At 43.9% G+C, this 57671-nt stretch carries 50 protein-coding genes and 3 pseudogenes (1 of these 53 only partly in view); 21 read left to right on the top strand and 32 right to left on the bottom strand.

What is annotated here, in order from left to right; all coding sequences use genetic code 11:
* From MKX59_RS08250 to MKX59_RS08230, 5 genes are all read left to right on the top strand, one after another.
* Window positions 1-113, top strand: partial view of a hypothetical protein gene (locus tag MKX59_RS08250; RefSeq protein ID WP_103744725.1) — the 3' end only. Its footprint begins 352 nt before the window's first position; 113 of the gene's 465 nt are visible here — the last part of the coding sequence; its start codon lies beyond the left edge, outside the window; its stop codon occupies window positions 111-113.
* Window positions 114-386: 273 nt separating this feature from the next.
* Window positions 387-608 (top strand): EndoU domain-containing protein, encoded by a 222-nt coding sequence (locus tag MKX59_RS08245; RefSeq protein ID WP_219818462.1) that lies wholly within the window; start codon window positions 387-389, stop codon window positions 606-608.
* Window positions 609-746: 138 nt separating this feature from the next.
* Window positions 747-1172, top strand: coding sequence for a hypothetical protein (locus tag MKX59_RS08240; RefSeq protein ID WP_340858129.1), 426 nt, complete (start codon window positions 747-749; stop codon window positions 1170-1172).
* A gap of 1532 nt (window positions 1173-2704) precedes the next feature.
* Window positions 2705-3037: an Imm8 family immunity protein gene (locus tag MKX59_RS08235; protein ID WP_103744727.1), complete on the top strand. Its 333-nt coding sequence runs from the start codon at window positions 2705-2707 to the stop codon at window positions 3035-3037.
* 259 nt (window positions 3038-3296) lie between these two features.
* Window positions 3297-3656 carry a putative zinc-binding protein gene (locus tag MKX59_RS08230; RefSeq protein WP_053325909.1) on the top strand — a complete coding sequence of 120 codons (360 nt, stop codon included), beginning with the start codon at window positions 3297-3299 and terminating at the stop codon, window positions 3654-3656.
* Between the two features lie 319 nt (window positions 3657-3975).
* On the opposite strand, the gene MKX59_RS08225 is transcribed toward MKX59_RS08230, so the two are convergent.
* Window positions 3976-4131, bottom strand: coding sequence for a restriction endonuclease (locus MKX59_RS08225; protein ID WP_264454811.1), 156 nt, complete (start codon window positions 4129-4131; stop codon window positions 3976-3978).
* Window positions 4132-4275: 144 nt separating this feature from the next.
* Between MKX59_RS08225 and MKX59_RS08220 the strand changes: the two genes are divergently transcribed.
* Window positions 4276-5703, top strand: a complete 1428-nt coding sequence (locus tag MKX59_RS08220; RefSeq protein ID WP_340858125.1) for a pyridoxal phosphate-dependent decarboxylase family protein — start codon at window positions 4276-4278, stop codon at window positions 5701-5703.
* A 384-nt stretch (window positions 5704-6087) separates the two neighbouring features.
* On the opposite strand, the gene MKX59_RS08215 is transcribed toward MKX59_RS08220, so the two are convergent.
* From MKX59_RS08215 to MKX59_RS08190, 6 genes are all read right to left on the bottom strand, one after another.
* Window positions 6088-6894: a M23 family metallopeptidase gene (locus MKX59_RS08215; RefSeq protein ID WP_264454695.1), complete on the bottom strand. Its 807-nt coding sequence runs from the start codon at window positions 6892-6894 to the stop codon at window positions 6088-6090.
* Between the two features lie 126 nt (window positions 6895-7020).
* Window positions 7021-8145, bottom strand: a complete 1125-nt coding sequence (locus tag MKX59_RS08210; protein WP_028542220.1) for a serine hydrolase — start codon at window positions 8143-8145, stop codon at window positions 7021-7023.
* Between the two features lie 257 nt (window positions 8146-8402).
* Complete coding sequence (locus MKX59_RS08205; protein WP_256703626.1) at window positions 8403-9194, bottom strand: HTTM domain-containing protein; 792 nt, start codon at window positions 9192-9194, stop codon at window positions 8403-8405.
* Between the two features lie 417 nt (window positions 9195-9611).
* On the bottom strand, window positions 9612-10136 hold the full coding sequence (locus tag MKX59_RS08200) for a VOC family protein (protein WP_076264770.1): 525 nt from the start codon (window positions 10134-10136) through the stop codon (window positions 9612-9614).
* A 51-nt stretch (window positions 10137-10187) separates the two neighbouring features.
* A complete protein-coding gene (locus tag MKX59_RS08195; protein ID WP_076264771.1) occupies window positions 10188-10814 on the bottom strand; it encodes a type 1 glutamine amidotransferase family protein in 627 nt (208 codons plus the stop codon).
* Window positions 10815-10923: 109 nt separating this feature from the next.
* A complete protein-coding gene (locus tag MKX59_RS08190; RefSeq protein WP_076264772.1) occupies window positions 10924-11886 on the bottom strand; it encodes a helix-turn-helix transcriptional regulator in 963 nt (320 codons plus the stop codon).
* A 279-nt stretch (window positions 11887-12165) separates the two neighbouring features.
* Between MKX59_RS08190 and MKX59_RS08185 the strand changes: the two genes are divergently transcribed.
* The 8 genes from MKX59_RS08185 to MKX59_RS08150 all read left to right on the top strand — a co-directional run bounded on the left by MKX59_RS08185 (window position 12166) and on the right by MKX59_RS08150 (window position 20763).
* Window positions 12166-13668 carry a hypothetical protein gene (locus tag MKX59_RS08185; protein WP_076264773.1) on the top strand — a complete coding sequence of 501 codons (1503 nt, stop codon included), beginning with the start codon at window positions 12166-12168 and terminating at the stop codon, window positions 13666-13668.
* A 20-nt stretch (window positions 13669-13688) separates the two neighbouring features.
* Window positions 13689-14792, top strand: coding sequence for a pentapeptide repeat-containing protein (locus MKX59_RS08180; RefSeq protein WP_340858116.1), 1104 nt, complete (start codon window positions 13689-13691; stop codon window positions 14790-14792).
* Between the two features lie 12 nt (window positions 14793-14804).
* On the top strand, window positions 14805-15317 hold the full coding sequence (locus MKX59_RS08175) for an imm11 family protein (protein WP_076264775.1): 513 nt from the start codon (window positions 14805-14807) through the stop codon (window positions 15315-15317).
* Between the two features lie 12 nt (window positions 15318-15329).
* Complete coding sequence (locus MKX59_RS08170) at window positions 15330-15959, top strand: hypothetical protein (protein WP_068942092.1); 630 nt, start codon at window positions 15330-15332, stop codon at window positions 15957-15959.
* Window positions 15960-15990: 31 nt separating this feature from the next.
* The gene (locus MKX59_RS08165; RefSeq protein ID WP_023989777.1) at window positions 15991-16446 is read left to right on the top strand and encodes a DUF4280 domain-containing protein; all 456 of its coding nucleotides are present in this window, start codon (window positions 15991-15993) and stop codon (window positions 16444-16446) included.
* A 24-nt stretch (window positions 16447-16470) separates the two neighbouring features.
* Window positions 16471-19428 (top strand): contractile injection system protein, VgrG/Pvc8 family, encoded by a 2958-nt coding sequence (locus MKX59_RS08160; protein WP_256703627.1) that lies wholly within the window; start codon window positions 16471-16473, stop codon window positions 19426-19428.
* 17 nt (window positions 19429-19445) lie between these two features.
* Window positions 19446-20270, top strand: coding sequence for a hypothetical protein (locus MKX59_RS08155; RefSeq protein ID WP_076264776.1), 825 nt, complete (start codon window positions 19446-19448; stop codon window positions 20268-20270).
* 340 nt (window positions 20271-20610) lie between these two features.
* Window positions 20611-20763, top strand: a complete 153-nt coding sequence (locus MKX59_RS08150; protein WP_340858110.1) for a hypothetical protein — start codon at window positions 20611-20613, stop codon at window positions 20761-20763.
* A 107-nt stretch (window positions 20764-20870) separates the two neighbouring features.
* On the opposite strand, the gene MKX59_RS08145 is transcribed toward MKX59_RS08150, so the two are convergent.
* From MKX59_RS08145 to MKX59_RS08100, 10 genes are all read right to left on the bottom strand, one after another.
* Complete coding sequence (locus MKX59_RS08145; RefSeq protein ID WP_023989780.1) at window positions 20871-21752, bottom strand: carbohydrate ABC transporter permease; 882 nt, start codon at window positions 21750-21752, stop codon at window positions 20871-20873.
* A 55-nt stretch (window positions 21753-21807) separates the two neighbouring features.
* Window positions 21808-22689 carry a carbohydrate ABC transporter permease gene (locus tag MKX59_RS08140; protein ID WP_076264777.1) on the bottom strand — a complete coding sequence of 294 codons (882 nt, stop codon included), beginning with the start codon at window positions 22687-22689 and terminating at the stop codon, window positions 21808-21810.
* A 26-nt stretch (window positions 22690-22715) separates the two neighbouring features.
* On the bottom strand, window positions 22716-24059 hold the full coding sequence (locus MKX59_RS08135; protein WP_076264778.1) for an extracellular solute-binding protein: 1344 nt from the start codon (window positions 24057-24059) through the stop codon (window positions 22716-22718).
* 136 nt (window positions 24060-24195) lie between these two features.
* Window positions 24196-24996: a response regulator gene (locus MKX59_RS08130; RefSeq protein WP_076264779.1), complete on the bottom strand. Its 801-nt coding sequence runs from the start codon at window positions 24994-24996 to the stop codon at window positions 24196-24198.
* 2 nt (window positions 24997-24998) lie between these two features.
* Window positions 24999-26765, bottom strand: a complete 1767-nt coding sequence (locus MKX59_RS08125) for a cache domain-containing sensor histidine kinase (protein WP_340858102.1) — start codon at window positions 26763-26765, stop codon at window positions 24999-25001.
* A 276-nt stretch (window positions 26766-27041) separates the two neighbouring features.
* The gene (locus MKX59_RS08120) at window positions 27042-28034 is read right to left on the bottom strand and encodes a Gfo/Idh/MocA family protein (protein WP_076264781.1); all 993 of its coding nucleotides are present in this window, start codon (window positions 28032-28034) and stop codon (window positions 27042-27044) included.
* A 213-nt stretch (window positions 28035-28247) separates the two neighbouring features.
* The gene (locus tag MKX59_RS08115) at window positions 28248-28691 is read right to left on the bottom strand and encodes a HEAT repeat domain-containing protein (protein ID WP_013311410.1); all 444 of its coding nucleotides are present in this window, start codon (window positions 28689-28691) and stop codon (window positions 28248-28250) included.
* 224 nt (window positions 28692-28915) lie between these two features.
* Complete coding sequence (locus tag MKX59_RS08110; RefSeq protein WP_023989787.1) at window positions 28916-29257, bottom strand: cupin domain-containing protein; 342 nt, start codon at window positions 29255-29257, stop codon at window positions 28916-28918.
* 75 nt (window positions 29258-29332) lie between these two features.
* Window positions 29333-30577: a PTS ascorbate transporter subunit IIC gene (locus MKX59_RS08105; protein ID WP_226887745.1), complete on the bottom strand. Its 1245-nt coding sequence runs from the start codon at window positions 30575-30577 to the stop codon at window positions 29333-29335.
* Window positions 30578-30903: 326 nt separating this feature from the next.
* Window positions 30904-31926 carry a substrate-binding domain-containing protein gene (locus MKX59_RS08100; protein ID WP_076157537.1) on the bottom strand — a complete coding sequence of 341 codons (1023 nt, stop codon included), beginning with the start codon at window positions 31924-31926 and terminating at the stop codon, window positions 30904-30906.
* Window positions 31927-32265: 339 nt separating this feature from the next.
* Between MKX59_RS08100 and MKX59_RS08095 the strand changes: the two genes are divergently transcribed.
* Window positions 32266-33459, top strand: coding sequence for a glycoside hydrolase family 5 protein (locus MKX59_RS08095; RefSeq protein WP_028542203.1), 1194 nt, complete (start codon window positions 32266-32268; stop codon window positions 33457-33459).
* Between the two features lie 281 nt (window positions 33460-33740).
* Complete coding sequence (locus MKX59_RS08090; RefSeq protein WP_061828748.1) at window positions 33741-34070, top strand: hypothetical protein; 330 nt, start codon at window positions 33741-33743, stop codon at window positions 34068-34070.
* Window positions 34071-34219: 149 nt separating this feature from the next.
* Here the strand turns inward: MKX59_RS08090 and MKX59_RS08085 are convergent, their stop codons facing one another.
* Together MKX59_RS08085 and MKX59_RS08080 are read right to left on the bottom strand one after the other, a co-directional pair.
* Window positions 34220-34801 carry an NAD(P)H-dependent oxidoreductase gene (locus MKX59_RS08085; protein ID WP_025723258.1) on the bottom strand — a complete coding sequence of 194 codons (582 nt, stop codon included), beginning with the start codon at window positions 34799-34801 and terminating at the stop codon, window positions 34220-34222.
* 74 nt (window positions 34802-34875) lie between these two features.
* Entirely contained in the window at window positions 34876-35460 is a 585-nt protein-coding gene (locus MKX59_RS08080; RefSeq protein ID WP_023989793.1) for a TetR/AcrR family transcriptional regulator, read from the bottom strand.
* Window positions 35461-35736: 276 nt separating this feature from the next.
* Here MKX59_RS08080 and MKX59_RS08075 point away from each other — a divergent pair.
* Window positions 35737-35814: pseudogene (locus MKX59_RS08075) on the top strand (transposase); the annotation flags it as partial.
* Window positions 35815-35897: 83 nt separating this feature from the next.
* Here the strand turns inward: MKX59_RS08075 and MKX59_RS08070 are convergent.
* Window positions 35898-36521: a DUF4183 domain-containing protein gene (locus tag MKX59_RS08070; RefSeq protein WP_023989795.1), complete on the bottom strand. Its 624-nt coding sequence runs from the start codon at window positions 36519-36521 to the stop codon at window positions 35898-35900.
* 454 nt (window positions 36522-36975) lie between these two features.
* On the opposite strand from MKX59_RS08070, the gene MKX59_RS08065 reads away from it, so the two are divergent.
* Window positions 36976-37389, top strand: coding sequence for a DUF4183 domain-containing protein (locus MKX59_RS08065; RefSeq protein ID WP_023989796.1), 414 nt, complete (start codon window positions 36976-36978; stop codon window positions 37387-37389).
* Window positions 37390-37540: 151 nt separating this feature from the next.
* Here the strand turns inward: MKX59_RS08065 and MKX59_RS08060 are convergent, their stop codons facing one another.
* A complete protein-coding gene (locus tag MKX59_RS08060) occupies window positions 37541-38278 on the bottom strand; it encodes a cyclase family protein (protein WP_023989797.1) in 738 nt (245 codons plus the stop codon).
* Window positions 38279-38393: 115 nt separating this feature from the next.
* On the opposite strand from MKX59_RS08060, the gene MKX59_RS08055 reads away from it, so the two are divergent.
* Window positions 38394-38633, top strand: coding sequence for a hypothetical protein (locus MKX59_RS08055; protein ID WP_142657860.1), 240 nt, complete (start codon window positions 38394-38396; stop codon window positions 38631-38633).
* A 200-nt stretch (window positions 38634-38833) separates the two neighbouring features.
* On the opposite strand, the gene MKX59_RS08050 is transcribed toward MKX59_RS08055, so the two are convergent.
* The 6 genes and pseudogenes from MKX59_RS08050 to MKX59_RS08025 form a co-directional block, all read right to left on the bottom strand.
* Window positions 38834-39934, bottom strand: coding sequence for a GerAB/ArcD/ProY family transporter (locus MKX59_RS08050; protein ID WP_028542198.1), 1101 nt, complete (start codon window positions 39932-39934; stop codon window positions 38834-38836).
* Window positions 39935-39962: 28 nt separating this feature from the next.
* Entirely contained in the window at window positions 39963-40205 is a 243-nt protein-coding gene (locus MKX59_RS08045) for a hypothetical protein (RefSeq protein ID WP_023989800.1), read from the bottom strand.
* A gap of 14 nt (window positions 40206-40219) precedes the next feature.
* Window positions 40220-41377 (bottom strand): Ger(x)C family spore germination protein, encoded by a 1158-nt coding sequence (locus tag MKX59_RS08040; RefSeq protein ID WP_023989801.1) that lies wholly within the window; start codon window positions 41375-41377, stop codon window positions 40220-40222.
* The gene (locus MKX59_RS08035) at window positions 41374-42852 is read right to left on the bottom strand and encodes a spore germination protein (RefSeq protein WP_028542197.1); all 1479 of its coding nucleotides are present in this window, start codon (window positions 42850-42852) and stop codon (window positions 41374-41376) included. The genes MKX59_RS08040 and MKX59_RS08035 overlap by 4 nt, the downstream gene beginning before the upstream one ends.
* Window positions 42853-42958: 106 nt before the next feature.
* A pseudogene (locus MKX59_RS08030) lies at window positions 42959-43088 on the bottom strand (Cof-type HAD-IIB family hydrolase); the annotation flags it as partial.
* Window positions 43089-43729: 641 nt separating this feature from the next.
* Window positions 43730-44049, bottom strand: a pseudogene (locus tag MKX59_RS08025) (HAD-IA family hydrolase); the annotation flags it as partial.
* Between the two features lie 350 nt (window positions 44050-44399).
* Here MKX59_RS08025 and MKX59_RS08020 point away from each other — a divergent pair.
* Window positions 44400-45683 carry a pectate lyase family protein gene (locus tag MKX59_RS08020; RefSeq protein ID WP_076264784.1) on the top strand — a complete coding sequence of 428 codons (1284 nt, stop codon included), beginning with the start codon at window positions 44400-44402 and terminating at the stop codon, window positions 45681-45683.
* Between the two features lie 147 nt (window positions 45684-45830).
* On the opposite strand, the gene MKX59_RS08015 is transcribed toward MKX59_RS08020, so the two are convergent.
* From MKX59_RS08015 to MKX59_RS07995, 5 genes are all read right to left on the bottom strand, one after another.
* The gene (locus MKX59_RS08015; protein WP_076264785.1) at window positions 45831-46898 is read right to left on the bottom strand and encodes an ABC transporter ATP-binding protein; all 1068 of its coding nucleotides are present in this window, start codon (window positions 46896-46898) and stop codon (window positions 45831-45833) included.
* A gap of 214 nt (window positions 46899-47112) precedes the next feature.
* A complete protein-coding gene (locus tag MKX59_RS08010; RefSeq protein ID WP_076264786.1) occupies window positions 47113-48492 on the bottom strand; it encodes a HAMP domain-containing sensor histidine kinase in 1380 nt (459 codons plus the stop codon).
* A gap of 2 nt (window positions 48493-48494) precedes the next feature.
* Window positions 48495-49205 (bottom strand): response regulator transcription factor, encoded by a 711-nt coding sequence (locus tag MKX59_RS08005; protein WP_023989808.1) that lies wholly within the window; start codon window positions 49203-49205, stop codon window positions 48495-48497.
* Between the two features lie 168 nt (window positions 49206-49373).
* Window positions 49374-49880 (bottom strand): hypothetical protein, encoded by a 507-nt coding sequence (locus tag MKX59_RS08000; RefSeq protein ID WP_076264787.1) that lies wholly within the window; start codon window positions 49878-49880, stop codon window positions 49374-49376.
* A gap of 157 nt (window positions 49881-50037) precedes the next feature.
* Entirely contained in the window at window positions 50038-56268 is a 6231-nt protein-coding gene (locus MKX59_RS07995; RefSeq protein WP_340858080.1) for a WIAG-tail domain, read from the bottom strand.
* Between the two features lie 189 nt (window positions 56269-56457).
* Here MKX59_RS07995 and fabV point away from each other — a divergent pair, with 189 nt between their 5' ends.
* Window positions 56458-57645 carry an enoyl-ACP reductase FabV gene (gene fabV / locus MKX59_RS07990; RefSeq protein ID WP_028542496.1) on the top strand — a complete coding sequence of 396 codons (1188 nt, stop codon included), beginning with the start codon at window positions 56458-56460 and terminating at the stop codon, window positions 57643-57645.
* Window positions 57646-57671: the final 26 nt, after the last annotated feature.

Here is a 57671-nt window from a genome sequence, read left to right as displayed (position 1 = left end):
CTTATAAATATAAAAGCGAGAGGGGGAGGATTCCTCGAGAGGAGGCAGAAATGGTTATGAATTGGATTGAACAAAAAATGATAGAAGTTAAGAGTATAGAAAATAACGAATAAACATAACAAACACTGAGAAGCTTATTCCTATAAGAGTCATAATGAGGAATAAGTTTTTCAATATGTATACAGGTATATCAACAGTCTTTATAATATTGAAACATTACATAAATTTTGATTTGGGTAACGTAGACGGATACTGACTAAGATCGTTTTCTCCTTAGGGGACGGGCAAAGCTAGTGAATCTTACTTATCACCAGAGATGGAGCAAAAAATATTAGGGGGAGAGAGAATACCAGGTAAAAATGGAATTAGAGGGGCATTCGCCTAATGTGGTAAATGATGAAAATTCTAATTATGCAGTAGAAGTTCTCAGGGAAAATCCAGATAGATCTAAATTTGTTCAATTTTATCATCAGTTTCCAGATGGAACTCTCGCAAAGCTTAAAAAAAGCACAGTATTTCCTGATTCATGGAGTGATGAGAAAATTATAGGCTCTATAAAAAAATTAGCGATACGCCAGCAGTTGGAAGTCGTACTTCAGATGGGGTAACTACAACTTTGCATAGCGGTACTGTAGATGGTGTTGAAATAGATGTTATTAAAGAAGGCAAAAACATTACTGCTGGATATCCAGTGGGAGGTAAACCAACGCCAGGATTTGAACCAATAAATTAGTGGAGGAAAATTTATGAAATATGAGGGATTTGACAAATTAATAACTGAAATGTCTGGAGAGAATGCTTCAGATGATTATTGGTATGATGTTGGAGTAAATGATGCGATGACCTTGATGGAAAAATTTTCTGAAACAGATTGGGAATTGCTTAAAAAAAATATAATGGAAAAGTCGTTAGAGTGGCAAAAAAGGGTAGTATATTGCTTTGAAGAAGAAAATGATGCAAGAGAAATTAATATAATATTATCACTTATCGAAACAACAGACAAAGAACTATTTGAAATGTGTATTGATTCTTTAAGATTTTTAATTAATGATAATAATAAAGATTGTATAATAAATAACCATGAACTTATGGAGAAATTGAGAAAAATGGAATTAATTTATAATATGTCAGGTAGAATATGTAGGGAGTTTCTTAATAAATTACAACTATGAATTAGTACACACTAATCATCAGGTTAAAACTGCAGATGATTTTTCAATGGAATGGTTTGAACAAATTCAAGCAGAAAAAAGTTTTTAGAGTAAATTCGAATACTTACCAACAAACTAAACACTAACTGATTCAAGCACTCGATAAACTTACAAAAGCTCATTCCAACTTTTTTTATTAGTAGGGATGAGCTTTTATTCCACACAAAACAGTAACTTGCCATCCCTCCCCATCAGAGTTTACATACAGAGACTCAAACGACTAAGGGAGGGAAATTCACTATGAAGGGCGTTTATTTATCAATAATAATCTAGATGAATATCAAACCAGGTATATCACTAAAGAAAATCCAAAGCTACAGAATTATCCTTATTTAGAAGAAGTTTTTTAAAGGTAGCGGATATAAAAGGTAATTCGTATACTTTTTATATAATATAACATCGCAATGGGAATCAGCTGCCCGTGTTGTGAATTCTGTTTTATCCGCCGCTATTTGCTAACAATATAAACTACAAGGGACGGCTGTTAAAAAGCCCCCCATTGCCAAGTAAGTCATCTATTCATCCAAAAGCAGACTAGACTTAACCCATGTAATACCCGTATTAAGATGTTGTCATTCTGTTTGTATGCACAACATTGCTTGAGTTTTGTATCCTAAATAACGTGTTTCCATTACGTCGAACGGACGAATATGTGAAACTTATATCAGAAGGTGCGACTAACGTTCATGAAGCGGCAAGATGTCTAGGTGCATTTACCGCCTCCGGCAGATATTCTTACAATTGGCCAATAAATTAAATAATGAATTTGCCGTTGAAATACTAGTTTCAATGGGACGTTCTAATTGGGGAGAAATCCCTCATTACCTAGAAACATTTGCCCAAGAGGTTCAAAAAGCACAAAGGATAAGATATCGTTCAGGAATAATTGCATTGTTCATCCTCTGTGTTCAGACGCTCATGTCAGTTCGTTTTCTTTTGGATATCCATTTACTGAAGCAGCTGTGAATGATTGGGCGTGGGTAACTCCAAAAAATACAGAAAATATAGTACAAAAGAAAATAGTAACCTCAAAAGAAGCTGACGTATTGGTGAAACTAGGGAGCTTATTACGATGTAATGAGGACTTGAATTCAAACGAAATTGCAAAGCTCTACACCGATTTTTTTGAAGATAAGAACCCATTTGATGTTATTTACACTTTACTAAAATAAAAAACATAACGCCAAAGAAGTCGCTGCGAGAGTTGCTGCGTTTTGTATCGGGCTTAGTTTTCTGTAGGGAAATAGAAAAAATATCCTCGCTTCAATTGATTGGATCATCTTAAACTGATAAGTTCATGTCCTATAACTATGCAAGAAATCGTAGAACCCGCCCCTATCTTTCCCCTAAAACAATGACTTGAGATCCCTCACCATCTGAAGGCGTTTGACTTGCAAAAGAAAATGCTCGAAGAATACAGCGCTGGAAAAGCATGGGCAACAAAGCAGATAAGAAACATTCATATTGATATTCTAGAATAGGAGAATAATCAAATGCTTACAATAAAGGCTTTAACAAAGGTGTACGAGGATTGGGGTGAAGATATAGACGACTTCTATATTACTTATAATGTAGATATCGGACCCGTTGAAATAAATGGAGCATCAGACATGTTTTCATTTGAACTAGTAAGTCCTAAAAGGTTAGATAGGATGACAGATCAAGGTGATATTATTATCGGGCATGGTCATTTTATAGCAAAGAACTTTAATGAAAATATACTTGAAGCCACATTAAATCGTATCATTAATAAGTGCGCAGATAATGATATGAATAAGGCATACAAAAACCTATCTGCATATTTCCATTGGGAGATGGATGAATAATTAACAATATCCCTGGAAATCAGATTTATATTTAGATAAAGCTAATTCTCTATTAGAAAAATTAAGTTAAAAAGAGGGATCTGGCTGATTTATACACACACAGTTAGCCCTATAATAGATTTTACAAAATGTTGTCGTGATCGTGATCACGGTTTAGACTGTAAATTTAAGTTAAAATACAAACAATTTTAAATTTATTTCAGCTGAAACCAAAGATACTGTGATCGATCACAAAGAAAAAACAAGGAAGTGTACAAAGATGAAAAGAACTGATTTACCTCTTGTCTATTCTTGTTCTGGATGTTCCTCCGCAGCACAAACCGCTAACATGATCGCTATACAAATGGATCGAGAAAAAGTCGCTGAAATGTCCTGCATAGCTGGTGTTGGTGGTGATGTCAAACCCCTTGTCAGAACAGCAAAATCGGGACGTGACATCATTGCAATTGACGGCTGTCCCTTGTCCTGTTGCAAGAGTTGCTTAGCAAGGCATGATGTTCAACCCAAACACCATTTCCTGCTGTCTGACTTTGACGTACCCAAGATAATAGGAGAAGATCCTAACCCCGATCATTATAGGAATGCTTACACACAAATCTTAGAACAAATTGGACAATAATTCTTAGTCAAAATTAAGGTGTGTATCGAAAGATGGCTCACCCATTTTTTTATTCCTTTGAGGTGTTGGTACAATATACAGTAAAAGTATAGTTGGCTCTTATTAACAATATAAGTAAATTAGTTTTTACTGGTGGCTCCTATCGCATCTTTAAGGGCCACCAGTATTTTTTTACTCCCAGTTTAATCCAGAGTCATTTTTTAAATTTTTAAGTAGCTCATGCAACATCTGGCAAAGCGTTTTTCGAACACTTTTCTTACAAGTACTAAACATTTATTCTCTTTTTTTAATTATTTTCAGATAACTAAGGTTCCCCCTCCTATATTACAAGCTCCCCCGCTCCTTGCTGCCTTGTAAAATTACTCGTCGTTACCATCCAAGCAACACAGCAACTATGTACCTGCTTACCAGCCTTGAGTTGGAGTACTATATCATTCTCAACATCACGTTTCCAGCATTTGCACTGAACGGCGATTTTATAGCTCTCTTTGCCTTTGAGAATTACTTTGCGTAATAGCGAAGAGCCTAAAAATAAACGTAATGATGAAATCAGTGAATATCACAATATGACAACAGATGTTATATTATACTTGATTGAAGTTAAGCAAAGGAGATGCTTATGATGAATCAAGAACCAAATCAGCAATTAGGTGAGATTATTGAACAGTTCATACATTCATATATTGCAGAAAATAACAATATTCGATCCCGAAAAGTAATCAACACTGCAGATGAGGATACAATAGCTCATTTAAGGGAAATTGGTTTTCCGAAAAAAGGAAGACCGATACAAGAGGTCGTCGATGAAATGAGGAAAAACGTCTATCCTCACCAAACCTTCATGCAACACCCTCGCTTTTTCGCATTGGTTCCTGGTCCAATGTCTCTTTACTCGTGGTTAGGAGATATCATGACCAGCGCTTATAATACCCATGCCGGAAGCTGGATGCTGAGTTCGAGCGCAAGCCTTTTAGAGGGGGAAGTGATCCGGTGGATGTGTGACCAAGCTGGATATCCCAATACTGCTGGAGGCTTATTTCTGTCGGGCGGATCGCTGTCGAATTTGACCGCTTTAGCGGCTGCACGCAATGCAAGGTTATCCGAGCAGGAATATGCCATTGGAACTGCTTATGTTTCAGATCAAACTCATTCATCGGTCGCCAAAGGGTTACGCATCCTCGGATTCCGTGGTGATCAAATCAGAAAGATTCCAAGTGATAAAAATTTTCGTATGGATGTTTCAGCCTTAGAAAAAAAAGTAATGGATGATCAGGCGGCTGGCATGAAGCCTTTTGCGATCATTGCCACGGCAGGCACAACCAATACGGGAAGCATTGACCCGTTGAACGAAATTGCTGACCTATGTGAAAAACATAACATTTGGTTACACGTGGATGGAGCTTACGGTGCATCGATTTTGGCTTCTTCGAAATATAAGCCCCTTTTGAGCGGGATATCGCGTTCAGATAGCATCACCTGGGATGCACATAAATGGTTAATGCAGACATACTCCTGTAGCGTAGTTTTAGCCAAAGAAAATCAACAGCTTAGAAACTGCTTCAGCACACATCCAGAATATTTGAAAGATGCCGAGACTAATGAAGAATATATTAATTATTGGGATCTGGGCCCTGAATTAACGCGGCCTGCTCGAAGTTTGAAACTATGGGTGACACTACAGGCTTTAGGAACTAATGCTGTCGGTGAAGCCATAGAGCATGGAGTTCAACTCGCAGAATGGGCTGACGATGAAATCAAAAAACATAATCATTGGGAAATTGTATCCCCCGCACAGTTAGCGATTGTTAATTTTCGATATGCGCCAACTGGATTATCTGAGCAAGAATTAGATTCACTCAATAAAAGGATCTCCCAAGAAATGATGACAAACGGATACGCCTCTGTGCTTACGACACAACTTAATGGAAAAACTGTTCTCCGAATCTGTGCAATTCACCCAGACACTACGGAACATGAGATAAGGAATACAATTCAGCTTTTATCGAATATAGCACGCTCATTGAATGAGACAAAAGCCTTTTTGTGATGAAAAATTGTGAAATGAAATGCTACACTTTCTGTAAATGAATAAAAATGCTCAACATCACACAAATAAAAGGGGCTCGCGGCCCCTCTTTACCGTTTCTCCCTACCTCTTCCAAATTAATGTCCTTGTTCAGTAAAAATGAACAGCACTCAATCCTAAAACGTTTTTTTGGAATGCAGGAACATATTCAAATTCCCCTCTATCCCTCGTACATCAATGCTTCTTATCTCGATATATTACTACCACGCACTCTACATGTATCGAGACGATGGTAAGGATATACCTCTCGCTTAAGTTGAAAATACTTGCTTTGAAGAACAATACACCATACTAAAAATCTGGTAAACAAATTCTCAAACCGACTTTCTAGGTAGGTATACATTTTTAACGAAAAATAAGTGTTTGATTAAATAGCAAATCATTTCTCTTTAAGTAATTACCATTAAAAGTAATAGGAACCGAGGTTCCATTGAAGTAATCTCTCTTATTGTCATGTTTTATAGCATGAACATGAAGATGCGGCTCACTACTGTAACCTGAGTTCCCTACTTTCGCAATTTCCTGTCCAACCTTGACAAAATCATTTTTCTTGACTAATAGACTATTTTTCTTCAAGTGTAACAACAGAATATTATATCCTTGGTGTTTGATGATAATCATATTTGTAGTACTACGGCCCAGGGAGTTTGGGACATTATCTTCTACTCCATCCACAACTTCGATAATTCTACCCTCAACCGGACTATATACTGAATCATTATAAATGGGATAGGATTTTAAAGATTCAGGATTATCAAATATCCCTTTTCTTGAACCTAACGGGGTGAGCTTAGTTATATCCACCGCATATTTCAGAGTACGATGCGAAAAGTGATAGTTCATAGATGAACTCATTCCACCATTCACTACCTCGTAAGCCCCTCCTTTCAAAGGGAACGCTAAATCGACTGCATCTTCGTGTTTAGGAGTGGATGTAATGTATGAAATACTAAATAAAATACATATAAAAACTTGATATATTGCTAATAAACCATAAAGAGAAAGGAATATTCGTGTTTTTCTATTTAAGCCATTAAATTTAAAAGAGCGTAAAGTAACCATTTGACGGAATAAGGAACATCCAAACAATACGATGCAAACCGGTCGTAAATAATAGCTAATTTCTGTCCAATCATTTATGAATAAAATCATGAACGTATATGCACTTGTAAACAAAATGTGTATATACCACGAAATACGATTTTTAAATGGAAAGTAAACCATGATCCAGTAAAGTATAAGCGGAATCAGCAGCATTTTTACAAAATAAAAAAACATTCAATTTCTTCCCTTGTCATATGATAATTTGCTTCTTACCTCTTCTTGAAATGCAGTATCCGTTAATAATTTGTAAAAAAACAAATCCAGCTTCTGCTTGAGCCAAATATGATCCACCCCAGAATCATCTTGAATAAACATGGCTAGTTGAATGTCATTTCCTTCCCGATCCGTACAATATAAAGCCTCTGTTAGAACAGAAATGGTAGATCCACCTTTGTTTCCAAACTCTATTAACTTGGAGTTATCCACTTGTCGCTGAATTAGCATCTTTAGATATGGATTTATAGTAGAAGGAACCAACTCCCCCTTGTGTATAAGCTTCATGAGGTAAGCATACTCTTTAGTCGTTGAACGAGGAAGCTTGCGCGATTCCAGCACTTGAAGCTTTCGTACATAATTCTGCCTGGTGTTCCATTTCTGAATACATTCTATCCCCTGATCACGATTTAAAATCTGATGAATTTCAATAGATTTTTTCATATATTCCTCGTAACTCATCTCACTTATCTTTTGTATCGACTCTTTAAAACCTATGTTTTCGGTCTCTTGGATATAAGGAGACATGAATCCCGCAGATGAAAAAGGAAAGATTTTATCATGGGAAGAAAGTGAGAGCTTCATAATATTCTCATTTATCTTATCCAAACCCATTTTCGCCATCAGAAATTCTGTATTTGCATTGGAACTATATGCTAACATGCCGTGAGTAATATCCAATAACGTAATTTTCCCTTGAACCTCTTTATGGTTTGCGCGAATGGATTTGATCCAGTTATGATGAGCGTTACCATCGGAACCAGGGATATAAAATTTATTTAATTCCTCTAAAGGAACAAGTTCCTGCTCGTCTAATATTTTCGCTGCAACTTGGCGAGCAAATTCGATAGCAATGATCACTTTGGCCGTGCTGGCAAGCGGCATTTTAACTTCTGAGTTATAGCTGATTTTCTCCATACCATTTTTGATCATAAACAAAGATGCTTTACTCGGATTTTCCTTCAAAAAACTTAGAACATCCATTTCTGTTTTCTTATTATTTTGGCGCTTCGCAATGAACAAAAACAGGATACATATGAACACAAATATTAAAATTATAGCTACTAACGATAAAATTATTTTCATACTTTGCTCCTTAATGGACACGCTTAGGCTGAAGTTCACATAAGTCGTCACAGTTCCCCACGGGAATCACTTTTCTTTTAGAAGCTATATAATCATACAAATAACCACCTATAACCATTTTTTTGAAAATAATTATAAAGAGAACCGCCCACCAAAGATACGGTATTCTTGTACAAATTTGTGCAATAGAGTCAATTCCACGTTGTATTTTACTAGAATCATTCATTGAGAAACTATGCATTCGCCTTTCTAATTCATTAACAAACAGGACACCAACCATCATAGAAAACCAGAATTTGTTTGTGTTGAAAACTTACATATCCTAATTTTCTTGTTTTTCTTCGAATTGTAATTGATATTTTCCGGAAGCTGATCTTTATAAAATGGTATAACTTTTTATATTCTCGATCCGTAAACAGCAATAATTCCATTACAATCATAATTAGTGAAAACGTCAGTAAGCCCATGCCTATACCGATTCCTGCATGAAACAATATCATAGCAATAACTACAAACGGTTTAAGGCTTTTATTAATTACAGCAAAAGGAAAAGCTATTTTAACAATTATAGATAAATAAGTGAATAAAATGGTGAGTCCAACATAATGGTTAACCATATAATCCAAAATAGGTCTGCTAAACTCTCTCACCTGAGAGATATAATAAAGTGCCGTTCCGTTTTGCCACATTTCTCCCATAAGCTGATACATTCCTGAGAAGAAATAAACAATACACAGTTGTATAATACAAAAAAGTACTGCAAAATTGTGAATTATTAGGGATAACTTATAAATCAAAGACTGCTTCGAGCCTTTTCCATGTAAGCTATTCAATTTAGAATCAAAAGAGAAATATGCAGTATTATTGGCGAATAGGAGAAAAAACATATTTACTATCAGTAAATTGTCTCCTCCGTCACTTATATGAAAAGAACGAACATACAAGGTCAGAATTGAAAAAAGGCGGCCTTTGTATCCAATTAAATAAAAAATAGTAACCACAATTCCCAAATGATAGATAAAGTCAAAAAATAAAGCTGATGAATTCAAATTATAATGTATCCTGCCAAATTGGCTAGATGGTTTCAAGAAGAATTACGCCAGCGATTTTGTAAACAACATGATTTAAACATAGCAGAATGTCTACAAGCTCCATCAAACTCTATGCCTTAAATATTTCATGTCTACATTTTTCAATTGATTAAAAACAAAAACCCGCTCAATGAGCGGGTTTTAGTATAGAGGCGGGGGGAGTCGAACCCCTATTTCAAACTTTTTCAGCTATGCATTAATTGTTATTATTATTGCTCTTCAAGCCTTATGTACCAGACTTGAAGGGCCTCTCTCCATTTATCAACTAGACCCTCATTGAAGGCAAAATACCAATGCTCCCTATATTCAATCTTTCCTTAACATCATTTTAGCAGATTGTCACTTTAATACATTTTACCAAAAAAGTAATTGCATTTATTCTCCACTAAAGCTTTTAGCCCATTCAGCAACCCTACGACTACTTTCTTCTTCTGACAAATCCTCGATTCTGGTCATAATAGACCATCTTACTCCGCAAGGATCCAATATACTTCCGAATCGATCACCTGAAACAAAGTTTGCAATCGGTTCCCTTACTTTTGCTCCTCTTGCTACCGCATTTTCAATGACCTGATCAGCATTCATGACGTAAATTCCGAAAGAATAACACGCATTCTCTTCATCTGGCGGCAAGACCAATTGATATGCCGGATTCGCTGCTCCCAGCTGCAAAAAACCATTTCCAAAATCTAATTCCGCATGAACAATTATTTTATTGCCATTCTCATCAGGATATTCAGTAATATCCTTAACCCTTGCATTGAAAACCGTTGTATAGAACTCTATTGCTTCCGAAGGATTCTTCACGGTAATAAAAGGGGTAATAGATGTAAAGCCGTTGGGCATCCCCTTCTTTGTATATTTACCTGACACTCCCATATATTCTCTGCTTTCAGTCATTTTGACTCCTCCTTTAAATAATCGTAATAGTTCAATTTTATGCTTATACCTTCATTGGATTGAATTCATCAACTCATAGAAATATTTGGATTCACGTGTTTTGTTAAGACTATACCAGGCTTCTAATGTTTTAGAAGAAAACACACCCAGAGCTTTTAAAACGTGTACGGAAAATTCCAACGGAGCTGTTCCAGATGCAGTGATTAGTTTTCCATCCGTTACAGCAGACTCCATTTTATAATACTTTTCGCCCGTGTAGGTGGGACAGATCATTTTGAGGTATTCCAAATCATTGCTTGTATGCCAACGTGAATTCAACAATCCTGCTTGGGCAAGTCCCATAGTAGCACCACAAATCGCAGCAACCCATATCCCTTCCTCTAAGCACCTCTCAGCGATTTTTAAAATCGGTTGATGAATGGTTTCTGTCCATGTATTTCCACCGGGTAAAATCAATGTATCTGTGCTTTCAATGCTGCACTCATCCAGTTTGATGTCGGGCAGGATTTTTAATCCGCCCATTGTAGTTACAGGAGTCTTTTCAATTCCCACGGTAACTATTTTTAATGGGGCCACCCCCTTTTTATAATATCTCCCCGAGTTCAGTTCGGCAGTTAAATAACCTATCTCCCAGTCTGCCATAGTGTCAAACACATAAAGATATACCGTATTATTCATTTGCAAGTTCTCCTTATTTTATAATTTATCGAGTGTTACCAGCCCTCGGTAATCCATGATTATCCTCATTATAAAAAAGCTTCACTGACATCTACTGTCAGTGAAGCTTTTAACGTTGATAATATTCCATTAACTCCGACGCAACAGCAACAAGTTTTTCCTTCAAACTCTGTGGTTCGATGACTTGAATGGATTTCCCGTAGGGTAGGAGTAAATAAGGGACATATGTATGAAGTGATTTTTTCTCAAGCAAAAAGATGGCATGATTAGAGGTCCTCTCTTTCAGATGATGCCCCAAAAACCAATGCAGACATAAGTCATCCAATGCCTCTGTCCTGCCTTCGATAGTTAAAGAAATTAAACTGTGCTTGCCCACTAAATCAGGTAATAGATTTTGCATAAAAAATTCACGGGCTGAAAAAGCTTCAGAACGCTTAAATATGATTGGAGTACGCTTGATTTGTAGAATTCGATCTGCCCGAAAGCAACGGATCTCATTTCTTAGGTGACAAAATGCAACAGTATACCATTTATTGTTCCAGTAGACCATTCCATAGGGGTCTATCACCCTATTCTTGGGTTGTTCTTCATGGCTTGTGCGATAATCCATTTCTACAGAGAATTGGTTGGCTACAGCCTGCTCTAATTCCGCCAATACCGGCTGAAGAGAAGGGTCTCCCATGCGATTAATCACTTCAAATCCGGCTAAATGACGGCTAAGTATACTTTCCTGCTCTTGATTCGAATACATTTTCAATTTTGATGTCGCTTTGTCTAATGCCTCACTCAAAGGGTATCCAGCCTCTTTTGCAAAAACAGCAGCATGAAGGAGTGCCTTTTTCTCCTCCATATCAAATAGTAAAGGTGCTCTAATAAAATTATTCAGCAGGCTATACCCGCCATTATGACCCGCGTCAGATATTATAGGCACTCCACTGGCACTTAGTGCATCAATATAACGATAAACTGTCCTTATATTTATTTCTAACTTTTCGGATATTTGTTTTGCAGTCATTTTTACGCCCGAATTCAGCATCCATAGAATGGCCAGCATATTATCGTTTTTTGGCATAACCTGAACCCTCATCTCTCATTAGAACTCAATCTTTTATAAATATCTCTTTGTACTCTTCTTACCACCTATTATATGCTTTTCTCTGCTCAAAACTCCCCTCCCATATCTCCTACTTCCAATAATACACATAGTAAATACCACATCGAATGGGTCATTCTGTAAACTAAATCTCTCTTTTAACCGATAAATACATATGCTGGATTTATCATTAACAACATATCTAGCTGGGAATCTCATAATAACATTTACCAATCCCAACTATAGAAGGAGTCAACTATGGAAAATACCGTGACGTACGGTCATATCGAAATCATGCCTTATGAATTCGTACGCCTCCATGAACTTAAAATCTTAAAAACAATCAATGACCATGCCCGAATGATCTTTACAGGCATCATCTCGGAGAAAAAACGCGAGCTGTATGTGCGTGCTTCGGATGAAGAAACCCAGGTCAAAGCCTTTGTTACAGACAAAAACGGTAATCGGCAGCCCCTTTTTCGAGGCATTGCCTTGGATGTGGAGGAAAAAGTTGTTCACGGGGTCCATTACCTGACTGTCGAAGCTATATCTCATACCTACGAGTTAGATATTAAGCGCCATCAACGCTCTTTCCAGAACCCTAAGCTCACCTATACGGGTCTGATCGAAAGTATTGTATCGGACTATTCTAAAGCCGAAGCGATGGATGTTGTGTCCCAAAAGAAGCCTATCGGCACCTTTATCATGCAATATGATGAAACCGATTGGCAATTTCTGAAACGGATGGCCTCCCACTTTTACTCTCCACTCATTCCTGCGGTGGGCTATGGGGTTCCCAAGTTTTATTTTGGCCTACCTATGGGACTCAGCAAGGGGGAAATAAAATCTACCAATTATAAAGTCAGCAAACGGGTCGCGGATTTTCAAACCGCCTCAGAGAATCATATCCCCGGCGTACGTGATGCTGATTTTATCCAATATGAAGTCGAGACGGAGAAATTGCTGGAGCCTGGCTACGAAGTGACCTTTCAAGGCCATAAACTGATCGTAGCTGAGGTGCTAACGGAGATGAAGGATGGGGTGCTGACCCATACCGCCAAGCTGTCACCACGAAGCGGCTTACGTCCGATTAAAGACTACAATCGCTCCATTATCGGCGCTTCCATTCATGGCAAGGTACTGAGCGTTCGTCGGGACAAAGTACGCGCCCAGCTTGACATGGACGATCAGCAAGATCCGAACACGGATTACTGGTTTCCCTACTCTACCATCTATGCATCTGCGGATAACACGGGCTGGTATTGTATGCCTGAAGACGGGGACAGCATCCGTATCTATTTCCCCAGTTATAAGGAAGAAGAGGGTTACGCGATCAGCTCAGTCAAAAGAGAACCACAACCTTCCGGGGGAAAATCTACTGCTACTTCTGGACATGCCACAGCTTCTGCTTCGTCTGCTGGATCAAAGTCTTCTTCGGCACTGTCTGCGGCAGCTCCTGCGCCAGATCGAATGGCTGACCCTGCCATTAAGACGCTGCGAACCAAATACGGCAAAGAAATCATGCTCGCTCCGGATCAAATCGTTATTTCTGGCAATGGCATGTCCATTGTCATTAACGATAAAACAGGCATTGATATTGTAAGCGGAAAAAATGTGAGTATTAGTGCGGCTTCGGATATTGTTATGAGTTCTGGTAACATCCAGCTTTCTGCCGGAAAAATTGAGTTGTCTGGTAAAGGCAATACCATTACGCTGGATGACAAAACGACCTTCTCCGGTACGGAAATCAAGATGAACTAACGGGAGGTGAGAACTAGCAGATGGATAAACAAGCGGCGTTACACCATTTTAAAGAGCATCATTTTACACCTTTGCTGGACATTCAGTTGGACGTGCTGGAAGCCAAGTTTCAGCGTTGTCAGGATCAGCTGATCTTCGACTTCAAAGAATCGTTCAGGGATTTGTGTATACACATTCTGAGCATGCAGCAACAAGGTCAAAAACAACCCATTGGATATATTCACTACTCGTTCTTGCGCACTCAGATCCTAGAGCAATCCTACCTGTATATGGTCGAGGCTTACTCTGCTGAATGGTACGAAGATGATTCCGATTGCAAGTTAACCTATGACGCTTCATGGGCCTATGCACCGATGAGTACCATGTTGGAAACCTTGGAGCAGGAACGAAAAATATATATGGGGACGATTACTTCTGTGGACGTTGAACGAATGATGCTGGAATCCGCTCCTTTTTTCCATCAGTTTGTGAACTCCCTCCTGCGCTTAGGAATGGCAGAAGTGGTTCAAATGCCTGAGTATCTCGCCATTCATAAAGCTGATCGTGTAGCTATCCGAACGGGCGAGTACAAGGATATCAGCGAGAATCTATATGTCGAAGATCAGAAATCGCTTCTTGCAGATCAAGTGAGAGAGCAATTGATACATTCCAGTGAAGAAGAACCCTATGTTTACGAAAACCTAAAGCGGCTCTCTCTTCCCCACATTCACCTGATGCAAAAGGATTTGCGCTATAACGATTTTAGCCACAGTGACTTACGGGAAAGCCAGTTTCACAGCTGCATATTGATCGGAAGCATTTGGCAACGAGCGAATCTGGCAGGAAGCAGCTTTCAGGGATGCCTCCTGACCGACACGGATTTTAGATATAGCGATTTGAGAGGTGCTAACTTCAGCAGTGCCAGCGGACAGCCGCATCGGGAACATGGAGTTTGTGTGCCGGGGCTATGTGGACTTCGTTTCGAGCACGCCAACCTGGATGGGGCTGATTTTACAGATGTACATTCGTTTGAACATGCATATTTTGAGGGGGCTTCGATGCAAGGAACCCTTGTCCCGCGAAAGTACCAACAGTATTGGAAATTAAGCGAAGCACAGCGTCAATCTATTGTGTGGACGGAATAAGGAGGAATGTGTATGCGCCATTATTATGTGCTGGTCGATGATCATCGTATTTCCCGAAACATTAAACCGATGAATTTAGACCTTTTTAAAACGCCATTTGTTGGCATGCCTCCGGCTCAGGTTTTAGATGTTCATGCGACAGAAAATGCCGAGTACACGGACTGGCTACCGTTTTCACCCTCACAACCGCTATTTTCCGATCCTATGAAACGGATTCTAGAACTATACAATACACAAGCTCGTTTTAAGCAGTTGTATATCGTGAACCGGGAACCCAGCCGTCAGGAGCTATATTGGATTCCATCTGTTACCTCCGTGGATGGTATTTCGGAACAGACTGAATTTTATCCGCATGATCAAACCCTGAAACGCCTTGTGCTGGATAGTCAAAAGGTGAATGGACACCATTTTTTCAGACTCTCCAACGTGAGGGAACCTTATTTCATCATTAGCTTAGAGGCTGCTGAAAGTTTGCTGCGACGGAGTTTGAGTGGTTTTCGGCTACAAAAGCTAGAACTCTTATAAGGAGGTTCAACCTTGACGGAGCATTGGGATGAATTTTTTTTGAAACTGCATCATCAACAAACGTTGAAAGAGCAACTAAGTACAGCGGAAAACGATGAAAGCTGGATGATGATATCTATTGAAGCGGCGATGGAGGGAATTTTGAAAGGCTCACTAACCCTACCGAATGAACAGGAAATTCGATTTCAAACCCTTTCTGTCTTTGAAAATCAACACACCATTTCCCTGCCTGACTCTCTTATTCCAGAAGTTCGGGCTGGACAGACGGTAGATCCGTCGAAAAGCTTCGTTGTTCAGGACAAGCTGGGTGGAATCCTGTTAGGTCTGCACCAAAGCAGGCAAGAACTGAACCCCACGCAAATAGAAATCTATCAACAGCAGATGATTGAGCAAACGAGTCGCGCACAACCAAGTATGAAGCTCGTGGATGAAAAGGCTCTTTCTATTCATGATACCGTCATTGGTTGTTATGAAGCTATTTTTCTAGTTTCCCCCTCTCCCTATTATCAGATTGTCTTTGTGCGTTCCTGGCATGGCAAGGCTGTGATCGGAAGTTGCCAATTTAAGCTGGAGGATGCTCCCCTCTGGGTTCCCTTAACCTATGCCATGCTGCACACCGCAACATGGTTGGAGCTTTCTTGATTCTATACCTTTTATTCAAGGAGGTACTTGTATGTTTTTACCTTTACTTATTAAAGCTCTGGCTCAAGGTGCACTCAGCGGAGAACATTCTTATGTGGTGAGAGGAGCCAAGTTACAGTGCAGTCAAGGCACAGACCCTGGTGTGCTCAATATGATGTACAGCCACGGTGTCTTCATTAAAGATAAGCCCGTTCTGAACGTGGACGATGCCATTTGTGGAGCCAATATTAGCAAAATCAATGCTTTTGGATTGTGTAAATTGAAGCAGGGTCTTCCCTGTGAACCGGAGATTGCGTTTGGGTCCAAGTGGACAGGCGGTAAGGAAGACGTATTGATTGAGGGGGCACCTGCCCTACTCAACAATTCTACCTTAATGTGTAGCTGTCAAGGTGTACAAGAGGCGATATCCTCCTTTTTTGGTGCAGACAGCACGGGATCAGGTGGTGGAGGTATCATCTCCATTACTGATGACGGACAGGATGGTTGATTTTATCAAGCAAGGAGATTAAGGATGAACATCGTAGCGAAAGACCGCTTTACCTATCAGCACTTACATGTCACTTGGCCCTATGGCAAGCTGCGTCTTCACAACGTCCATATGAGTCACGAGCTGGGAGAGCATGCTAGACTGGTGATCACGGGTAGTCTAGAAGCCGATCAAGCAGACACAATCATTACCAAAGCAAGCAGTGACGACGAAGTTGAGCTATGGTATTCCGATGCCAAAGATCAGAAGCATCCCTTATTTATGGGACAACTATACTGCTTAGATGTGGAGCACAGACATCAGGAGATCGTGGTAACTCTCGACGTCATTTCTCATAGTTTTAAACTGGATACGCAGCTCAAAAACCGCTCCTTTCAGCACATAAACCAGAAATATGTTGAAATCGTCGACGCAGTGCTGGCCGATTATAAGGGCTCGGACAAGATTGATGAAGCTTTTGAGAAAAAAGCGACAGGCCAGTTTATGTTGCAGTATCAGGAGACCGATTGGACTTTTTTAAAACGGCTGGCTTCGCATTTGGGAGCCCTTCTCGTCCCAAATATCGTTTCACACCACGCACAAATTTGGATCGGTATTCCGCAAGCCAGACAGCATATTCATTTGAAAGAGGTTCCTTTTTCGTTGCAGCGCAAGATTGCTCCCTATTTGGATCAGGAGGCGAACGGCTGGAGATCTGCCAGCATCGGAGATTACACCCGGTATACCTTTGAGTGGGATCAAATGCTGCAATTGGGAGATGAAGTCGAACGCAATCACGAAACCTACGTCATCACCAAACGTGAAGGACAGTTGATTCGCGGTTTGGTTACTTGGTCGTATGAATGCGCCCTGTTGGCGGGCTTGAAGGTCCCTAAAATATATAATCGAACGATCATTGGCGCCGCTATTGAGGGGAAAATATTAGAGGTCAGCCGGAATCAGGTTCGATTGCATCTGGATATAGACGATCAGCAGAATCCCAAGGATGCCCAATGGTTCCCCTATTCTGCTGAAGGTAATCAGGTTTGGTATCTGATGCCGGAAAAAGGTGCGCAGGTGAAGCTGTATTTTCCAAGTGCTGACGAAGACGATGCGATGGTCATACAATCGGTTCGAACGAAACCATCCAGCGTTGCTGTCCCTTCATCTCACGCAGCTCAAGGTGCCGTGGTCGAATCGCCTGCAGTACGCCACCAGCGTAAAACAGCCGATCCCGGGGTCAAATCCTTTGCGAATCCGCAGGGAAAAGAAATTTCCTTAGGGAACTCCGAACTGTCGATGAGTGCTCAGGAAGGATCACTATACATCTCCATGAATACCCATAACGGTGTCAGCCTGAACAGCACCCAACGTGTACAAATTCAAGCCACAGGCAGTCTTAGTCTTTCGGCAGGTAGCATCCTGCTGCAAGGAACCAACGGCTTACACTTAAATACGACAACCGATACGTTGGATCTGGAGCAGGAAGTTAACAGCGTGAGTTCAGAAATCCAGCTTAAAGCTTCCCTCCATCAATACTACCCAGAACCGATTTTGTCTGACTTTGAGAAGCAAGTCGCTGAAAACGGAATCCAAAGTGTGCTCGGAGCACGCGTTAAGGAAAATGTAGGCGCCACGCTCAAGGGAGAATGGGATGCGGGTATAGAGTTTTTAAGCGGGGTATGGGACTCAGTTGTCGATATAGCGGATATGGGGACCATGGTAATGACTCCTTTCGTTATGCCGGGAAATTACACTGGTAAAGGTTTTCTGGAGCGCAATGAGACGCTCGAGGGTATTAAGGGCGGTGCGAAGTTTGGCTGGAACTATATTGCCGATTCATTCCAAGGGAAAAAAACAAAGAAAGATGTAGTTCACGACCTTGAAACCGTGTGGGACGGCATAAAAAGCATACCCGATCCGATTGAGCGAAAATTGAATAATTTCTTCCCTAATCCATTGACCGATACCAAACAGGAAAGTTACGATGCAGGATATGACAGTATCAAGGCCGTTGAACGTGGAGCCGACATTTATACAATTGTCAAAGGTGGAGCAAAATTAATTAGAAATCTAGGAAAGCTGGGCAAAGAAGAAGCCTCCTTATCTAAGGGGCTCAAGGAAGCTGAAGAAAAGAAAGCCAGTAAAGGAGGAACACCGGGGTTATTCGGAGATTCAGCAAAGGCCGACTCTGCTCTAGCCAAGGTCGGAGATGGAAAATTCAAAACGAATGCCATCCGTTTTCCAACCAATTTTGAATCCTTAGGGAGTTACTTGCAAAGTGTAGCAAGAAAGATGAACATTCGTATAACTAGAAGATCACCCATTTTCGAAACTGCTGGAGGTCATTATCGGTTTCATGATCCTGGTCCCGACGTCCCACATTCTAAAGGTTCCGGTGCAAAGATTTCGCCTGAGAGACAAAAACAGATTGATGCGTTAGAATCAGGAGAGTATACGGGTAAAGGGAATAAGGGGACGGAAAAAACTTCACTTCCTAAACCAAAACCAGTCGAACCACGTGGCAAGCCAATTGAGTTTATTCCTGCATTTAAACAAGAAGAACTTGCTCTAAAAACTTATGAGAAATTAAGAGCGACGGGTTTAGATATGAAAGAAATTGAGACTTTTGCCCAGAATACTGGACTTAGTGTAAAAGAAGCGGAGCAATTAAAAACACACTTAATTTTAACGAAACATGTGAATTTACCGGATCACATGTATGGAAAATACTACTATGAGGGATACTTTGATCCCAATATAGACATTGCTCATGGTTGGGAAAAAGCACTAAAAGGTGAATTATCACCTGAAGAAAAAAAATGGTTTAGGGAATTAACAGATCATGAATTAGATGAAAGTAAGCGAATGCAAAATAATGAAGTGTACCGTACTATTGAATCGTGGGATCCTGTAGAAGGAATGACAGGTAATCCCCCTGGCGCTCATGATAATGCACCAAAGCCACCAGGTAGTTATCCAGGATTTAATCCTAAATTTTAAATGAGGTGAATGTATACTTGTACAAGAAATTTGAAGAAACTAGAATACGTATTAAGAATATTGATTGGTTAAATAAAGAGGAGGATAAACCTTCACATGCCATTTTGCTCTTTGAATTTTATAGAAGAAGAGCGATATTTTTAGATCATCTTTCAATATCAACCCCAGTAAGAAGAGCTTTTCACAGTGCTGCTAAAGAGAGTGGAATTCAATTGCCTGTAGATATAGAAGCAATTTGCCACGAATTAGAGTTAATAAAAGATGATTGGTTAGTAAAATGGACTTGTTTATTTAGTTTGGAATGGGCTTATCTAATTGATCAAAAGAATCCCGTTGCTCTTCAGTTTCAAGATATGTATGACCCGATTATTGAATTATTTAAAAGAGGTGGGCGAGTACAGTATCATCATGCTGATATTATATGTGGCCGTTTAGGTAGATCTCGTATACCTAGTAGTAGCTTAAGCTCATATGAGCCAAAAGATATACGTAATGAGTTATTAGATGAAATGGATAATGCATGGTACTACAATCAAATATCAGAGAAGAATTATTTGTTAAATCTAACTATAGAAGAAGATAGTGCTGAGAAAATTGCTGCAAACTTACTGGAACAATTAAGAGACTGCAAGGCTACATTAGGTGATAATGTTATTATTCAAACCACATTAGGTGAATTATTATTAAAAAACAAAATACATGCATATGAGCAGCTTAGAATTGTAAAAACTGAACTTGAACAATTTAAGATGGACGACTTGAAGATTTTGTTACCTGATGCAGAAAAAGAAGATTTGTATTTTCGTATTAAGAGGGTTTTAACCAGTCTTAAAGAAATATAAAAGAACCCAACACTAAAAAAATTATAAATGACTTTTAAGAGCTTATTCCATCTCGAACTATGAGCAGGAATGAGCCTTTTTTATATTCTAAAAAAGAATTAAAAAGATAGCGACTCCATTACTCTCCCTGCACAAAACAATAACTTGCCATCCCTCTCCATCAGAGTTAACATACACACACTCAAACCACGGGAGAGAAAATGTACTATGTCAGATTGGCCAGAATGGTTTCAAGAAGCATTACGGCAGCGATTTTTATCAATTAGAACTTGCCAGTGAGCAACAAGCCTCGTATTCAACAGAGGGCAAAAATCTATTCACTCAAATGGATCAATTCAATATGAACCAAAACGAGGATATCCAACGTCTACTATCCGAATGGGAAGAAGTCATAGGCTATCAGCTAAGTCAAGACAAACAATCCATCTATATGGAAGGAGTAAAAGACGGGATTCGATTGATTCTTCCCGTCATACCTCCCTATCTGACCTAAAATCACACAAAAATGCACCCCCTAGCATTCACCGGACAAACCAAGAGGTTTGTTCCAAGTTCCAATGTCTACACTAGGGGGTACTCTTCTAATCTGGGGAATTTGTTTTATCCCTTAACCGATCCTGCCGCGATCCCTTCCACAATCCGGTCACTCATGATGAGGAATACTAGCAAAATGGGCAAAATGCTGATCATCAACGTAGCTCCGATAGCTCCCCAGTCGGTCGTATATTGTCCAATAAAGTTCTGAACGCCTACGGTCAGTGTTTTGTTTTCGTCCGAGCTGATGAACGTATTGACGAAAATAAACTCATTCCAGTTATAGATCATGTTAATAATAGATGTCGTTGCCATGACGGGGGTTGTCATGGGCAGCACGATTCGGAAGAACATCCGGTTGACGGAGCAGCCGTCCATAACGGCCGCTTCTTCCACTTCACGGGGCAAGGCGTAATAGAAGCCCAGCAAGATCATCATCGTTGTCGGCAGATTAAAGGCAACATACGACAAGATGATGGAGAGTGAAGTGTCTGTTAAATGCAGTTTGAGAAACATACTGAACAACGGAATCAAGGTGGAATGGACTGGAATCATTAGTCCGACCATAAAGAGCCCGAGAACCAGCTGGCTTCCTTTCCACCGCATACGCGTAATGGCAAACGTTACAAAGCTGGCTAGCAGCACCGTTAGCGCCACGGATATGACCGTAATCCACACACTATTGAAAAAGTACCGCCCGATGTTGCCGCTGGTCCACACATTCATATAGTTCTCCCAATGCGGCTGGGACGGGAGTGCAAACGGCGGAAGGTTAAACACTTCCTGATTATTTTTAAGCGAGAACAGCATCAGCCACACCAGCGGTAAAAGCTGCGTCACCGCCAAGATGATTAAAATGATATACAAAGCGGCATAACCGACCCGATTTAACATTTTGCCGCGGCTAGCGACTCCAAGCGGATAGTTGGCGGCTGCCTGGGTTTTCATATCCGTTCCTCCCTCTTCCTGTCCTTTGTTACCCTCATCTGTTTGCAAGACTGGATTATGAATACTGGATGGTTTCACTTGTGGCCGTAACCTTACGGATCAGCCACGTAGCGATCAAACAGATGAACAGCAGGGCGAAGGCTGTAGCGCTGCCGTATCCAAAGTCAAAGCTGCGGAATGCCTGGTGGTACATGTATGAGGCCATCACTTCACTGGCTCCATTCGGTCCACCGTCCGTCATGACATAGATAAGGTCAAAATATTTAAGCGAGCCGACAATGGACAATATGATCGTAACGTTAATCACCTCGCGCAGCAGGGGCAATTTGATACGAGTCGCAATCTGCCAGGCACTGGCCCCGTCGATCCGGGCAGCCTCCATCAGCGTTTCGGGAATGTTTTTCAGCCCGGCATAGTAGATCAGGATATAAAAGCCTGCATATTGCCAAATAATCGGGATAAACAAGGCAATCAACACCAGAGACGGATTAGCTAACCATTCAGGTGGGTTGTGAACGCCGACCGACACCAGTAAGGAATTGAGCACTCCGTTCGTTGGATGATATATTTTGAGCCATAGCTGTGCGATTGCTACAGAAGACAGCAGCATGGGAATCAGATAAATTTTCCGCAGCAGATTCGCTCCCTTGATTTTCCCTGACAAAATCATCGCAATGACCAGATAACCGATCAGACTAATGCCTGAAAACAAGGCCAACAGCAGCGAATGCCAGGCACTTTGCCAGAACGCTTTGTCTGTGAACAAATGTTGATAATTGTCCAGCCCCACAAAAGTCATAGAGCCGATTCCATTCCACTGATTCAGGCCGTAATAGCCGGTCAGTACGATGGGTACATATATTACGGCGAATAACAGCAGCAGAGAAGGCAATACATATAGAGCAATAACAAGCTTATTCGACATGACCTTTTCCACGGTCGGACCTCCTTAGGTGGTCAATTTCAATTCCCTTTCTCGATGGCAGCCTTATGCTGGTCGGCAAATTGTTGCGGTGTCACCGCTTTACCAAACAACGCCTGAATCATATTCAAATGCACCTGCGCTGCATTCGGCTTCATCTGTACATCGGCGAACAATGTAATGCTGCTAGCTTGATTCAGTCCGTTCAGCAAACCGACATACAGCTTGGGCAATTTTTCTTTGGAGGTGTCCACTTTCGTCGCCGGAATTACGCCCGCTTGTGTGACTGATTGCTCTCCCCATTTGACTACGAAGTATTCAACGAACGCTTTGGCCTCTTCTTTCACCTTGGAATTTTCCGAAACGAACAAGCCTACTCCCGGACCTCCTACCCAACTGTTCTCGTTGCCCTTGCCGCCTGCAACCATCGGGAATTTAAAGAAGCCAATTTGATCTTTAAATGCTTGTGGGATTGCGGGATTGGTCGTAAAATTCGGTAATTCCCAAGTAGCCATCAAATACATAGCTGCCTTATCGTTCATAAACTCGGATTTTCCCTCATCATTGGACAAGCCGTTAAATCCTTTGTTAAAGGCATTCATATCCACAAGCGTCTGGACTTCGGAGGCCGCCTGAATTAAACCAGGGTCATCGAACGAACCTGAGCCGTCAATCGCTTTTTTCAGCGTTTCGTTACCCGCTATACGCTCTGCCAGATACATGTACCAGAGTGAGCCGGTCCAGCGGTCTTTATTGCCCAATGCAATCGGTGCAACTCCATGATCCGTAAGTGTTTTCACAACCTGCTTAAACTCGTCAAATGTCACAGGTACCTTCAAGTTGTATTTTTGGAATATGGCTTTGTTGTAATAAATAGGTGTAATATTCAATTCAATCGGAAGCGCATACGTTTTGCCATTCAGCGCATAAGCTTCGGTCGTTCCTGGTACGAATTTGTCCTTCAGCTTGGAACCATTCAACAGGTCATCCATCGGTGTAAATAATCCACCTTTAACGTAAGGCTCCATAAAGCCCGCTGCCCAGGTAATTCCGATATCCGGCAATTCATTGGAAGCTGACAGCACTTTGAGTTTGTTTTTATATTGTTCATTTTCCAGCACTTCCTGCTGAATGACGACATTCGGATGATCCTTTTGGTATTGATCTATAATCTGAGTCACAAGCTTGCTCTGCTGTGCCGAGCTTCCCTCTGGCCACAGGTGCATCATTTTGAGTGTAACCTTTCCCCCTTCTCCACTGGAACCGCCTTGACCATCCTTACCAGCACCGCAACCGGATAGCACCAGCATGAATGACAGCAGCAGGGTCAACCCAGCAAACCATTTTTGATGTGAGCGCTTACGTAAACCATACTTGTTGGACATCGTTAGACCTCCGTTTGTTGTATTTATATTTTTTGTAACCGTTATCATTTGTAAGTTTAGCACTCCATTCCTGCTTCCAACAGGGTACGCTCATTGGGTATAATTCCACTTTTATTGGGTTTGATCTGCCTATACGTCAGTCGATATTCTCCGGCCCTGTACGCATCTGCTGCCTGTAGCGGCTGGGACTTACCCCCTCGGTCGCTTTGAATACTTTAATAAAATATTTATCTGTTCGGTAGCCTGATCGCTCGCCGATTTGGGCAATCGTTAACTGGGTATGCAACAGCAACTCCTTAGCCCGTTGGATCCGTAGCCGATGCAGATATTCGCTGAAGGACAAACCACTTTGCTCCTTGAATAAAACACTAAAATAGCTGGCATTCAGGTGTGAATGCGAGGCAGTCTGCGCCATCGTAATGGATTCGTGAAGATGCTCCGCCATATAGGTGAAGGCACGTCGTACCGGATCACTAAGAGTAGTCGCCTGGAGATCCAGCTCTAGCAGAACAGGGTCAGCCAGCTTGTCCAGCTTCTCGTACCTCTGCCGCTCCTCTTCCAGCCGAAGCGCTTCATTGACCGCATTCAGCAGCTCCTGCTTATCAATCGGTTTGAGCAAATAATTGACGGCTCCCAGACGAAGAGCCTGCTGGACATAATCAAACTCCGCATAACCCGAGATGACAATGATCGCTGGTCGTCGTGAATCCCGTTCCAGAGAGCGGATTAAATCCAGCCCACTGAATTCCGGCAACCGGACATCCGTAATCAACAGATGAACTGTCTCCGCTCGCAGTATATTTAATGCTTCCAAACCATTATCGAATGTCACAATCCGGTATTTCCCGGCGGCCCATTGCTCCAATGTCTGGTGAATCCCCTGACGTGTTCGCTGTTCATCGTCTACAATGACAATGGTTTTGGATGAAACACTCATTCCTACCGCCCTCCATATTCATCAGGAATTTCAAAAGTGACCACAGTTCCTTCCTGCTCAGCACTATGTATCAGCACACCGTCCGTTGGATAAGATGCGCTGTCATAATAAAGAGCAAGCCTGCGCTGCACATTCACTAGTCCCATACCAGTTCCCTTGCTCTGGCAGGCTGCTCCCCCCATCAACGCTGTACGCACAGCTGCAAGTTCTTCCAGTGTCATTCCAGGTCCGTTATCTATGACCGCGATCTTGGTCCAACCCGATCTGGTCGAAGGAGTGACACTGATTTCAACGCGGCCGTTGCCGATGCGATTTTCGACACCATGCAAAATGGCATTCTCTAGAATAGGCTGGATCAACAGTTTAGGAAGCGGAATTCTGGCTGCCTCCGAAGGCATATGAATTTGCCAACTCAGACGTTCACCCAGACGCATCTCCATCAGTTCCAGATAACGACGGATTTGCGCCATTTCTTCCCCGAGTGTCACCCAAGAGTCATGGTGAGCCGGTTCGATAACATAACGAAACAGCCGCGACATGGACACCATCAGCCCGGCAAGCTCCTCCTCTCCCTTCTCCTGTAGCGACCAGTTGAAAGCATCTAGCGTATTAAAAAGAAAATGCGGATTGATCTGCGCCTGCAGAGCTTTAAGCTCGGTTTGGCTTTGTAAAACCTCTTTCTCGCAAATAACACGGATCAATTCATTGATATCGACAATCATTGTGTTGTACTCTGCGTTCAATTCTCGCAGCTCGACCGCTGCTGCCGGTTCTGGATTCAGGGCCAATGCCCCTTCCCGTGAACGACGCATCGCCTGAATCAAGTGACCTATCGGTCTGGTAATCAACGTAGACAACATAAAGGACATGAACAGGAATAGCACGGCACCAAGAGTCGCAGAAATGATAAGTGTAGTCCGTAAAACCGTAATTCCGTCTGTGACGACACTAACCGGAATCAGGATCAGCAGCGACCAGCCCGTCCGCTCCGACTGCTGAACTGCCTTCACATATTCCCGCTCCCCAATATGAACCGTCTGTGTCTTGCTATGCAGTACACCTGACAAATCCGTCTGGTTCATTGGTTCACCCGACAGCAGCTGGCCTTGTCGATCTACAAGCAGCATAGTTTCATCCGCTTCTTCATTGACCGCTGTCGCACCATTCAGCCCAAAATAACTTCGCTCCATACGGGTAATCAAGTACCCTCCACGTGAGAACCAGCGATCCACCAGGCTCACCTGCCGAATTGCCAGCAGTGACCGGGAGTCTTCGGGATCAATGCCGATCCAGACCAGTCTTCCTTTCATCTGATTCGCTTCCCGGATGTCTGCCTGTCCAATACGTTCCTCCAGACTGCCCTCTCTAATCGGAAACAACATCTTTCCTTCGGCGGTATACAGCTCCAGTGAGCCGACACTCGGCATATATGCCTGATAGCTATGCATCACTTGCAGTAGTGATTGACGCTGTCCGAAATTCACCTTGACCCCGTTGCGCTCCTCCAGCAGAATATGCTGAACAGACGGGTGATTCGCGACCTGCTCCGTCAAGCTATCCATCTGGCCGATTAATGCATCCAGCCTACCGCTTGCTTGTACCGCAGTCTGACCAATATGCCGCTCGGCACTGTCTTTTAACAGGTGAGACACATTGAGATAAATGAACGCCCCCGCCACACTCATCATAATGAGCATCACCAGTATAAATCCGATAAAAATCTGATTACGTAATGTGTTTAATGGCTGAAACCTTGACCTTGAACGCATAAGCCTTCTCCCCCTGAACCATCGCAGAAAAATGGGTGATGATAACGCTTTCCTTTTCCTATTCTATCGCATCGTTCGTCTTTGTTGGCATATTTTCAGCAGAGATTAATCAAAATGGGCAGGAATGCTATGAAATAGAAAGGTCGTAGGGTAAACGAAAAAATGACTCCCGACAAATGCAGGAGCCATCTACTGACCAGTTACACCGAAGCTTCTTTCAAATCATCCAAACTAAGGTACCGTCCAGGCCCGAAGCTTGTATATGAAATGGGTATCCTATTGGAGCGCAGCCAAAATGCGGTCGCACAGCTCCATCGTTTTCACGTTATCCCGTCCACTTGAATCAGGCGTCCGTCCTTCTTGGCAGCAGTTCATGAAATGTGCGATTTCACCAACAAAACCGCGCAAGTACAAATCACGGTATCCACCCGACATCGCGGAGGCTGACGGTGTCAGAACCGTATCGTTTTCCGCAAGGGATTTCCAAGGAAGCTCTGTATGACTCTCCGACTTGTGAATGATCAGTGTATTCACTTCATCCGCGTTCGCAAAACCGTGATCAAAGGTTACCGTGAACCCTTCACTCTCGCGTGTCCATGCTGTCATACCTGCGAAGTATAGGCTACCCACTACACCATTTTCAAATTTCAGGGCAATCGTATGGGAAATACACTCGCCGTTATCGTTCGCAAATCCGGTAACCTGCGCCACTTCTCCGAACAAATAACGTACCAGATCGACCATATGAACCGCCGCTAGCTTCATGAAATCTTCGCCGGTTTTACAAAACAGGGTACTGTCCACGAGGAATTTCGCCTGAAACGAGCGTGCGGCTCCAAGCGAGCCACCCTCAATCAATTCTTTTAATTTTATGTATACAGGCGCGTAGCGCTTCATGAAACCGACCATCAGCACGACACCCGCTGCTTCTGCCGCATCTGCAATTTGGGCCGCCTCCTCGGCATTCCAGCCCAGTGGCTTGTCTACAAAAACATGTTTTCCAGCCTTAATGCAGTCCAGTACGAGCGAAGGATGATCTGCCGCTTGTGCAATCACGACAACTCCATCACAATCTTCCTGCTCCAGCATAGCCTTGTAATTGTCATAAGGTGTGCCACTGCTTCCAAACCGCTGGAGTGCCGTCTTCGATCTGCTTAGATCTCTAGTCGCAATCGCCTGAATTTCAGCACCTGCCCCAATAACAGCAGGATATATATTCGTTGAAGCGTGAAAGCCAGCCCCGATAAAACACAGCTTCGCCTTGCTCATGTTAGTCCCTCCCATGTACACACTAAAATAATCCGATCCCATCGTACCATATTGCCGAAGTATATATACAGTGGCATAAAGATAAAGGACATGATTCTTAAGGAGAACAAGATAAAAAAACCTTAACAAAGATAATCCCTTATCCTTGTTAAGGCTCTGTCTGTATCACCAGCAACAATCCTTAAAAATACATTCAATTACAGGGTTCAGACATTATCTTGTGGATAACGAAGCCCATTTTTGCTCCAGCCACTGATCAAATTCAGCACCCTTGTCACCTTCATAGATGTCATAAATATCGACTCTCATCTTGTGCAACTTTTCGCGAAAATCGTTATAGGTATGGTCGGCTGGCAAGCTTTTTTTAATCCGCACCAGAATCTTCGTCAGGCCCTTAACAAGCTCACCCTCTTTGCGCACAGGCGGCTGCACATTCTCGCCCCATTCCTGAAGTCTGCGGTAAGCGGCTTCCTGAACGGCATATACCGTATCATTATTCAAACGGTGTGTCAGCAAGTCAATCGTCTGCTGGTTCTTCCATGCACCCAGATCATTTACCGCGGCTAGGCGTGTTTTCCAATCGGAGGTTCGGTTTGCAGCTACTTTAAGCTGCTCATATACCTCTGCAAATTCCTGCTGAGTTTCGTTGTTTTCCAAAATCATCTCATCCTTTTCTAAAAATCACTATATTACTGTTCATCACGATTGCCGTTTGTTAAATATAACATACTTGCAGGTCTTCTTCTAAAAAAAGATAAAAAGAAATGTATCGGACATAACATGGTCAGAAGGCATTCATTCGCCTCTGTTGTCTGCCGCTGAAAGGCATCGTAAATTCCTCCAGATATCGGGGTAGATAAACCGTATTTTGAAAGGGGAATTTACAGAAAATCTGCACGTGCTGGTGTAAATGCATCTAGCAGAATACCGCCATCCTCCAGTGGGATACAGCCATGAAGAGTATCGGATGGAAAATGGATGCTGTCTCCTTCTTTGACAGTCTGCACTTCCTTTGTTTCGCCATTATCGATCATGAACTTAAAGCTTCCCTTTATTACATAAGTGACTTGTTCATGGACATGCTTATGCAACAGGATCTCCCCTGTTTGGGCTTTAGCAAACATCACTTTGACATACATAAGCTGGTCACTGTGGGCCAGCACTTTCCGGGTGGTATTACTGTCAACGATATCAATTTGAATATCTTGATCGTTAAAAAACATGGATAATTCCTCCTCTTTTTAAGGCACAAATGATTTAGATAAGTTATTTTGGAAAAACTCATAAATCGATTTAGTTTAAAACCAGCGAAAAATAAGCCAAAGTACTCCAGAAAGAGTAGTAAAGTCGGGATCGGCGAACGTTACCCCTTCGGCACCCAAAAAAGAAAAGAGCGGCAAGGTGAGAGCCGGCAGCAGACAGAGCAAGAATCCATTAAGACAACTGGAAATAACAGCTCCTCTGAAACCACCGCTGGAATTGCCGAATATCGCGGCTGCACCACCAGCGAGGAAGCAGGCCATGATCCCTGGCACAATGACAGGCAATCCGATAAACGGGAAAAGAAAGACGCAGGCAACGCCTGTGAAGAAGCTGACCAAGAAGCCTACCAACGCGGAATTGGGTGATTTGTCGAACAGTACCAGAACATCCACACCAGGGATTGCTCCAGGTGCGAACACTTGGGAGAAACCTTTGAAAGCGGGTACAATTTCAGTTGTGAACAGCTTAACACCTGCTTTTGCGATATACAAGCCGGCAGCAAAAATAGCTGACTGTTCGAGGATGAAGACGATATATTCTTTGCCATCCGATAATTTGCTGACATAATCAGAACCAGCAACCAGTCCAGATACCAGTAAAAGCACAAGCATCGTCAAGGTCGTTGCAACATTGGGGTCGCGCAAAAAACTGATGCGGTCATTAATTTTTACATTTTCGGTGTCATTTTCACGGTTGCCAAAAACTTTCCCTAAATAGGTACCTAGAATGTAAGAGGTCATGGAAGCATGAGCAATCGTATATTCATCCGATTTAATAATGTTTTTGCTGGCATTCCGGAGTAGGTAAGGAAACACCGCCATATAGCTCCCAATTACCAAAGAACCGACGATGATCGTAGTCAGCGAACTGAGACCCAGACCTTTCATAACGGCTGTAGCGGCAAAGCTCATGAACAAAATCAAGTGAAGAGACAAATAAATGTACTTGAACTTGGTCAGGCGTGCAAGCACGATGTTAAGGATCATGGAAAAGAGCAGAATGAGTGCAGCATCCGCCCCGATCTGATCAATGGTCAGTGCCATAATGGCTTCATTGCTTGGTACGACACCTTTAAGGTTGAAGGCATAAGAAAAAATTTGGCTGAAGTTAGTGAGAACGCCACCTAAAATTCCGCCGCCGACCTTGATCATGGTGAAGCCCATAAAAGAAAGGGTAGTTCCAGTAATGATCTCTGATACTTTCTTCCTCTGGAATATAAGGCCGAGTAATGTCACAATCGCGATAATGATGGATGGCTCCCTGATAATGCTCATAAACATTTCCATAGTGATCTCCGACTTTCTTTTATTTATTTTCCATTCTTACTAAATCGATTTAGTAATACTCGAAAAAAATTTCCCTCTCGGGAATGTAAAAAGAAGCAGAATCATTTTTTGTGAATTAATTCACAACTCACTCCATACATTATTCGTTAAGCTTCATTCCTCCCCTCTCTTCAATCACAATCATCACTAAAATCAGGACATACATAAATGAAAGGGTATTCATGACTCGAATCATAAGATCATTATAGCTCTTTATTTTCTTTTTACAATAGAATTTATAAAAACGTTTTCAAAAAGATGAAAAGGACATATTCAATCATTCAGTTCAGTTTTTGAACAGATTCTCTGTGGTTAATGACCGGATTCATTCGGATGATTTCTGACAGATCCTCATGATCCTGTTCTTTTTGATCAATTTTCTCCAGCAGTAGCCTGGCACTTCTTCTCCCCATTTCAAAACTCGGCTGGGAAACGGTTGTGATCGGCGGATTATAAAAAGATGCAAAGGATACATCATCTATGCCAATCAAGGAAAAATCATTAGGTATGGTCAGATGATTATTTTTTGCATAAATCAGCACCTGCTCCAAAATCATGTCATTCGTAGCAATGATTGCGGTGGGCGGATGCTCCATATGGAATAGTTGTCCAATCAGATTAGGCATTTCATCCAACCTGCCGCTTTTGATATAGTTTTCATTCACTGATATGTCATGTTTGCCCAACGTATTTCGATAACCTGACAGCCGCTCACTTCGTGTGGTAATCGCTTTTTTGCCTAAGGGGAACGTGATAATCCCAATGTTGTTATGACCATGCTCAATGAGTGCTTCAACCGCAAGCTCGCTGGCCTTTTCATTATTCAACAGCACTGTGTCTACGCTGATTTCATCGATTTTTCGGTCCACAAACACGAAAGGATAGCCATTCTTGGCAAGGGAAACATATAATTTCTTGTTCTCTTCCGTCGGGAAAATGATAAGTCCATCCACTTGCCGAGCAATCATCGACTGGACATACTTTTTCTCTTTGAGCGAATCATCATCGGTATTGCAGACAATGACCTGGACATTTTCCAGTTGGCATTCATCTTCAATTGCACGCACGACTTCTGTTGTAAATCTCGATAAAATGGTTGAAGAAATAACCCCCACAATGAAGGTCTTCTTCTGCTTGAGACTACGTGCCACCTCATTAGGTATATAACTGAGATCCTCAATCGCTTGCTCGATCTTCTTCTTAGTGTTTTCACTCATATAGTTGTATCTCTTTTGCAGAAACTGCGAAACTGTACTCTTCGACACCCCGGCACGTTCTGCAACTTCCTTCATCGTTGTTACCATAATTACCCTCCTTTCTTTTTCTGCATGTCAGCCGTATTAATTTTCAAATATATATATTCTGCAACCTGTATGTAAAGTGAATTTCACTTTATTATATACCTTCTTTTACAGCAGGAAAATATAATAAATGAGGAGTTAGAGCGTGCCCTCCACCTCATATATAACCGCCCCTACAAATGCTGGACACTTAGCTTAACCATCCGTTGTTACGAATCTATTGAATTCGAACGAAATCTTAGAAATATACGAATTTTATGAACTTGTTTGATGGAAGATTTGAACATAAAATGAGAATGTAATCGGTTACAATTTCTTTTAAATAAAGGAGGAAGCAGAATTATGAAGAAAAAAGGACTGAAAAAAACATTTTTCATCATTACCTCCCTCGTAATGGGCTTCACACTGTATGGCTATACTCCCGCTTCAGTAGATGCAGCCAGTGTGAAAGGATATTATCACACCCAAGGAAACAAGATTGTAGACGAATCCGGGAAAGAAGCGGCATTTAACGGCCTGAACTGGTTCGGTCTAGAAACTCCTAATTACACCTTGCATGGACTGTGGAGCCGCTCAATGGACGACATGCTGGATCAGGTGAAGAAAGAAGGCTACAATCTGATTCGTCTGCCTTACAGCAATCAGTTATTCGATTCCAGTTCCCGTCCAGACAGTATTGATTATCACAAAAACCCTGACCTGGTCGGATTAACTCCGATTCAAATTATGGACAAGCTGATCGAAAAAGCTGGACAACGCGGTATTCAGATTATCCTTGACCGTCACCGTCCAAGCTCAGGTGGGCAATCCGAGCTGTGGTACACATCCCAGTACCCTGAGTCTCGCTGGATTAGCGACTGGAAAATGTTGGCTGATCGTTATAAAAACAACCCTACCGTCATTGGTGCGGATTTACACAATGAGCCACACGGTCAAGCAAGCTGGGGCACAGGCAATGCCTCCACAGACTGGCGTCTGGCGGCACAACGTGCAGGGAATGCGATTCTGTCCGTGAATCCGAATTGGCTGATTCTCGTAGAAGGTGTAGACCACAATGTACAAGGCAACAATAGCCAATACTGGTGGGGTGGCAACCTGACAGGTGTAGCCAACTATCCTGTCGTTCTGGACGTACCGAACCGTGTCGTATATTCTCCTCATGATTACGGCCCTGGTGTGTCTTCGCAGCCATGGTTCAACGACCCGGCCTTCCCGTCCAACCTGCCAGCGATCTGGGATCAAACCTGGGGCTACATCAGCAAGCAAAACATAGCTCCGGTGCTGGTCGGTGAATTCGGCGGTCGTAATGTTGATTTGTCTACTACTGAGGGGAAATGGCAAAATGCACTCGTAGACTATATTGGTGCCAACAACCTGTACTTTACGTACTGGTCCCTGAATCCGAATAGCGGCGACACAGGCGGTCTGCTGCTGGACGACTGGGTTACCTGGAATCGTCCGAAGCAGGATATGCTGAGCCGGATTATGAAGCCTGTTATTTTTGTAGCGGAACAAGCGAAAGCAACCGCCGAATAGGCACAGGGCTTCACTTCACTTATTGAAAAAGCCGATTTTCCTCCTTCAGGCCAGATTATACTGGGCTATGAGGATGTGGAGAAACGGCTTTTTTTTGTGATACCTGCAAACCTCCAGGATTACACTCCACGTGTGTACATGCTTTCCTCCCCTTCTTGACGCCTTCTTTCCAGTTTTACACATTGTAAATCCCCCATCTAATGGGTCATTTTGTAAACTAAATCTCTCTTTTAACCGATAAATACATATGTTGGATTTGAATTCAGGAAGGAAGATTTCATGTGATTATTTGGAAGGGTTTTGGTATTTTAAACATCGTTATTCCAGGGATCTTATTTGTTATTGTCGGGAGTTTAGTATCCGCTCTAGGGCTTGACTCCATAGATTCCCGGCTACCGATGGCTTTTGTGTTCATTGTGTCGGGGGTTATTATCTGGTACTTGGGAAAAGCGCTTAACGCCGACTCGGACAAAGTGCTAGTTGATATGGAAACGGGGCAACGCTATCGAATGGGAACCCAGCACAGTCTGTTTTTTATCCCTATGCATTATTGGGGCCCTGCCGGTCTAGCGATCGGATTTATTTTAATCGTTGCATCGATATTTATATAACGTTGATTGCAAACATGAGCTATTCCGAACACCACAATGCGAGCCAGTTGCTCCCATTGTGGTCTTTTTCCTTTTCGCAGGTCAATTATGATCAGATACCACCATGATTTACCTGTAGGCCAATGAATTTGGGGCAGGCAGGTGAAAACCTAGCTCATATTTCGCCCCAGCTGCTCCACCTTGCTCAGCCAATCGTTGCGCTGCTGATCCGATAATTTATTCATGAGATCAATCGCAGTAGAATGCACCGGTTTGACACCACATAGATGCAGCGTGGAATCCTTCATCATCCGATGCCCAGGCTGTCCCTGGAAAAATCGGTAGTACCAATGCGGACCGTCCATCGTTGTAATGAGGCGGGCCGTTCTTCCTTTTAGAAGCTTGTCAGGCAGGGGTTTTCCTTTTTGATACTTAAACGCAAATCCCGGCATAAAGGTACGGTCAATGAATCCTTTCATTAATGCAGGCAAGCTGCCCCACCAGATCGGAAAGACAAAAACGAGATGTTCTGCCCATTTAATCGACTCCTGTGCTTGGATCAAATCAGGTTCCAGCGGTAATTTATTACGATATCCACCTAGTAGATTTGGATTAAAGTCCAACGCGGATAGCTGCAACAAACGAACCTCCGCCCCTGCAGCCTTCGCTCCTTTTACATAGGATTGAGCCAGCGCTTCCCCATAACTGCCAGCGACCGGATTCCCTTGAATCACCAATATTTTTTTAGACATATAAACCACTTCCTACCTTCATATTATGATTTTAGTTAGAAGACACTAACTTTATATTTAAAAAGAAAAGGTCACTACTGACCTTTACTTAATAAAGCAGTTAAACGTTGTTTGACCTCTGCTGCAAATGGAACCAACTGCTGTGGAAGTTCACCTTCCAGGCTGGAGACGGACAAGCGTGTAATGGCTCCAATGATGAGCACACCGGATAGCAGAGCATCCTGCTTCGGCAGTTCACCTTGTTGAATCCCCTGTTCGATGAATTCAGTCAACGCCTCCAGCGGCTGACGCACATTCTGGCTCTGGCTTGCTTCAACATACAGCTCATGATGTTGTGATAGTAGAAGCAAACCATACTGGTCCTCATCATGCATATCCAGCACTTCATCCACCAGTTGATGGAAACGACTAACGAAGTTCCCACTCTGCTTGCGATAGAAGTCAATTAATGTGGTGTAGCTATTACAATACTGCCCGAATACTTCCAAGGCCATCGCATCTTTACTCTTAAAATGCTTATAAATCGCGGCATCCGTCACACCAGCAGCCTCTCCAATTTCTTTGACTGAAATGCCGTCAATTCCTTTGGTTGCAAATAAGCACATTGCTGCCTGCAGAATATCTTTCTTTTTGCTGTCTACATGTGTTTTCTTATTCATAAGCTTATAGTAAGTGATAACTAACTAAAATGCAAATTATATTTATGCAGGCTCATTCTGTCTTCATACTTTCATTTGAAATATATTGAATTAAACCTAAAAACCATGTTTTATAAGCGATTAATCATAAATACCCTAAATAATACGTGCATCATCCCATTTTATTCATATAAAAAAGATATGTAACCGAATAAAACGGGCGCTAGGATAGGTGGGACTAATTATGCTTGAGGTGCATGCAGTCACCCAGCAGGGAAAAGACTCAGGCAGTCTTGGATATGGAGCGACGAGTACATTTCCCCGCTGCAAAAAGTCGTACAAGCCATCCATGACCAAGGCCCCAAAGCCGATCTTCAGCTTTGGCGTGTCGGGCGCAAAGGCTCGTTGCCCCAAGAAACAGCTGTATCTGCCTCTGGGTTGCCTCACCGCAAACAGTATCATCCACTGGATCGCACACTAAATTGGACAATTTCCACAATAATAGGTGTGCCGGAGAGAATTGCCTCTCCTTCGTTAAGGCGAATCGTCAGCGATGAAGGTGTTAGGCTATACAATGTGCTTTCTTGTATCATTCCATTAATGTATAGATTGGCATAACTGTTGCTTCCGACATTAAAACGCTTAAAGGCCTCCTGTACACCATCTACAGAAAATTGATCCGCCATTATCGTGATTGAAGATTCAATTGTAGCAGGTGCAAGATAAAAATACCGCTCAGCTATGGGTATAATTTCAATATTTGAAATGTCAGGTGCCGGGCCGGTTGGCCCTGTTATACCTCGGGCTCCAGTAGGACCAGCTATGCCCTGCGCTCCAGTAGGGCCGGGTACTCCTGTTGCACCTGGACTTCCTTGGACTCCAGCCGGACCTGGCACTCCTGGCGCTCCCTGTGTTCCTGCTGGACCCTGTATTCCTGGTATTCCTTGGACTCCCGGTGTTCCCGCAGTTCCCGATATACCTTGGGCTCCTGCTAAACCTGGAATACCTTGTACCCCTGTCAAACCGGGAATGCCTTGTGCTCCTGCCGAACCCGGTGCAGCTCGCTTTCCCGTCTGGCTCATGCTCTTCCTCCGCTTGCTAGGAGTATTTCTGCACCTCCGTTGCATGATTAGCTTTGGATGCTTTTTGGCATGGAACCCCGTTTTTGTTCTACCTTTGAATGAATAACTTGTTTTACACTTTTTACGTTTGTTGATCTTGTAATGTACGGTCCTCTTTCCTAGCCTCCTTAGTGATGAATCGCGTCTCCTCATACCAGCCGTATACACCTCCTTCTCACATGCTTATTTATGTAGTGTATGCACATCCCCCTTTAGGGTTTTAGGCATTTGTAACCTTCAGATTCCAAGTATTCGCTTCCATCTATATTTGTAGCAAAATAGGGCCTTCTCCATTTACCCTATTATTAATAGAAAGGTTAATATGCCGTTTCCGAATAGGTTGAACAATCATTTATTGATTAAGAGCCAGCGAATGCAAATGGCTCATTACCAGTAAAGAAAGGAGATGAGAACTATGCCAATCATAAAACCTGTGTTTACAGCAGTAGCTACTGCTCCCGTATCAACGGGTGGCGCCATAGCCACGACCGTAGCCCCAGCCACGACTCGCTTTTTTGCAACGATTACAGCTGGAATGATCGGAACAACAGAAACAACCGTTCCTGCTGCAAGCTTTGTAGATGACGCCGATGCTCCAGTTGTTGCTTTGCCGACATTAGCAGCTACTGATTCTTCTAATTTTTATATTAACGGAGTTATTCAGCAGAGCTCCTTATTCACCCTCACCACAGCAAGTCTGGTCATTGCCTCCGTAGATATTACACCAGGTGTCCCAGTTGTTATAGAAATAACAGATTTTAGCGGCACAACTTCCATTATCGCGACTCAGCCTACCATCTCTGCGCCTACCGTCACTATTATCACTTAACACTTTTCATATTTTTGATTCAAGTTGGACTGAACGGTCATTCACGCTGTACATTACCCCGTATAAGCTAGAAAAGACCGATTCAGATGTCGATATCTGAATCGGTCTTTTAGATTATATAATCGTTTTCAAATGACTGGATACTGTATGATTAAGGCAAAATAGCAAAGGAGCGCACCGGAAATCCAGGGGAATCTTGAATGCTCGGAACGATATTATATATGACCGCGCCCGTCGGGGGCAGCTTGTCCAAATTCGTCAGCACCTCAACTTGATACCGATCCTGCTCCAATATGTAATATTCCCCTACCAGCTTGCCAGCTTTGCGATAAGCTACAGAGGAATCGGTATCTAGCGTTTCATGCCCAATGGCAGCCACATTCCGTTCTTCTACCAAAAAGCGCAGCGCCTCCAGCGACCAGCCCGGGCAGTGTGCATCTCCGGCGTCGTCCTTGTTCGAGAAGGCATCTGAATCAGGCCAACGTTTGCTCCAATCACTGCGAAAAGCGACAAAGGACTGATCAGCAATGCGTCCATGCTCTTTCTCAAAGTCCAAAATATCCGCAACCGTAAGTTCATAGTCAGAATTGGCTGCAACGGCTGCTGAACGGTCAATGACAACTAGCGGCAAAACCAGCTCCTTCAACGAAAGCTCATGCAAGTAACGTTTGCCCTTCACAAAATGAACGGGTGCATCAATATGAGTCCCATACTGACCGGGAAAGCAGTATTGTTTTACAAAAAAGCCATCATCGTGGGTAAACAGGGTATCCACCTGAACATTATCGAATACTGGAAAATGAGGGATTTCAGGATAAAAAGCGTGGGACAAATCCACCCACTCTTTTTGCTTCAACAACTTCAAGATATCTGCTAAATGCTCTGCCATGATGCCCATTCCTCCTCAGCTTTATTACAAGCCATTTTACCTGAGGATTCTGCAAAAATCTATAAATCGATCTGCTCTTCTAATATATAGAAAGAAATCTATTTTGTGCGACGGTATGGACGAAGAAGCTGCCATCCCAGTCTACGATGAAATGAGCAATTTATTAACATTTGATATTCATGAATGGCCTGTATCAGGCAAGAACTCCTCCAGCGACTTTTTAAGCCTCCCTAGAGATCGGTTAAGCGCGAGCCAGCTTCCCGTCTATTCAAATGCTGATCAGCTCTATCTTGTACAACAGCAAAAAAAAGACGTTTCCAGTTTATACTGGAAACGTCCTCTCGTGCCGATCTGAGCATCAACAAAATTGTACCTCTCTCTAATACTGACAGCCTCATACTTTCCATTCCTAGCACGTATATTTTCGCAAAAACGAACGAATACTGTTAATTTTCAATGTGCTATTTTATTCAACTCCTGTGCTTTTTGCGGGCTGTCTGCACCTTTACCGTTCATTAATTTGAAACTATCCCAAAAGGGGAACCTCTACTTAAATCAAGCTCTTTTGCTTCGGTTTCTCATTCGTGTAACGACTACGATCAAGAGTAAGGGAAGAACATATGCCAGATTATCGAATAAGGTCCAAGCCATGTATCCGTCCTCGTTGAAGGACGCCTGATCATGGTACATGGTAACTGAAAGAAGCAAGCAGATATATGCTATCGGAAACGTTAAAATACGGTAATTTTTTACTCTAAAAAATCGCGAAAATAAATTCGTCAATATAAATACCATGATCGAGGTTTTCATGTACGAACCGGCAATTAATGAAAATCCGATTACAGGCTCAATTCTTTCGATAATCTCCTGTATATAGATTAATCTGGCCAGCTGATACATGGAATAATTCATCTCGCCTGCTAAAGGTCCTAGAGCCAGAATGGTGCAAATAATAGATGCAATTAATGTGACTCCGTTCATTATAATAGCAAAGTACATATATTTTCCGAGCATTCGCTCTTCGCCTTTACGTGCAAACGGAAGAAGTGAAGAGTACAATACGACTTCTGCGAATGGAAACCCATAGGTGATATAGGCTCCATGAAGAATCGGTTTCATTCCGTCCGGCATGATCGGCAGTAAAAATTCTGGATGGTAGTTGGCAGAAGCCAAGACCAAAACCAATAAAATAAACCCATACATCATAATCAATAAAATGAAAAACATTCGGGCCATAACTTCAATTCCAGCCCGGGCTGTCAGTGCAGCCGTCACAAAAAACAAGGTATGGACAACAGTTACAGGCGTTTTTGTCATTATAGTACTATTGAAAAAACCGCCAACTTCAATAATTATGGCGGCGTTCTGCCAGAACAGGGCACAAGTAAAAGGAATGATCATTAAGAGGGTCAACCATTTTCCCAGCGCTTTACGGCTGTATTCGACGAAGAGCAATCCGGGATATTGGCTGTGCAAATAAAGGACGCAGGCCAATAGACACATCCCCATTACCCAAGCTATTAATAAGGAAATCCATGCTCCGTTTTTAGCAGCGCCGATTACTGAAGCAGGGATCAGAACGATGGCCGATCCCGTCATTCCGGCAAGAAACAACACCGCTGTCTGGAGCGCACTGATACTCTCTTGATTTTTCATGAGATTCCTCCGCTGATATGAAGTGAGTTCAGGTCGGGAGCCTGAACCATGCGACGATGCGTTTGGCCGGAGCGAGAAGAAAGAAATCAATAAGCTCGTCAAGATTTGGCCACGGGAGATTCGTAATATAGAGTAAGCCAAGATAGGCTATAGGCAGCATAAGCGATAGATACAGGATACGTGCTCTGCGATTTGTCCGTTTCCACTTTGGAATATCAGTGATCAGCATTGCAGCATTACAAATCATAAAAAACAAAAATTTAGCAAACATGGCTATCTCCTTTTCTAAAATGGTACTCCTATCCCCATTCCCGTACTCACAATATTAACTTCAACGGCTACATTAAACTCAGCCTTGGCAAACCGTTCGTTCCAGGTTGGCTTCCAGCGTTTCCATAATGCCGAATTTTTTTGAAAAATCTGATTGCCGATTCCTATTGCATCTAATCGTTCCTTCTGAAGAAGGGAAATCGTTTCCCTCAATTTCTCCTTAATCTCGGCTTCGAGTCTGCCTTTAAATTTATTTTGCTCCTCTCTGGTCATCACGGAAGAGCTATGCAGCTCGCCGATTGCCCCTATGATTTTGATATGTACACGAGCAACGACATCCTCTCCTTCGATAAAAGGTACTATCTTCGTTTTTAAGGAGATAACCTGGAGGCTTTCTTTGGTTTTCTTTTTTTCAGACTCTGCATCCTTATCCGCAATATCGATAACTCCGCTTTTGAATTTTCCAAGCAGCATCAATAATGGTTGGGTATTTGTCGGGCTGATAACACTTTTTACCAGCTTTCCTTCTTTAAGCAGCGCAACTCCGGCAATGGAAATCTCATCGAGGGGCTTGTCTTTGAACACATTAGGAAGCGTTGTGACTCCGGTTTCGTTTTTTAGTTGAATCGCCAGATCAAGTAACGGAACTCTGGAAGTTTTGGCAGAAAACCGTGCTGTCGTTTCTTCAATTTTCCGTAATTGCTGACCTATGGTGTTCTCAATATACGGCTTGGTTTCTAAATAGTCGCTTGCTTTCCCCCGAGCAATCAGGACAAGTATGGTTTTTCTAGTTTCAGGATCTCTCATGAAAAAATCAAGAACGTCTTCTAAACCTCGTTGTCGGGACATTTCTTCCCCGATGATAAGAATGCGCATGTGATCCAATTTTGCCCTTCTACCAAGGTGGATGGGAATGTCTTTTATCGCTTCATTCATGTTATCTCCTTTTGTTAGGATATTAAATGCTTTTGAGGACTGCTTGGGGGCTCCTCCCATCTCCTGCGAACCCGAGGGATTGTAAAAATGGGTAGTGAGATATATTTCTTCACTTTGGTCCAGGTCAACCGCTATCGCTTGTGCATACCCGAATTCCACCAGCTCCGCCTTGTCCCAGCAGCCCGCGAGCAGGATGACAGCCAATATACAGAAACCAATGGATATTCGCGTTCTCATGTTTTCCCCCCTTTTCTTTTATGCAAATGGCGGTTTCGCGGTTGGTGAAGCAGTATTTTTCGCGGGGCAACAATGAATACATCGCGCAATTGATTGATTCTAAGCGGCCCCAGTGGTGCAAAATAGGGTTGACCCAAAGAGCGCAAGCAAACTAAATGCAAAAATATGAGGAGAAGTCCGAACATAATTCCAAGTCCTCCCAAAGTGCTAGCAAGGATCATTAAAGGGAATCGCAGCATGCGGATCGATATGGCCATACTGTATTGAGGCAGTGTAAACGATGCGATACCGGTCAGAGCGACGACTATGACCATTACCGGCGAAGCAATCTTGGCTTGAATCGCAGCTTGACCGATGACAAGCGCTCCGACAATGCTTACAGCAGAGCCTATCGGACGGGGCAACCTGATTCCAGCTTCCCTAAGAAGCTCGAAAAAAACCTCCATAATCAGTGCTTCCACGAAAGCGGGAAACGGAATCCCTTCTCTCGTATCCAGAATGGCTAGAAGCAGAACGGTCGGAATCATCTCAGAATGGAAGGTTGATAAGGCAATATATATGCTTGGAAGCAGGAGTGCCATCACGAATGCACCAAATCTTAGTATACGTATCAGCGAAGCGAAGATGGTTTGCTGATAGTAATCCTCACTGGAGGCGAGGAACTCAAAAAAAATTCCCGGACATATCAATATTGTTGGAGTTCCATTCACCATTACGATAATCTTTCCATCCAACAGGGCAGACACAACGGTATCTGGCCGTTCCGTATAGCGCACCTGAGGAAAAGGAGAATAGACAGAGTCGCTGATCCATTCTTCCAAATAAGATGTTTCAAGAATCTCTTCCGTGTCGATGTCTGCAATTTTTTGTTTAAACTCTAATAGCGATTCAGGATTGACGGCCCCATCCAAATATCCGTAAGCAATTTTTCTCTGACTTATTTCTCCTACCGTGAAATACTCAAATTTAAGTTTGGCTGATTTGAGCAAGCCACGAATGATGCCTATATTCACATTCAGTTCTTCAATTGTACTTATATGAGGCCCTTGAACGACCGGTTCTGTGATCGGCTCACTAACTTGTCTAAAGGGAAGCCCACTAGCAGCATAGCTAATTGCTTCCTCCCAATGATCAAAGAATATAACTATGGCTCCACTTAATATCTGTTCATTAACTTGATCAATGTCTTTCAACAGCTTGGGAGAATGGCCAGTTATTCCATGTTTTTTGAAGAAACGCATCACAGCTTTGGGAGTGACCGCCTCCGCCGAGCCAGCTTCATAAGTGATTAGATCCTCCATAGCAGATTTCATGTATTTTAAATGTTCATTTTGAATCATTGTCTCAAAGTAAACAGAAAGAGCATTATGTTCAAAACTCGAACCATAACTCCAAGGTATGAGAACAAGATCGGTACAATCGGAAAAGCTGTCCTGAATTTGTTTTAAATTTTCGGCCAAGCATTTCGATATCATCACCGCTCCCACCTCTTAGCTATCCTTTATTTAAACTATTTTTAATGTGCTGATTAGTATCTCTTTAAGATGAATCTTTTATGCAAGGCTATATCTAGTTTCTCACGAACAAATCAGCCTCTCCATATGGCAAACCCCGCGATAAATGGGTGAGGGGAACACTCCATTTTTTCTCTGGCCACAGGGTCGTTCTCAACATCTCCATAGATCCGTCTCTCCAGATGAGGTCTTAAATTTTGGCACCATGCTATCATCACCGACAAGTGTACCGTCAATGTCGATAAACACAAATGACATGATTGTTGTTATGTACTACATTTACACCGTAATTAGTGTAACGCATTACAGGTCAAATCTTTTTTTGAGAAACTGATACGTTTTAAAAAAAAGCCGCCAATATGGCGACTTCCTATATGACTAAAACCTGCTTGGAGTGTAATTGCTATTTTTTAAATACTCGATTACGAATTTGTCTAAAAATAAAAACAGATTTTCATTCATCACTTTGTAGTCACTATTTCTCAGTAGTTCTGGCTGCTGAATGAATCTGTGGCTACTACGTTCAGATAGTCCGGCTTCCGAATTCTCGATTAGAAGCTCTACCAATTCATGTTTAAACTCCATATGGCATTGAAAACCGTAGACAAGCTTCCCGTATTCTCTATAATCTGCCTCGGACAAGCTTCACTGTAGGCTATTATTTTGCAATTTTCAGTTAATCCAGGCTTATCATTTATGCCAGTGTCCAACAATACTAGTATTGTCAAAATGGGCAAATTTATCATTGCATTTGCCTTCATCTGTGAATATTATGAAAAAAATCCTGCTTCTAACTTTTTCAGTGTACGATTGTACGGTTATGTGTTATCCAATGTTTTTAACATTCCGCTTCGGGCGTTGTAAGATTCAACACATACTTTCTGAAAGTACAATATTCGCTAGCTCCATCAGGGTTTTTATTTCAAAGGTTGGTTGAATTGCAGATGTGTTTATTTTCCCGGTAGGGTTGAACCAACAGCTATCAATTCCGTTATTGTTCCCTCTCTGAATATCCTAAGTCAGTGAATCACCGATCATGAGAGCCTTCCTTTTATCCGAAATGACCCGCTTTGTAAATACATAATCAAAAATAGCAGCTTGTGGCTTTTGGTAACCTACTTCTTCCGAAATAATCACCTGTTCAAACACATCACGCAGTGTTTGATCTCCCAGTTATTATACAGAAGCTGGTCGTGCCATCAAGATACGATCAAGAATTGAAATCGTTAACATTCTGATAAAAATACAAAAACAATTCCATATATTCATATATACATTTCCTATTCCGTGTGATTGTTAACGTTTTCATTATTGCATATACGTCTTGATTGGAAAAAGAAGGGGTCTATTGAATTATATAAAAAATTCGACAAAAATTTTAGTATGTAACTTTTATTATATTAACAAATACTGGAACAGAAAGTATGATAGAAAATGTAGAAACCACAGGAGCACCCGGGACTCCCTTCGTTCATCTACTCCATTAATCCAATATACGGAGGTATTTTATGAAAAAGAGATTTTCACTCGGAATCGCAGCGGCTCTACTGTTCACTACTCTGGCTCCTATAGGTGCACCTGCTCATGCAGCCAGCGATATTGGCAAGGAGACGCTCGGCAGCAAAAACGGATGGGCAGCCTTTTCTACAGGCACAACAGGTGGAGCTACGGCGACTACCTCCAATATTTTCACCGTAACGAATCGCAAGCAACTTGTCGATGCTTTGGGCAAAAACAGCAATAGTACGCCTAAAATCATTTATGTCAAAGGCACGATCAACGCCAACGTCGATGACAATAACAAGTCATTGGGATTGAACGACTACAAGGACTCTAAATATGAGTTTGACGCCTACCTCAAAGCGTATGACCCGTCCACATGGGGTAAAAAGGCCCCGTCTGGCACATTGGAAAAGGCACGTGAGGCTTCACAAAAAAATCAGGCCAGTCGTGTCGTCATTGAAATTCCGTCCAATACTACGATTGTCGGTCTGGGAAGCGACGCGGTCATTAATGGCGCAAACTTCCAACTAAAAAAAGGGACAGACAACGTTATTATCCGTAATATCGAATTCCAGGATGCCTACGATTATTTTCCTCAGTGGGACCCAACGGACGGCAGTACAGGCAATTGGAATTCGGAATATGACAGCATTACAGTTAACGGCGCCACACATGTATGGGTAGACCACAATACCTTCAATGATGGGTCTCACCCCGACAGCCAAAATGGCACCTTTTACGGCCAAGAATACCAGCATCATGATGGACTTCTCGATGTGATTAACCAAGGCGATCTGGTTACTGTTTCTTACAATCATTTTTACGATCATGATAAATCATCGATTATTGGCAACAGCGACAGTAAAACAGCAGATGAAGGGGCTTTACGTGTAACTCTGCATCACAACTATTATGAAAACACGGTACAACGCACACCACGCGTGCGGTATGGACAAGTCCATCTGTACAACAATTACTATACTGGTGATGTAAAACGCTCCGAATATCCTTCACTGTATATATGGGGCGCAGGTAAATCCTCCAAAATCTTCGCCGAAAACAATGTCATTGACGTTGCCGGTTTAACTGCAGCTAAAATCGTGACTGTCTTTGGAGGAACTGCCCTGTCAGATACGGGCACAATCCTGAATGGACAAGCTGTTAACGCAGGCTCCAGCGCGGGTCTTAGCTCCTCTGTAGGCTGGAAACCATCGCTGAACGATAAAATCTCCCCATCCGCCAGTGTGAAGGCAGAAGTCACTTCCCAAGCCGGTTCCGGTAAGCTGTAAGCACTGCCTGCTAACACAAATAACCACAGGCGCCTACAACCTGCGATTTTACACCAAAAAGGCTGTTTCCTCCGTAGAATGATTCCACACGGAGAGAACAGCCCTTTTTTTATTTTTCATTTGTTTAATTACAAATTATAACACGCCTTAACTGCCGTATTTTTCTACCAAAACCGGCTTTTCAAATGCGTTATCCAGCTTGCGAAGTTTAGCCTTTACAGCTTCTGGTGGCTCAACCGCAGGCGCATCTGGATGCAGCAACCATGATTTCACAAAGTGCGTATCGGATAATTGAAAGAGTGGAGGCTCTTTCTCAAAGTCAATTTTCATAGCATAAGAACTGCGGGCTGCAAAAGCATCCCCTACAGGTGGGTGAAGCAGATCCGGAGGTGTTCCCGGAATAGCTGCCAGCTTCTGACCATGGCTGTCCAAACTTGGCATAGAAGCGAGAAGGCCCCATGTATATGGATGTTTCGGGTTATAGAAAATTTCATTAACCGTACCTGTTTCCACGATTTGTCCTGCGTACATAACGGCAACGCGATCAGCCATCTTCGCCACAACACCGAGGTCATGAGTAATAAAGATGATGGAAGTATCGATCTTTTTCTGAAGATCCTTCATTAACTCCAAAATTTGAGCTTGAATCGTTACGTCCAACGCAGTCGTCGGCTCATCGGCAATCAGAAGTTTCGGATTAGCAGCCAATGCCATCGCAATGACGACACGTTGACGCATACCGCCACTAAATTCATGCGGATATTGGTTAAAACGCTGTTCAGGATGTGGAATACCTACCAGATTCAGCAACTCAATACCCCGCTTGCGAGCAGCATCCTTGGATATTTTTTCATGCTTGAAAAGCACTTCCGTGATCTGCTTACCCACTTTCATCGTCGGGTTAAGCGAAGTCATTGGGTCCTGAGAAATCAGGCCAATTTCCTTACCACGAATTTTTTGCATCTGCTTCTCTGTTTTATTAATCAGCTCTTGTCCGTCAAACATAATTTGACCCTTTTGATAAATGCCCGGAGGGGTCGGAATCAACTTCATAACAGCTTGTGAGGTTACGCTTTTGCCTGAGCCGGATTCGCCCACAATCGCCAGCGTCTCTCCTTTATTGACATGAAAGTTTACGCCACGAATGGCCTGCACTAGTCCCTGACGGGTCTTGAAAGATATCGTTAAGTCCTTCACTTCCAAAAGGCGGTTCATCTCATCACTCTTTCATTTATTATTCATCACTATTATTGACCACTATCTAAAAAAACGACGTCCATGAGTCAAGGTATATACGATTAATTTTACTCAGTTTAGTACCTACCAGTCAAGCAATATCTAAAATATCACCAAAAACCTTTCACACCATGTTATATAAATGGAATGTTTGTCCGAAAAAACGATCATTTTTAACCATTTCTGTACTCATTTATAACATGCGCTGGATATAGCTGAAGCGTGCTCCACCCCATGGCGAACGTGTGCAGAGTAGTTCTCCATTCAATCGGGTAGCAATTTGACGACAAATAGCCAATCCAAGACCTGTGGCACCATTCGAGCCCGCATAGAATCTTCCAAATACCTCGGCTGCCTCTTGTTCAGTCAGCCCTTCCCCATCATCATCCACATGCATAACCCATACAACCTCCGGTGTTGTCCCTGTCTCCAAATGAATGACAACCTCCGTAGAGGTGTGCCGAACTGCATTTTGCAACAAATTCAATATCATACGGAACAATTGCTCGGCCGGAACGGCCACATGCAGGCCCTCTCCCTCCACTCGAAGCGAGATAGAACGTTCAGCAGCCACCGGCATCAATAGATGAACAGCATCCTCCGCCATGCTTCTAAGATCAACCAGAGAGACAGGCCATTCTTCATTCAGCGCCTCCAACCTCGATAGCTGCAGCAGCTTTTCCACCATATCAATTAACCGCTGGGACTGCACTTTGATGATACTTAGCCCCTCGTCCTGGGATACCACTTGATCCTGAATGGCATATACATAGCCTTGAATCGACATTAACGGTGTCCTTAGCTCGTGAGATACATTTTGCAGGAATTCAATTTGACCGTGGTGATGGTGCTGAATACGGGCGGACATGGAATGAAAGGTACCGATCAGCTCGCCAATCTCACTTTTATCCGCCTGCGGAAAATCACTATCCTGCGGCTGATTCGGTTCGTAGTTGCCTACCGCCTCCTTCAATCGTTTGAGCGGACGCACCAGACGTGAGACAACCATCAGACCAATGACGAGAATCACCAAAAAACCCGCGATGATAGACAGTAATGTGGTTCTCATTAACGGCACATACAGTGCTCGTAAAGAAGATAAGGGTGAGTATACAAAAATACGAAAAGGTTGTCCGGGCAATTCTTCATTCGTAAACAGTACCTTTTTACCTTGAAGCACAGCCACCCCTTCATGTGTAGCGGTCAGATCCTGGGCAGACGGATGAACCGATGCAAAAAATCCTTGGCGGATCAAAAGCAAATGCTCTATCTTTTTGCCTTCCATTCCAGAGACGCTTGAGTCGATGATGCGGTTATCCGTGCTTAAAATAAAGTAATCAGCAGATAAAAGCACGCCCTTGATAACATAGTTAAATTCAGCATTATCCAGTCGATCAAAGCCTCCGTCACTCATAATATGGACGGCTTTGCGCGCCTGCTCATGAAGCTTGGATTTGGCCTGATTCACCAGAATGTCGTCGATAAGCCTGATGAATAAGACCACCGTAATACAGACGGTAATAAGCATGGCGATGGTCAGGGAAAGCAGTATTTTAGCTCTCATCGTACGCATGGTTACAACTCCTGAACCGTTGCTTTATATCCGAAACCCCATACGGTGTTAATGACGAGCGTAGAGTGATATTCAGCTAACTTTTTACGAATCCGCTTGACCAAATCATCCACGACTCTCACATCACCTATAAAATCATAGCTCCACACCTGCTGAATCAGATGTTCCCTGCCGAAAGGTCTTTCCAGATGATTCGCAAGAAACAGCAGCAGGTCGAATTCACGTGAGGTCAAATTTAGCTCTTGTCCGTCCACTGTCACTTTACGAAAGTCAGCAAAAATACACAGATTGCCCGCATGGCATATATCTGCGCTTTCTGCCGCTTGCCTATCGTCTGATGCAGACATTCCGGCCTTGCTCAGTCTCAGCATCGCTTTGACCCTTCCTACCAACTCCCTTGGATTAAAGGGCTTAGTCAAAAAATCACTGCATCCCAGCTCCAGCCCGTGAATACGGTCGTTTTCTTCTCCACGGGCAGAGATCATAATGATCGGCATTTCCGTAAACTCACGAAGCTGAGTCAGTAGAGAAAGCCCATCAATGCCAGGCATCATAATATCAAGAACGAGACAATCCGGACGGTTCGTACGGATATGCTCTACCAGTGTTTTACCACTGGAAAAGGAAGTGACCTCGTAGGATTCTTTTTTCAAATATTCAGATATTAATTGCAGAATGAACACATCGTCATCCACTACTACTATTTTTGTCATGACCTTAACCCCTTGCCGTTGTTCTGGATGCTTCCATCCTCTCTTTAAGCTTAACAGAAGCCCAGCAGAATAGACAAAAGACGGGTATACCGTTCCCGGTCCCGTCTTTCTTATCATGAATCGCTGCTGTATATGCCAGGCGAGCTGAATGCTAACTACATATCAGTCTTATTTCTTGGTTGTTACTGTTTTTGGAGCTGTTTTGACTGTTTTTGGAGCTGCTTTGGCTGGAACTGCTTTTTTAACTGGAGCTTTGTGGGTCACTTTTTTAGCTACGACATGATGTGCACGAGTTTTATGAGTTGTTGCTTTGTGTTTAACAACATTATGTTTTTTTGCATGATGTTTAACTGTACGATGCTGCACTTTCACTGCTTTTGTTTTGTGGCTTGCCACTTTTTTCGCAACGGATTTTTTGGCAGGGGCTTTCTTCGCTTTGGTTGTTGTTTTATGAGCTGTTGTAGCTTTTTTAACGGGTGCTTTCACCATAGGTGTTTTCGTCACAGGTGCTTTTGCCGGTGTTTTGGTAGCCGGAGTCGTAACCGCAGGAGCTTTGATTGCTGGTGCAGTGCTCGCTGGAGTCGTTGTTGCTGTAGCGGCGAATGCACTGCTTGCTCCTCCCAATACACTTACTACGGTCAATACGGCTGCTGCATTTTTAGTCCATTTTTTCATGATTGAATCACCTCTCCTTTAAAGTATCTTTAGCTTATCAGGAGAATTCGGGATAATTGTGGAGCAAATGTGTGAAAAGTATATGAAAAAGCGTGCAGCCCTGTATTTAGAAAATACATGAGTCTGCACGCTATGAGTTTTACAATAACCATCTTCACTAACCAATGGCGATCCAGGAAATAATACCGTAGTTATGCGCGGTTTCGTTCCACTTGGTTACGACGATCACTGCTCCATTCGGCGTCTGAGATTTCAGCGTCGCATGAAAGAGAGGGTGGTTCGTCATCGCTACCAACGTGTAGTCCGGGTTTACAAAAGGCTCCCCGAATACAATGGTTACTTCCGTCTCTCCTTCACTGCCTTTCAAAAGAAACGGCGCTCTGCCAAACTGCTGCAATGCTGGCTGATTCGCACAAGTACGGACCGGAGTGATGCTCAAATGCTCCGGCTTCACTGCGTTCAGCTCCAGCTCACGTGAGCCTACCGAGCCTTCCACCAGATGATGACCTTCAATGCTCTGCTCTGCCACATGATGGCTTTGTACCGCAGCCGCTTGCAGATGCTCTGGTCCCACGGCTTCTGGGCTCAGCACCTCGCTGTCGACGGCCTGAGCTTTCAGATGGCTGCGAGATACACTGTTTGCCTGAAGTCTGTCGCCACTGACGCCTTCCTCTGGCAAAAGTCCCGAGAGATGTATATCTGTGGACAGCTGAGCCAGTGTCACCGAGCCCGGCTTTAGGTGATGCGAATCAATAACTTCCTCTCCAATGTGGTGGCTTGCAATAGCCTCCTCAGCCACATGGCGGGACTGTACCGTTCCATCTGCCAGCTTGCTGGACGTCACCGCTCCTTCCTGTATAGCATCCTCAGCCACTGCCTGCCAGCCTACATGCTGTGGCTGAATAGCCCCTGCCTGCAGATGCTCCGACTGGACTGAATCCAGCGCGATATGCCTGGACTGCACCACGCCTTCTGCCAGTGCGGACCCTTGGATCGCCCCCTCGGCCAAATGCTGAGCGTGTACGGCTTGCTCCGTTAAATGCACGGAGTTTATGCTGGCTTCTGCCAGATTCGAAGCACGCACCGCCCGAAGCGCAAGCTTCTCAGCGTTCACGCTGCCTGCCTGGAGCGCGTGAACCGATATACTCCCTGGCGCAATATGCCGAGTCATCACTGCCGAAGCCTGCAAATGGGCAGAGGTGACGGATTCAGGAGCCAGATGGCTCGACTGGACGGCCTCTTCTGCCAAATGATTGGCTTGCACCGCTTCGTCCGTAATATGCCACGGCTGGACCGAATGAGGAGATATTTTGGCAGCAGTCACGCCATCATCCGCCAGTTTGCCGGACGTAACCGACTCATCCTGCAAAGCATCAGTTGATATTGCTTGGGATGCGATATGCACACCCTGAATGGTTCCAAGGTGTAGATGGTGCGGCTGAATGGACTCCGGTGCGATATGCACGGACTTCACTGCCCCCTCTGCCAGCGCTCTGTCCTGTACTGCGCCAGGTGCCAAATGTCGGGGGTATACGGCATGCTCAGACAACTGTGAAGGACCGACGCTTCCTTCCGCGAGATTCATCGCTTGCACCGAGCGTGCCGCCAGCTTTTCCGAGGTGATGCTTTCTGCTTGAAGCGCACGACCTGACACACTGTCAACGGCCAGATGTCTCGCAAACACCGAGGAAGCCTGTAAATGATCAGAGGTGACGGATTCCGGAGCCAAATGGTTCGACTGGATAGACTCTTCTGCCAAATGATTGGCTTGCACCGCTTCGTCTGTAATGTGCCACGGCTGGACCGAGTGGGCAGACAGCTTGGCGGCAGTCACGCTCTCATCCGCCAATTTGTCGGACGTAACAGATTCATTCTGCAAAGCATCGGTCGATATCGCCTGTGAGGCGATATGCACACCCTGAATGGTTCCCATTTGCAGATGATGCGACTGGATGGACTCCGGTGCGATATGCACGGACTTTACTACCCCTTCTGCTAGCGCTCTGTCCTGTACTGCGCCAGGTGCCAAATGCCGGGGGTGTACGGCATGCTCAGACAACTGTGAAGGACCGACGCTTCCTTCCGCGAGATTCGTCGCTTGCACCGAGCGTGCCGCCAGCTTTTCCGTGGTGATGCTTTCTGCTTGAAGCGCACGACCTGACACACTGTCAACGGCCAGATGTCTCGCAAACACCGAGGAAGCCTGTAAATGATCAGAGGTGACGGATTCCGAGGCCAAATGGTTCGACTGGACGGCCTCTTCTGCCAAATGATTGGCTTGCACCGCTTCGTCTGTAATGTGCCACGGCTGGACCGAGTGGGCAGACAGCTTGGCGGCAGTCACGCCCTCATCCGCCAATTTGTCGGACGTAACGGACTCATCCTGCAAAGCATCGGTCGATATCGCCTGTGAGGCGATATGCACACCCTGAATGGTCCCCGTTTGCAGATGATGCGACTGGATGGACTCCGGTGCGATATGCACAGACTTTACTGCCCCTTCTGCCAGCGCTCTGTCCTGTACTGCGCCGGGTGCCAAATGCCGGGGGTGTATCGCCTGCGTGGACAGATGTGAAGGGCCGACGCTTCCTTCCGCGAGATTTAACGCTCGCACCGAGTGTGCCGCCAGCTTTTCCGAGGTGACGCTTTCTGTTTGAAGCGCACTACTGGATACGCTATCCGAGGCCAGATGGCTCGCAAGCACCGCCGAAGCCTGCAAATGGGCAGAGCTGACGGATTCCAGGGCCAAATGGTTGGACTGGACAGCCTCTTCTGCCAAATGATTGGCTTGCACCGCTTCGTCTGTGATGTGCCACGACTGGACTGAGTGGGCAGACAGTTTGGCGGCAGTCACGCCTTCATCCGCCAATTTGTCGGACGTAACGGACTCATTCTGCAAAGCATCAGTCGATATCGCCTGTGAGGAGATATGCACATCCTGAATGGTTCCCGTTTGCAGATGATGCGACTGGATGGACTCCGGTGCGATATGCACGGATTTCACTGCCCCTTCTGCCAGCGCTCTGTCCTGTACTGCACCCGTTGCCAAGTGCCGGGTGTGTATCGCTTGCGTGGACAGATGTGGAGGGCCAACGCTGCCTTCCGCGAGATGCGTCGCTTGCACCGAGTGTGCCGCCAGCTTTTCTGAGGTGATGCTTTCTGCTTGAAGCGCACTACTGGATACGCTATCCGGGGCCAGATGGCTCGCAAGCACCGCTGAAGCCTGCAAATGGGCAGAGGTGACCGATTCCTGGGCCAGATGATTGGACTGAACGGCTTCTTCTGCCAAATGTTTGGCTTGCACCGCTTCGTCTGTAATGTGCCACGGCTGGACCGAGTGGGCAGACAGCTTGGCGGCAGTCACGCCCTTATCCGCCAGTTTGTCGGACGTAACGGACTCATCCTGCAAAGCATCGGTCGATATGGACTGTGATGCGATGTGCTCTCCCTGAATGGTTCCAATTTGCAGATGATGTGGCTGGATGGATTCCGGTGCGATGTGCACGGACTTCACTGCACCCTCTGCCAGTGCTCTATCCTGTACTGCTCCAGCTGCCAGATGCCGAGTGTGCACCGTTTGCGCAGAAAGATGTGAAGGGCCGATGCTGCCTTCCGCGAGGTTCATTCCTTGTACCGAGCGCGCTGCCAGCTTTTCCGAGGTGACGCTTTCCGCTTGAAGCGCACGACCTGACACACTATCCGGGGCCAAATGTCTCGTGAGCACCGAGGAAGCCTGTAGATGCACCGAGGTGACCGCTCCTGCAGCCAGATGTGCCGAATCCACGGCCGCCACAGCCAAATGGTTGCTTTGTACAGCTTCGTCCATAATATGTCCGGACTGCACGGCATGGGCAGACAGTTTCGTGGGAGTTACGCTTCCCTCCGACAGTTTGGCAGAGGTGACCGATTCATCCTGTAAAGCCGGAGTCGCTATAGCCTGCAATGCGATATGCTCTCCCTGAATGACCCCGCTTTGCAAGTGCTCCGATTGGATGGATTCGGGCGCAAGATGTGCAGACTTCACAGCATTCTGGGCTAATTCCGTCTCCTGTACTGCTCCTGCTGCCAAATGCCGAGTGTGTACGGCTTGCGCAGCCAAATGTCCGGGACCCACGCTATTTTCCGCCAGATTGGGAGCCTGCACAGCACGGGCTGCTAGCTTCTCAGAGGTGACACTTTCCGACTGAAGCGCATGACCGGATACACTATCGGGGGCGAGGTGTTTGGTTTGGACCGATGCAGATTGCAAATGATTAGAGGTGACGGATTCCGGAGCGAGATGATTCGCCTCCACCGCTTCAACAGCCAGATGGTTACTCTGCACTGCTTTATCCGTAATATGCCACGGCTGCACGGAACGAGCAGACAGCTTAGAGGAAGTAACACTACCCTCAGCTAACTTAGGAGCCGTAATCGCCAAATCATTGATTTTATCCGTGGCCACACTTTCCGGCGATAGTTTCAGCGAAGTAACAGCATGATCCTGCAAATGATGGGAGTACACCGCTCCGCTGGCCAAATGCGCGGTTTGAACAGCGCCTTCACCTAGTATGTCCGCGGTAACGGACTGTTCTTGCAAAGCCGAGGTTCCAACACTGTCTTCCCCAAGATGTTTGCTCAAAACAGAACTCTGGGCCAGATGGGTCGAATCGACGGATTGAGCCTGCAATGCCTTTCCACCCACACTGTTGTCGGCAAGGTGGTTTTCACGAATTCCCCCCGTTGCAATGTGTACGTGTGTAATGGCTTGAGAGGCAATCTTATTTCCGGTTACCGCCCCTTTGCCAATTTTAGGTTCTGTCACTGCTTCGTCAGCGATTTTGTCAGACTTAATCGCGCTCGAAGCAATGTGATTTTCCTTGACAGCATGATTCGCCACATGGTGTTCCAGAACTGCTCCCTTCCCTAATTTCTCGCTCGTCACAGCCCCGGAATGCAAATGTTGCTCCGTAACCGCCTCCGATGCAATATGATTCTTTCGAATGATTTCGGACTGGAGATGCAAGGAAGAAACTGCCTCCGGAGAAATTTGTGGACCTTGTATGGCTGCTGTAGCAATATGTCTGGTAAGTACCGCCTCATCGGCAATTTTGTGTGGTAATATGCTCTGATCCGATATCTTGGATGAAGTGACGGATTGATCGACAATTTGCAATGAGCCTACAGACTGATCTGCCAGTTTATTGGACTGAATACTCCGATCCGCCAGATGGCGGGCTGTCACTTGGCCCGTTCCAAGCTGCTCTTCCCCAATGGAGCCAGGACTCAGATGCTTTCTTTCAATCGCTCCAGCCTGAATGTGCGCACTGGTAACTGCCTCCGACTCCAGATGACGCCCGCTGACAACGCCTTCCTCCAACTGTTCCTTACCCACAATTCCATTGGATAGCTGCTTGCGATTAATTGAACCGGGGGCCAGATGTCTTGCATGAACGGCATGTTCGGTCAGGTGTGCACTCTCAATGCTGCCAGCTTGGATTTTAACTCCATCCACAGCCCCATCCCGCAGTTTGGAAGTGGTCACAGATTGATCGCCCAGCTTGGAGCTATCGACAGCTTCATTAGCCAAATTGTTCGATTGAATCGTACCACTGCGAATTTTATCAGATGTAACCGCCTGATCTTGAAGCATATCTGAAGACACGATCCATTGCTTGAAGTGACGACTCTCAATGGAGCCATTCGCAATATGATCGCCGCTGATAATCTTATCAGCCAGCTTTTCTGGAGTGATGCTGCCATCTCGAAGTTTTTCACCACCGATGGAGCGATCCTGCAATTTACTGCCTGCCACCGATGCGTCCGACAGATGTTCCACCGTAATGGAGTCTGGGGCAATCTTCGAAGAAGTCACAGCACCGTCGGCTATCTTAATCGTTTGAACGGCATAATCCGCCAGAGATTCCGTGTGGATACTCTCTTGCTTCAGCTTGCTGGAATCTATGGAAGCGGGAGCGATCTTCTCACCCGTTACAGCGAGATCGCTCAAATCGTCTGTATAAATGAAAGCGTTGTTTACATGCGGAGCCTTCTTATTGCTCAAAATTTCCTCCACATCAATTGGATCAGGTTCTGGCTCTGGCTCTGGCTCCGGCTCTGCTTCTAGCTCTGGGGGTTCCTCCATCGACACTTGAGTCTCCTCTGCATCCGCAAATTCAACCTCCGTCTCATGCGAAGCCTCGACTTCAGGTTCGACAACAGTCTGTAACTCCGGCTCCTCTTTGGTTGGGGGAGGCGGAGAAGCAACTTGATGAAGTCTTGCTTCTGTCTCCCTCTCCGCAGGCTGTGGCTTCACGCGATGTATCATACTTAATTCATTCATATCCGGGTCAATTACACTATAGAGCGGCTTTTTGTTTCTTATGGTTTTGCGGCTCTTATTCTTCAAGCAACTCTCTCCCTTCTCATATTTATCGTTACAGCATCATATGCAGGCACTTAGGCACTTGCCACCCCGTGCAAGGATACACTTTTGGGTAAAAAGGATACTTACTAAAATCCACGTTTGAAAAAATATAGTTAAAAGTTAAAATAGTAAGGGTGAAGATCGCTACAAGAAGAGAGGAATTACAATACCATGATTATCAAACCAAGAACACGTGGCTTTATCTGCACCACTGCTCATCCGGTGGGCTGTGCCCAACATGTTCAGGAGCAAATTGACTATGTACAGGCCCGTCCTGCTATCCAAGGACCCCGTAATGTACTTGTGATCGGGGCATCTGCCGGATATGGGTTGGCCTCTCGCATTACTGCCGCCTTCGGTGCGCGTGCCAATACAATTGGTGTATATCGCCCTAGTAATGCTACCGCCACACGTACAGCATCGGCAGGCTGGTACAATTCTGCTGCATTTGAAAAAGCTGCTCAGGAAGCTGGGCTTAAATCCTTAAGCGTAACAGGCGATGCCTTCTCGGATGAGGTCAAATCCAAAACGGTGGAAGCCATTCGCGAAGAACTGGGACAAGTCGATCTGGTGATTTACAGTGTCGCTTCAGGTCGTCGTACAAATCCCCGCACAGGCGAAACGTTTAATTCCGTGCTCAAACCTATTGGTAAGCCTTACACAAACAAGACCGTTAACTTCCACACCGGGGAAGTCAGCAGCGTGACGCTTGAACCCGCAACAGAAGAAGAAGTACAAGCAACTGTAGAGGTTATGGGTGGTGAGGACTGGAAATTGTGGATTAACGCCTTGCGTGAAGGCGGTGTATTGGCTGATACTGCAACAACCTTTTCCTTTTCGTATATTGGTTCAGATATTACGCAAGCCATCTACAGAGAAGGCAGTATCGGAAGTGCAAAGGATCATTTGGAGGAGACAGCACATCAGCTGAACGATCAGCTGAAAGTTACAGGCGGACGCGCCTTCGTCGCAGTCACCAAAGGACTCGTTACCCAATCTAGCTCCGCTATCCCTGTCGTTCCTCTGTATATTTCTGCTTTATATAAGATAATGAAGGAAAAAGGGCTGCATGAAGGGTGCGTAGAACAGAGCTACCGCCTGTTTGCTGAGCGTCTGTACGCACCAGAAACTCCTGTAGATGAAGAAGGACGTATTCGTATTGATGATTGGGAACTGCGCGAAGACGTACAGGCAGAGGTTGAGAAGATATGGGAGGCGCTGACGACCAACAATATCTACGAATTGTCAGATCTTGAAGGATATCGTCACGAATTTTTCCAACTGTTCGGCTTTGAGTTTGAGGGCGTAGACTATGATGCTGACATCGATCCCATCGTAAATATTCCTAACGTGCGCTAAGTCTTTTCATATCGTCATTATGTCAG

This window comes from Paenibacillus sp. FSL R7-0340, from assembly GCF_038002205.1.
Classification (GTDB): Bacteria; Bacillota; Bacilli; order Paenibacillales; family Paenibacillaceae; genus Paenibacillus; species Paenibacillus polymyxa_B.
This window is presented reverse-complemented; position numbering and strand designations above follow the sequence as displayed.

Coding starts and splice junctions, on each gene's coding strand:
- MKX59_RS08240 (WP_340858129.1), top strand. CDS start 747: ATGAAATATGAGGGATTTGACAAATTAATAACTGAAATGTCTGGAGAG.
- MKX59_RS08235 (WP_103744727.1), top strand. CDS start 2,705: ATGCTTACAATAAAGGCTTTAACAAAGGTGTACGAGGATTGGGGTGAA.
- MKX59_RS08230 (WP_053325909.1), top strand. CDS start 3,297: ATGAAAAGAACTGATTTACCTCTTGTCTATTCTTGTTCTGGATGTTCC.
- MKX59_RS08220 (WP_340858125.1), top strand. CDS start 4,276: ATGATGAATCAAGAACCAAATCAGCAATTAGGTGAGATTATTGAACAG.
- MKX59_RS08215 (WP_264454695.1), bottom strand. CDS start 6,894: ATGATTTTATTCATAAATGATTGGACAGAAATTAGCTATTATTTACGA.
- MKX59_RS08210 (WP_028542220.1), bottom strand. CDS start 8,145: ATGAAAATAATTTTATCGTTAGTAGCTATAATTTTAATATTTGTGTTC.
- MKX59_RS08200 (WP_076264770.1), bottom strand. CDS start 10,136: ATGACTGAAAGCAGAGAATATATGGGAGTGTCAGGTAAATATACAAAG.
- MKX59_RS08195 (WP_076264771.1), bottom strand. CDS start 10,814: ATGAATAATACGGTATATCTTTATGTGTTTGACACTATGGCAGACTGG.
- MKX59_RS08190 (WP_076264772.1), bottom strand. CDS start 11,886: ATGCCAAAAAACGATAATATGCTGGCCATTCTATGGATGCTGAATTCG.
- MKX59_RS08185 (WP_076264773.1), top strand. CDS start 12,166: ATGGAAAATACCGTGACGTACGGTCATATCGAAATCATGCCTTATGAA.
- MKX59_RS08180 (WP_340858116.1), top strand. CDS start 13,689: ATGGATAAACAAGCGGCGTTACACCATTTTAAAGAGCATCATTTTACA.
- MKX59_RS08175 (WP_076264775.1), top strand. CDS start 14,805: ATGCGCCATTATTATGTGCTGGTCGATGATCATCGTATTTCCCGAAAC.
- MKX59_RS08165 (WP_023989777.1), top strand. CDS start 15,991: ATGTTTTTACCTTTACTTATTAAAGCTCTGGCTCAAGGTGCACTCAGC.
- MKX59_RS08160 (WP_256703627.1), top strand. CDS start 16,471: ATGAACATCGTAGCGAAAGACCGCTTTACCTATCAGCACTTACATGTC.
- MKX59_RS08150 (WP_340858110.1), top strand. CDS start 20,611: ATGAACCAAAACGAGGATATCCAACGTCTACTATCCGAATGGGAAGAA.
- MKX59_RS08145 (WP_023989780.1), bottom strand. CDS start 21,752: ATGAAAACCCAGGCAGCCGCCAACTATCCGCTTGGAGTCGCTAGCCGC.
- MKX59_RS08135 (WP_076264778.1), bottom strand. CDS start 24,059: ATGTCCAACAAGTATGGTTTACGTAAGCGCTCACATCAAAAATGGTTT.
- MKX59_RS08130 (WP_076264779.1), bottom strand. CDS start 24,996: ATGAGTGTTTCATCCAAAACCATTGTCATTGTAGACGATGAACAGCGA.
- MKX59_RS08125 (WP_340858102.1), bottom strand. CDS start 26,765: ATGCGTTCAAGGTCAAGGTTTCAGCCATTAAACACATTACGTAATCAG.
- MKX59_RS08120 (WP_076264781.1), bottom strand. CDS start 28,034: ATGAGCAAGGCGAAGCTGTGTTTTATCGGGGCTGGCTTTCACGCTTCA.
- MKX59_RS08110 (WP_023989787.1), bottom strand. CDS start 29,257: ATGTTTTTTAACGATCAAGATATTCAAATTGATATCGTTGACAGTAAT.
- MKX59_RS08105 (WP_226887745.1), bottom strand. CDS start 30,577: ATGTTTATGAGCATTATCAGGGAGCCATCCATCATTATCGCGATTGTG.
- MKX59_RS08100 (WP_076157537.1), bottom strand. CDS start 31,926: ATGGTAACAACGATGAAGGAAGTTGCAGAACGTGCCGGGGTGTCGAAG.
- MKX59_RS08095 (WP_028542203.1), top strand. CDS start 32,266: ATGAAGAAAAAAGGACTGAAAAAAACATTTTTCATCATTACCTCCCTC.
- MKX59_RS08085 (WP_025723258.1), bottom strand. CDS start 34,801: ATGTCTAAAAAAATATTGGTGATTCAAGGGAATCCGGTCGCTGGCAGT.
- MKX59_RS08080 (WP_023989793.1), bottom strand. CDS start 35,460: ATGAATAAGAAAACACATGTAGACAGCAAAAAGAAAGATATTCTGCAG.
- MKX59_RS08070 (WP_023989795.1), bottom strand. CDS start 36,521: ATGAGCCAGACGGGAAAGCGAGCTGCACCGGGTTCGGCAGGAGCACAA.
- MKX59_RS08065 (WP_023989796.1), top strand. CDS start 36,976: ATGCCAATCATAAAACCTGTGTTTACAGCAGTAGCTACTGCTCCCGTA.
- MKX59_RS08060 (WP_023989797.1), bottom strand. CDS start 38,278: ATGGCAGAGCATTTAGCAGATATCTTGAAGTTGTTGAAGCAAAAAGAG.
- MKX59_RS08055 (WP_142657860.1), top strand. CDS start 38,394: ATGGACGAAGAAGCTGCCATCCCAGTCTACGATGAAATGAGCAATTTA.
- MKX59_RS08050 (WP_028542198.1), bottom strand. CDS start 39,934: ATGAAAAATCAAGAGAGTATCAGTGCGCTCCAGACAGCGGTGTTGTTT.
- MKX59_RS08045 (WP_023989800.1), bottom strand. CDS start 40,205: ATGTTTGCTAAATTTTTGTTTTTTATGATTTGTAATGCTGCAATGCTG.
- MKX59_RS08040 (WP_023989801.1), bottom strand. CDS start 41,377: ATGAGAACGCGAATATCCATTGGTTTCTGTATATTGGCTGTCATCCTG.
- MKX59_RS08035 (WP_028542197.1), bottom strand. CDS start 42,852: ATGATATCGAAATGCTTGGCCGAAAATTTAAAACAAATTCAGGACAGC.
- MKX59_RS08020 (WP_076264784.1), top strand. CDS start 44,400: ATGAAAAAGAGATTTTCACTCGGAATCGCAGCGGCTCTACTGTTCACT.
- MKX59_RS08015 (WP_076264785.1), bottom strand. CDS start 46,898: ATGAACCGCCTTTTGGAAGTGAAGGACTTAACGATATCTTTCAAGACC.
- MKX59_RS08010 (WP_076264786.1), bottom strand. CDS start 48,492: ATGCGTACGATGAGAGCTAAAATACTGCTTTCCCTGACCATCGCCATG.
- MKX59_RS08005 (WP_023989808.1), bottom strand. CDS start 49,205: ATGACAAAAATAGTAGTAGTGGATGACGATGTGTTCATTCTGCAATTA.
- MKX59_RS08000 (WP_076264787.1), bottom strand. CDS start 49,880: ATGAAAAAATGGACTAAAAATGCAGCAGCCGTATTGACCGTAGTAAGT.
- fabV (WP_028542496.1), top strand. CDS start 56,458: ATGATTATCAAACCAAGAACACGTGGCTTTATCTGCACCACTGCTCAT.